Annotated in this window: 26 protein-coding genes and 2 pseudogenes (1 of these 28 running past the window's edge); 13 read left to right on the top strand and 15 right to left on the bottom strand. The window is 72.9% G+C overall.

Going from position 1 to position 57,671, the window contains the following annotated elements:
• The 4 genes and pseudogenes from AB0I60_RS34620 to AB0I60_RS34605 form a co-directional block, all read left to right on the top strand.
• Positions 1–568: the 3' portion of a hypothetical protein gene (locus AB0I60_RS34620; RefSeq protein WP_360737715.1), read on the top strand. 551 nt of this gene lie to the left of the window's left edge; 568 of the gene's 1,119 nt are visible here — the last part of the coding sequence; the start codon falls outside the window, past its left edge; the stop codon is at positions 566–568.
• A gap of 80 nt (positions 569–648) precedes the next feature.
• Positions 649–996: a hypothetical protein gene (locus AB0I60_RS34615; protein WP_360737712.1), complete on the top strand. Its 348-nt coding sequence runs from the start codon at positions 649–651 to the stop codon at positions 994–996.
• A gap of 47 nt (positions 997–1,043) precedes the next feature.
• Positions 1,044–2,327 carry an IS256 family transposase gene (locus AB0I60_RS34610; RefSeq protein WP_360737823.1) on the top strand — a complete coding sequence of 428 codons (1,284 nt, stop codon included), beginning with the start codon at positions 1,044–1,046 and terminating at the stop codon, positions 2,325–2,327.
• Between the two features lie 154 nt (positions 2,328–2,481).
• Positions 2,482–3,563, top strand: a pseudogene (locus AB0I60_RS34605) (IS630 family transposase); the annotation flags it as partial.
• 932 nt (positions 3,564–4,495) lie between these two features.
• On the opposite strand, the gene AB0I60_RS34600 reads toward AB0I60_RS34605, so the two are convergent.
• The 3 genes from AB0I60_RS34600 to AB0I60_RS34590 form a co-directional block, all read right to left on the bottom strand.
• Positions 4,496–5,041: a hypothetical protein gene (locus AB0I60_RS34600; RefSeq protein ID WP_360737710.1), complete on the bottom strand. Its 546-nt coding sequence runs from the start codon at positions 5,039–5,041 to the stop codon at positions 4,496–4,498.
• 80 nt (positions 5,042–5,121) lie between these two features.
• Positions 5,122–5,679, bottom strand: a complete 558-nt coding sequence (locus AB0I60_RS34595; RefSeq protein ID WP_360737706.1) for a hypothetical protein — start codon at positions 5,677–5,679, stop codon at positions 5,122–5,124.
• Positions 5,654–15,934 carry a LamG-like jellyroll fold domain-containing protein gene (locus AB0I60_RS34590; protein WP_360737703.1) on the bottom strand — a complete coding sequence of 3,427 codons (10,281 nt, stop codon included), beginning with the start codon at positions 15,932–15,934 and terminating at the stop codon, positions 5,654–5,656. Before AB0I60_RS34590 ends, AB0I60_RS34595 begins: the two co-directional genes overlap by 26 nt.
• Positions 15,935–16,264: 330 nt before the next feature.
• Here AB0I60_RS34590 and AB0I60_RS34585 point away from each other — a divergent pair, with 330 nt between their 5' ends.
• From AB0I60_RS34585 to AB0I60_RS34570, 4 genes are all read left to right on the top strand, one after another.
• Positions 16,265–16,522, top strand: coding sequence for a hypothetical protein (locus AB0I60_RS34585; RefSeq protein ID WP_360737701.1), 258 nt, complete (start codon positions 16,265–16,267; stop codon positions 16,520–16,522).
• A gap of 845 nt (positions 16,523–17,367) precedes the next feature.
• Positions 17,368–17,838, top strand: a complete 471-nt coding sequence (locus tag AB0I60_RS34580) for a helix-turn-helix domain-containing protein (RefSeq protein ID WP_360737699.1) — start codon at positions 17,368–17,370, stop codon at positions 17,836–17,838.
• 604 nt (positions 17,839–18,442) lie between these two features.
• A complete protein-coding gene (locus tag AB0I60_RS34575) occupies positions 18,443–18,760 on the top strand; it encodes a hypothetical protein (RefSeq protein ID WP_360737696.1) in 318 nt (105 codons plus the stop codon).
• 848 nt (positions 18,761–19,608) lie between these two features.
• Positions 19,609–21,843 carry a M20/M25/M40 family metallo-hydrolase gene (locus AB0I60_RS34570; protein WP_360737694.1) on the top strand — a complete coding sequence of 745 codons (2,235 nt, stop codon included), beginning with the start codon at positions 19,609–19,611 and terminating at the stop codon, positions 21,841–21,843.
• 203 nt (positions 21,844–22,046) lie between these two features.
• Here the strand turns inward: AB0I60_RS34570 and AB0I60_RS34565 are convergent, their stop codons facing one another.
• From AB0I60_RS34565 to AB0I60_RS34545, 5 genes are read right to left on the bottom strand one after another with little or no spacing between them, the layout of a single operon-like run.
• Positions 22,047–22,427 (bottom strand): VOC family protein, encoded by a 381-nt coding sequence (locus tag AB0I60_RS34565; RefSeq protein WP_360737692.1) that lies wholly within the window; start codon positions 22,425–22,427, stop codon positions 22,047–22,049.
• A gap of 23 nt (positions 22,428–22,450) precedes the next feature.
• Positions 22,451–26,947, bottom strand: a complete 4,497-nt coding sequence (locus tag AB0I60_RS34560) for an amino acid adenylation domain-containing protein (RefSeq protein ID WP_360737690.1) — start codon at positions 26,945–26,947, stop codon at positions 22,451–22,453.
• Complete coding sequence (locus AB0I60_RS34555; protein ID WP_360737687.1) at positions 26,944–35,061, bottom strand: amino acid adenylation domain-containing protein; 8,118 nt, start codon at positions 35,059–35,061, stop codon at positions 26,944–26,946. Before AB0I60_RS34555 ends, AB0I60_RS34560 begins: the two co-directional genes overlap by 4 nt.
• 12 nt (positions 35,062–35,073) lie before the next feature.
• The gene (locus AB0I60_RS34550) at positions 35,074–36,108 is read right to left on the bottom strand and encodes a BtrH N-terminal domain-containing protein (RefSeq protein WP_360737684.1); all 1,035 of its coding nucleotides are present in this window, start codon (positions 36,106–36,108) and stop codon (positions 35,074–35,076) included.
• A gap of 1 nt (position 36,109) precedes the next feature.
• Positions 36,110–36,661, bottom strand: coding sequence for a hypothetical protein (locus AB0I60_RS34545; RefSeq protein WP_360737681.1), 552 nt, complete (start codon positions 36,659–36,661; stop codon positions 36,110–36,112).
• A 353-nt stretch (positions 36,662–37,014) separates the two neighbouring features.
• On the opposite strand from AB0I60_RS34545, the gene AB0I60_RS34540 reads away from it, so the two are divergent.
• Genes AB0I60_RS34540 through AB0I60_RS34520 form a run of 5 tightly spaced genes read left to right on the top strand, consistent with a single transcriptional unit; the run spans position 37,015 to position 51,544 of the window.
• On the top strand, positions 37,015–41,493 hold the full coding sequence (locus AB0I60_RS34540; protein ID WP_360737678.1) for an amino acid adenylation domain-containing protein: 4,479 nt from the start codon (positions 37,015–37,017) through the stop codon (positions 41,491–41,493).
• Complete coding sequence (gene hutH / locus AB0I60_RS34535; protein WP_360737676.1) at positions 41,450–42,991, top strand: histidine ammonia-lyase; 1,542 nt, start codon at positions 41,450–41,452, stop codon at positions 42,989–42,991. The genes AB0I60_RS34540 and hutH overlap by 44 nt, the downstream gene beginning before the upstream one ends.
• A gap of 13 nt (positions 42,992–43,004) precedes the next feature.
• Positions 43,005–46,319 (top strand): amino acid adenylation domain-containing protein, encoded by a 3,315-nt coding sequence (locus AB0I60_RS34530; RefSeq protein ID WP_360737673.1) that lies wholly within the window; start codon positions 43,005–43,007, stop codon positions 46,317–46,319.
• Positions 46,316–49,297 carry a type I polyketide synthase gene (locus tag AB0I60_RS34525; RefSeq protein WP_360737671.1) on the top strand — a complete coding sequence of 994 codons (2,982 nt, stop codon included), beginning with the start codon at positions 46,316–46,318 and terminating at the stop codon, positions 49,295–49,297. Before AB0I60_RS34530 ends, AB0I60_RS34525 begins: the two co-directional genes overlap by 4 nt.
• A 30-nt stretch (positions 49,298–49,327) precedes the next feature.
• Positions 49,328–51,544 carry an acyl-CoA dehydrogenase family protein gene (locus AB0I60_RS34520; protein ID WP_360737669.1) on the top strand — a complete coding sequence of 739 codons (2,217 nt, stop codon included), beginning with the start codon at positions 49,328–49,330 and terminating at the stop codon, positions 51,542–51,544.
• A gap of 70 nt (positions 51,545–51,614) precedes the next feature.
• On the opposite strand, the gene AB0I60_RS34515 is transcribed toward AB0I60_RS34520, so the two are convergent.
• The 7 genes and pseudogenes from AB0I60_RS34515 to AB0I60_RS34485 form a co-directional block, all read right to left on the bottom strand.
• On the bottom strand, positions 51,615–52,568 hold the full coding sequence (locus AB0I60_RS34515; protein ID WP_360737666.1) for a transketolase C-terminal domain-containing protein: 954 nt from the start codon (positions 52,566–52,568) through the stop codon (positions 51,615–51,617).
• Positions 52,565–53,425 (bottom strand): transketolase, encoded by an 861-nt coding sequence (locus AB0I60_RS34510; RefSeq protein WP_360737663.1) that lies wholly within the window; start codon positions 53,423–53,425, stop codon positions 52,565–52,567. Before AB0I60_RS34510 ends, AB0I60_RS34515 begins: the two co-directional genes overlap by 4 nt.
• Before the next feature lies 1 nt (position 53,426).
• Complete coding sequence (locus tag AB0I60_RS34505) at positions 53,427–54,548, bottom strand: M20/M25/M40 family metallo-hydrolase (protein WP_360737661.1); 1,122 nt, start codon at positions 54,546–54,548, stop codon at positions 53,427–53,429.
• Positions 54,545–55,366: a [LysW]-aminoadipate kinase gene (locus AB0I60_RS34500; protein ID WP_360737659.1), complete on the bottom strand. Its 822-nt coding sequence runs from the start codon at positions 55,364–55,366 to the stop codon at positions 54,545–54,547. The genes AB0I60_RS34505 and AB0I60_RS34500 overlap by 4 nt, the downstream gene beginning before the upstream one ends.
• A gap of 10 nt (positions 55,367–55,376) precedes the next feature.
• A complete protein-coding gene (gene argC / locus AB0I60_RS34495; RefSeq protein WP_360737657.1) occupies positions 55,377–56,402 on the bottom strand; it encodes an N-acetyl-gamma-glutamyl-phosphate reductase in 1,026 nt (341 codons plus the stop codon).
• A complete protein-coding gene (locus AB0I60_RS34490; RefSeq protein WP_360737655.1) occupies positions 56,399–57,256 on the bottom strand; it encodes a RimK family alpha-L-glutamate ligase in 858 nt (285 codons plus the stop codon). Before AB0I60_RS34490 ends, argC begins: the two co-directional genes overlap by 4 nt.
• A gap of 110 nt (positions 57,257–57,366) precedes the next feature.
• Positions 57,367–57,671 (bottom strand): annotated as a pseudogene (locus AB0I60_RS34485) (sulfate adenylyltransferase); the annotation flags it as partial.

Below are 57,671 nucleotides of genomic sequence, written 5' to 3'. Positions count from 1 at the left end.
GACCGTGGTCAACGTCGAGGCCCTCAGCCGCCGGCTGGGCTGCTCCCGCACAGCCGTCGTCACCGTCCTCGACACCCACCGAGCACCCCGTATCCGGCACCGCGCCATGACCCTCGCCCTGCGCCAGCGGATCGTCGAGCTGTACACCACCCGGGCAGACCACGGCAGGTGGCCGACTGTCGGGCAGGTCGCCGCCGGGGTCGACCGCTCCCACAGCACCGTCACCAGAGTCCTCACCGAAGCAGGCATCACCATCCGACCCGCCGCAGGCCGCGGCAGGAGCCTCACACCGCAGGAACGCGCCACCGCCCTCGCCCTCTACCGGCGGGCCCAGGCCTGCAAGCCGATCGCCGACCGGTTCGGCGTCAGCGCCTCCACCGTCCTGCGGCTGATGCGACGCAGCGGCGCCATACGCCGCGCACCCACCGGACCACGCCACGACAGCAGTCCCGGATCCACCAGAATCCGCTGCGCAGCGCAGTCATGCGCGTTCGCCTGCACCGCACTGTGCGCCGCCGCACCCGTCGACCGCGACCAGCTCCCACCAGCCCACGACCTGGTGCGTTAGCCGGGCGACCGGTGCCGATACCGCTCGGGCGCCACTCCCCGCACACCAGCCCTTGTCACGAGAGCAGCTCCACGAACAGCATGCCGCGCCTGATCCTGCCGCCCGCCCCGCTCCTGCTCACCCTGCTCCACGACGGCTACCGCCGCATCACCCACCGCACCCCGGCCACTTCCCGACTCGACCTGCTCCTGCACCGCGCGCTGCACGACCCCACCCTCGGACCGCTGCTCACCATCCCGCCACTCACCGACGTGCGCATCACCGGCTGGATCGCCCGACACCGCGACACCCTGGTCGACACCGTCACCACCACCGCACTCGCCGGCCACCACCACCAGGTGATCGACCTCGTCACCCGCTGCTCCTGCTCGCCCACGACCGACAGTCGGTGTCCGCTGGTGCTGCCCCGACAGTGTTGGGGACTGTAAAACGAGTGGTGTAACTCCTGATCAAGGATGCGCACCTGATGACCGAGATGATGTCCGGCGTGGAGCACGCTGAGGACGCCAAGCCCGAGACCGCTCTGGACGGCTTGGATGAGCAGTTGGTCGACCGGTTGGTCAGCCGGGCCCGGGCCGGTGGGTTGAAGCTGACCGGTGAGGGCGGGGTGCTCCAGCTTCTGACCAAGCGGCTGCTGGAGTCCGCGCTGGAGGGCGAGATCACCGACCACCTGGGCTATGACAAGCACGATCCGGCTGGTCGCGGGACCGGGAACTCGCGCAACGGCGTCCGCTCGAAGACCGTGCTCACCGATGTCGGGCCGGTGGAGATTGACGTGCCGCGTGACCGCAACGCCGAGTTCGAGCCGCGGATCGTGGCCAAGCGGCAGAAGCGCCTCACCGGCGTCGACGAGATGGTCATCTCGCTGTCCGCCAAGGGCCTGACCACGGGCGAGATCTCCGCGCACCTGGCCGAGGTCTACGGCGCCGACGTGTCGAGGCAGACGATCTCGACCATCACCGACAAGGTGGTCGAGGGCATGGTCGAGTGGCAGAACCGGCCCCTCGACGCCGTCTATCCGGTGGTGTTCATCGGTGCCGTGCACGTCAAGATCCGTGACGGCCAGGTCGCCAACCGGCCGATCTACATGGCGATGGCCGTGACCACCGAAGGGCACCGCGACATTCTCGGGCTGTGGGCCGGCGACGGCGGCGAGGGCGCCAAATACTGGCTGCACGTGCTCACCGAGCTGCGCAACCGCGGCGTCGCCGACGTGCTCATGGTGGTCTGCGACGGACTGACCGGCCTGCCCGACGCGGTCACCACCGTCTGGCCACGCACGGTCGTGCAGACCTGCGTCGTGCACCTGCTGCGCAACAGCTTCCGCTACGCCGGCCGCCAGCACGGGGCCACCATCGCCAAGGCCCTCGAACCCGTCTATACCGCCCCCACCGAGGCCGCCGCGAAAGAGCGGTTCTCCGAGTTCACGCAGGAGTGGGGCGCCCGCTATCCAGCCATTGTCGGGTTATGGGACAACGCCTGGGCCGAGTTCGTGCCCTTCCTCGCCTTCGACGTCGAGATCCGGCGGGTGATCTGCTCGACCAACGCCATCGAGTCGGTCAACGCCCGCATCCGCCGCGCGGTCAAGGCCCGCGGCCACTTCCCCAACGACCAGGCCGCGCTCAAATGCGTCTACCTGGCGATCATGAGCCTGGACCCGACCGGCACCGGACGCAAACGCTGGATGATGCGCTGGAAGCCCGCCCTGAATGCCTTCGAGATCGCCTTCGACGGCCGCCTGGCCGCCGGACGCAAGTAACCCCCTTCAACCCGAGTTACACCGCTCGTTTGACAGGCCCGAGTCGCCTCGTGCTGCGGTCCCCACTGGGAGGCAGGTCCCAGCGCTGCGGGGGTCGGCCCGCCGTTCTAGTGTCCTGAGTCGTTAGTTCGCAGCTAGTCGGAAGGCTGGCTTTGTGCCGAGCCCGAAGCTTGTCCCGGTGGTGCTGTCCGACGAGGAGCGTTCGGTGTTGACCGGGTGGTCCCGGCGGCGCAAGACGGCACAGGCGTTGGCGTCCCGTTCCCGGATCGTGTTGCGGTGTGCGGAGGGCGGCACGATCGGGCAGGTCGCCGCCGATCTGGGCGTGTCGCGGGCGACGGTGTCGAAGTGGCGTTCCCGGTTCGTGTCCGACCGGATCGACGGGTTGTCCGACGAGCCCCGACCGGGCCGGCCCCGCGTCATCACCGACGACCGGGTCGAGGAGATCGTCACCAGAACCCTGGAGGAGACGCCGGGTCGGGACACGCACTGGTCGACCCGGTCGATGGCCGCGGCCACGGGCATGTCGCAGTCCGCGGTCTCCCGGATCTGGCGGGCCTTCGGACTCAAGCCGCACGCGGTGCAGACCTGGAAACTGTCGACCGACCCGCTGTTCGTGGACAAGGTCCGCGACGTCGTCGGCCTCCACCTGGCCCCGCCGGAGAACGCGCTCGTGCTCGCCGTGGACGAGAAGTCGCAGATGCAGGCGATCGACCGCACCACGCCGATCCCGCCCATGATGCCCACCACGCCGGCGCGGAGGACCCACGACTACATCCGGCACGGCACCACCAGCCTGTTCGCCGCCCTGGACCTGTCCAGCGGCTCGGTCATCGCCCAGCACTACCGACGCCACCGCCACCAGGAGTTCCTGCGCTTCCTGAAGCTGATCGACGCCGCCGTGCCGAAAGACCTGGAGCTGCACCTGGTGCTGGACAACTACGCCACCCACAAGACCCCGCAGGTCAAACAGTGGCTGATCCGACATCCCCGCTTCCACCTGCACTTCACCCCGACCAGCGCCTCCTGGCTCAACCTGGTCGAACGCTGGTTCGCCGAGCTGACAAACCGCAAACTGCGCCGCTCCGCCCACCGCTCGGTGACCGAACTCGAAGCCGACGTCCGCCGCTGGATCAACGAGTGGAACGCCGACCCAAGCCCTTCGTCTGGACCAAGGCAGCCGACGACATCCTCGACACCCTCGCCGCCTACTGCCAACGAACTACCGACTCACGACACTACCTGGTCGTGACCAGTTCCTCAGCGTGCCACGGATCCATCACCTGCCGAAATCGCACCGAGCACCGAGTACGGCGCTGGCAGGGCTGGCGCTGGGCCTGCTTGCGCTCATCGGCCGCGCGGTGCGTTCGTCTCGGCGAGGTCTGCCGCTGGTTCGGTGTCCGGCACCGATCCTTTGGCCGCCGCGCCGCCGGCGTTGACCTCGCTGGTGGTCGTGGCGCGTACTCCTGTCGTCCGCCAGCCCGCGAGTCCACTTCGCCGCCCTCAGTTGCGAGCGGTTCGGGGGTGGCGTTTCGCCGCACCCGAAGAGGTTCGCCGCCCGAATGGCGATCAACACCATTTCCGTCCGTGTGCCCGGTACCGAGGAGTTGTCGTCGGCCCCACCGGACACTCCCGATCCGGCCGATTTCGTCGCGCCACTGGCCGCCCCATAAGGCGTGCGCGGCCTGTCGACCAGGGACGGGGTGATGCTGAACCGTCGTGCGGAGAAGAAACCACGATGCATTGGCAGTCGATCATCCCGGTCCGGTACATCATCCAGTCGCACTCACTGACCGTCGCGTCCACGTTCCAGGAGACGAAGTTTCTGGCGCTTACGCGTATTGGGTCAGCTGACCTTCGCCGAGATCGCCGCCGGGTCCGAGTCGCTTCCGACAGCTCACCCAAAGGAACGCGCTGCCATCTCCGCCATCATCGGCCAAATTTCCGGCAGAACCATGCAAATGAGGGCGGTAGGCATACCGAGCGAAATCTCAGGTCGGTGTCTCGAACAATGCCAACCACGCGGTCAGGCAGGCTCGGGAGGCCCGAACGCTTCTCTGATCCCCATCACATCGACCGCATCCATGATCGCTTCCTAATGGCTCGCTGCGGGCTTCGTCTCCACGTCGAGTCGCTCGCCGATTGCACGGAACGCTAGAAAGCTGAAGTGGTCAGGCATAGCCGCGGAGCGAGATCTTGCGGACTTGTGGTGAGCGCGTGTCCGAGAAGCGCTGCCATTCTCTTTCGTCCACGGGCTCGAACAGCGGCCGGGTTCTGATCGAGCGGGAATTGATTGGGCTGAGTATTCTGCTCCGCAGTCGGCCGGTGACGAGGCGGTGGAGGAATTCGACCGCGCCGCAGTCGAATTCCTCCACGACGGGTTCGTCGTCGTAGCGCCACACACCCCCGTTGGACACCGCGACCGTCCACTGTTCCGGGTCCGACGAGCGGCCGACCCAGAACAGTCCTGGCCGGCCCGAGCGCGCCCACGGGACGAGCCGTGCCGGAACGTCTTCCGGATGTCGCTCGCGCCATTGCTCGGCCTCGGCGATTTCCGCCTCGAACTGGGTGAGGTGGTCCGGACGGCCATCGAGCAGGTACGGCGGCTGCACGATCACCTCGGCGTGGTGGTCCGGCGCGTGGAACGTGCCTGGCGGGAACACCTCCAACAACCGCCGGTAGTCGGACGGCAACTCGAATCCCAGCTTGGCGTGCACCTCGTCCCATGGTGTGGTCACGTACGACCGGCCGAGCCACCCCGTGGCGTCCGCGAGGCGGCGCACCCTGTCGCGCACGACTACCCGCCTGTGTTGTTCGGTGCGCCGGGCAGGTCCTGGAAGGTCCGGTAGGCGGGTGCACCCGCCTTGCGGGACACGACGGAGCCGGGCAGTGCGCCGTCGACCACCGCGGTCAGGAATTGCGCGACACCGACGTCGTACTCCTCCCAACTGCCGTCCGCTCCCCACGCGACGACGGGCCACAGGTCGGGGTCGTCCCGGTCCGCCCGCCAGAACAGCTGGCCTCCCATCGGGTGGCTGAACTTGGCCCACGGGATCAGGCCGGGCAGCTCCGGATAGGCGCGGTACGGGTGCCTGCGCCCGTCGGTCAACCGGAGCATGGCCTCCCGGAACAGGGCGAGCAGGTCGCCCTGTTCGCCCGCGGTGGTCGGCGGGGTGAGCAGCACCGTTCCCGCGTACTTCCCCACCGGGACCGTGTCGAGCAGTTCCTTGTAATCCTGGGGCAGCACCAGGCCCAACAGCTTCTCGGTGACCGTCCAGTCCTGTATGTAGCGCGGACGGCCCGACCAGCCGATGAGGTCGACCAGGGCGTCAACAGCCTGTGAACGTGGTGCCATTGGCCGCTACTCCCGCCTTGGTGGTGTTCGGGATGTCGACGATACAAGTCCAGCCGTCGTTGCCGATGGCCGCGATCTTGATCGAGGTCGGGATCGGGTTGGAGAGGTCCGCGTACACGGGTTTGACGCCCATGAGCACGGGGTTGCCGCCGTCGACCTGCTCGGCGATCTTCGCCTCGACGTTGTGGTACATCCAGGAGTTGTTGGTCGGGTCCTGGTAGCACGGCACGAAGTTGCGGGGGTCGGTGTTCGAGCCGTTGAGCTTGTGCCCGATCAGGTGACAGCGCGCCATGCCCTTGGAGGTGTCCAGCCCGAACGGGTCCAGGCCGAGCTTCGGGCGTTTGGCCTTGTTGACGGTGGCGACGCACGCCAGTGCCCCGGTGGACCGCTCCCCCGGTTCGTCGTTCCAGAAGACTTCCTCCTGGTCCTCGTAGTGCTGCCAGTTCTGGCGGCAGCGCTCGTCGGGGTCGTCGGTGCCGGTCGGTGGGGTCCTGGGCGCGCCGCCGTCGCCGGGTTGGGTCTGCGGTGTGCCCTGGTCGTCGGTCTGACCGCCCACGACGGACGCGACCACCTTGCCGGCGTCTTCGATGAGCTTGCGGATCTCAGGGGCCAGGACGGGCCCCGAGGGGTTGCGGGGCAACGGCGTCATCGCGTTGGCGAGGATGCGCGCGGCGGCTTCGATGCGGCGCGCTTCCTCCGGGCTCGGGCCCGGAGGGGTGACGCGGCATTCACCCGCGCGGCACGGTGTGCCGGTGTCGGACGGTGCCGGGGGTCTGGGCGGGACGCACACCGTGATGGGGCATTTGGGACGCGGGGGTTTCGGGGTCGACTGGCCGCAGTGGGTAGCCCGGCAGCCCGGCGTGTTCTCCACGCCGTCGGGTCGCCACCCGGTCCCGTTCGGGGCCGGCGCGGGCGGTCGGACCGGTGCGTCGGCGGACACCGACGCACCGATGCCCGCCAGCATTCCGCCGAGGAGGATGAGGCTGGTCACCGCGACACAGCCGCCGCCGGCGACGACGGTTCCCGCTCCGGGCAGTACGGCCGATCCGGCCCCGGCTGCGATCACGCAGTGGCCCCAGCGCCCGGTCGGATCGGTCTGGTTGAGCGGGTCTCCGAGGACGTAGGCGTACCGGTTGTGACCGCTGTGTCCGGGTCCGGAGGGGCCGGCGATGTCGTCGCGGCCGGCGAAGGTGCCGGTGCCGGGGGTGTACCAGCGGGCGGCCATGTTGACGCGTCCGGTGACCGGGTCGGTCCAGCCGGACTGGTAGCCGAGGGCGTGGGTGGCTCCGGTGCGTGCGGTGATCTGGCCGTGCGGGTTGTAAGCGGCGGAACTGGCGACCGCGCCCTGGGCGGTGTAGGTGCCGATCAGGTCGGTGTGCCGGTCGGTGTAGGCCAGGCCGCTCGCGCCGCCCTGGGTGATGCCGAGCAGGTCGCCGCCGGGCAGGCGGCTGTACAGGCCGGTGCCGTCCGCTGCGAGCGCATTGCTCTGGTCGGCGTAGGCGATTCCGGTCCCGATGCGTCGGTCGAGGCTGTCGTACGCGTAGCCGGCGGTGCCGTCGGTGATCAGCCGGTCGAACGCGTCGTACTGGTGGTTGACCGTCGTGCCGCCGGTGGTCGTGGACTGGAGGGTGCCGCGGGCGGTGTGGTCGAATGTCGAATTCCCCGAGGTGAGCAGTCTGTTGCGTTGGTCGTAGGTCGCGGTGACGGTACCGGCGGACAGGCGGTTGCCGTTGTCGTCCCACGTGTAGGTGACGGGATTGGTCCCGTCGTCCCACTTGGTCAGGCGACCGGCCTTGTCGTAGGTGTAGGTGCTGGTCCCGGCACCGGCGAGGCCGGTGGTGGCCTTGGTGGTGAGGCGGTCGTTCTTGTCGTAGCCGTAGGCGATCGACGCGGTCGCCTGGCCGGACGGGTTGCTGACTGTGTCCGCGACCACCCGGTTGAGGTCGTCGTAGGCGTAGCTGCGGCTGCCGTTGCCCGTGCCGTAGCCGACGCCGGTTGTACGGCCCGCGTCGTCGTGGGTGTAGGTGGCGGTCAGGCCGGTGCGCGGGTCGATCGCCGTCTTGAGACGACCGGTGGACTCGTAGGTGAACTCGGCGGTGCCGGCGGCATCGACACGACGGACGAGCCTGGCTGCGTCGTCGTAGGTGTAGCTGCCGTCGCCCGACGGGCCGGTCATGGACAGCAGGTTGCCGCGGTCGTCGTAGCTGTAGGCATTCGTACCCGTCCCGGCGCTCGCCGAGGTCAGCCGGCCCGCGTTGTCGTAGCCGAGCACCCGCTCACGGGTGGTTGCGCTGGTTCCGGAGCCTGTCTCCAGGGTGAGGTTGCCGAGTACGTCGTAGGTGCGTTCGCGCACCACGCCACCGGGTTGGGCGAGGCGGGTCGGTCGTCCCATCCTGTCGTAACCGGTCGTCCAGGTCCGGTTGGACGCGGCCGTGTGGGCCGCGGTGACCGGTTCGACGACCGATTCGGGCAGGTTCCACGTGTTGTACGAGGTGGTCGTGATGTTGCCGTTGCCGTCGGTGAACCGGGTCTGGTTTCCGGCGGCGTCGTAGCCGAACGCGGTGGTGATCGACGCCGTGGCCGACACCTGTTCGGTCTCCGAGTTCCGGCGGCCGAGCGCGTCCACTTGCCACGTGGTCACGGCACCTTCGCCGTCGGTCTGTGAGACGGTGTTGCCGGCGGCGTCGTAGCCTGTGGAAGCCGTCCGCAGCACCTGGCCGGCGGCGGAGAGCCACGAGCTGCCGACCGCCCGTCCGGCCGGGTCGTAGGCGGTGTCCACTCTGAGCCCCAGCGGATCGGTGACCCGGACGACCCGGCCGGCGAAGTCGTGGGAAGCGGTGGTGATCTTGCCGGCCGGGTCCTTCGTGGACACCCGCTCGCCGAGACCGTTGTAGCCGTACTCGACCTGCGCGCCGTGCGGGCCCTTAACCGAGGCGACGGTGCCGGAGTCGTTGTAGGAGGTCCTGGTCGTCAGGTTCCGGCCGGGTGCCGGATGGCGTTCGTGCACGGTCGAAGTGATCTCACGGCCGAGGTCGTCGTAGGTCGCCGAGAGGGTCGCGCCGGTCGTCCCGGTCGCGCCGAGCAGTTCGCCCAGCGGGGTGTGGCGGAACGTCGACACGCCTGCCGGAGCGGTGCCCACGGCCGGGTCGGTCCGCCGGGTCCGGTTGCCCAGCACGTCGTAGGCGTATGTGGTGACCCCGCTCGCCGCGTCGGTCTCCGAGGTGAGGCGGCCGAGTTTGTCGTAGGCGCTGGTGGTGGTCGAGGTGACCGGCGTGCCGCCAGGCGCGGTGTAGGCCGCCCGGGTCGTGGCCGTCGGCCTGCCGACCTTGTCGTAGGCGGTGGTGGTGACGTTCCCGTTCGCGTCCTTCGCGGCGACGGTCTCGCCGAAGGTGTTGTAGCCGGTCGTGGTGACCGGGCGGGCGGTGGTCGCCGCCGCGCCGTTGGCTTCGACCGACACCGGCGGCGCGGTCTGCGACACGACCCGGCCGAGCGGGTCGTAGGCGAAGCTCGCCGTGAAGTCCGCAGCCGTCGCACCCGGCGCGTTGCCGCGTGGTTCGGTCACGGCGGTGGGCAGGCCGGACTGGTCCCGGATCGTGGTCGTGACCAGCCACTGGGCGCCGTTGCGGACGGCTCGGCGCACGGGCCGGCCCACCGGGTCGTAGCCGAGTTCGGCGACCTCGGTTCCCGTGGCGGCGGCGTCGGTGCGGGTGACCTTGACCGGATTGCCCTGAGCGTCGTATTCGACGCTCGTCGAACGGGCCGCGCCCGAGGGGTCGCCGACGGAGCGAATCAGGTTGTCCGCCGCGTCCCACGTCCGCTCGGTGACCACGCCACCGGTTTCGACGCGGGTCTCGTTGCCCGCGCCGTCGTAGGCGTGCGTGGACAGCGTGATGTCGCGTCTGCTGCCGTCGGGATTGCGGAAACCGGTGCGGGCGGTGGAGGCGAGCAGGCCGTCGTCGAAGTAGCGGTAGCCCGTGGTGCGGCCCATCGCGTCGGTCACCGACGCGAGGCGGCCCGCCGGGTCGTAGGCCCGGGATTCGGTCACGACGTCACGCGCGGGTGCGCCGTCGCCGTCGAAACCCTTGACCGTGGTGGTGGCCAACTGGTTGACCGGTGTGTAGGTGTGGACGGTCTCGTTGCCCATCGGCCCGGTCACCTTGGTGACGTTGCCGAGGCTGTCGTAGGCATAATGGGTGACGCCGTTCTCCGCGTCGGTCACCGACGCCACCCGGCCCCGGTCGTCGTACCCGTAGGCGGTGACACGGGCGAGGTCGTTGCCTGCGACGTCCGAACGGGTCGCGGAGGCGAGTGTCCCGTCCGGGTTGTGGGTGTTGGTGGTGCGGGCCTGGTGGGCGGTGCCGGTCACCGCGTCGGTGGTGGCCGGAGCGGTGGTGGTGAGGACGCGGGACGCGCCGTCGTAGGTCGTGGTCGTCGTCGCCGAGCCACCGGGCAGCGCGGATGACAGGACGGTCTCGCTGATCGGCCGGCCCAGGCCGTCGTGGGCGAACCGGACCTTCTTGCCCGCCGGGTCGGTCGTCTCGGCCAGGTCGCCGAAGCGGTTGTAGGCGTAGGAGGTGACCCCGCCTGCGGGATTGGTGGTGGAGGCCAACAGCCCTGCGGGCTGGAACCCGGTGCCCGCGTGCGCGGGCACCGCGTCGGAACCTGTCGTGTACTGGTTGGCGGTGACCGTCCCTTCCGGGGAAGCTGCGGTACCGGGACCGGTCACGCTCGCCAGGTCTCCGCCGGCGGTGTAGGCGTACCTGGTCAGGAACGACGTGTCGTCCTTGTCCGCGGAACGGGCGTCGCGGGCGGTGACCAGCAGGTCGTTGCGCGGGTCGGCCGGGTCGGCCGGGTTGAGGTGGTAGCCGAAGTAGGCGGTGTGGCACCGGGTGCGGGTGCGGCACGTGGTCTGCGACACCATGTTGCCCCGCGCGTCGTGCCCGGTGACGATCGAGTGGCCGTTGGCGTCGGTCACCCTGGCGAGGAAGCCCCGGGTGTCGTACTGGAAGTACCGCAGGTCGCCGTTGGCGTCGGACTTGTGGATCAGCCGGTCACCGCGCTCGTGGTCGAACCCGTACACCATGGATCTGCCCGCCGGGTCGGTCACCTTGACCTGGTGGGCGTCGGCACGGCCGGCGCGATAGGTGTCCATCACCTCCGCCCCGGTCAGCGGCCGCGAGTGGAAGGCCAGTTCGGACAGCGTGCCGTGGAAGCGGCCCCAGTCGTCGGCGGGCCGGGCCGGGTGGTCGCCTCCCGCCAACCAGCCCGCGCCGGCGAACACGTGGCGCTCGCCGTCGGAATAGCCGCCTGAGAGGTAGCCGACGGACTGGCCGTCCAGGTAGAGGACCTGGCCGGTGCCCCTGCCCACCAGTGCGACGTGGTGCCACTGGTCGTCGTTGACACGGTCGGTGCCGGCCAGGAACTCGGTGCCCGCGCCGAACCGGCCGCGCAGCCTGCCGTCCGTCCCGACGTAGAGGATCGCCCTGCCCGCCTGTGGGGTGCCGTCTCCGATGACGCGGTCGGCCGTGCCCAGCAGAACGCCGCCGGCGTTCGATCCGGTCTTGAACCACAGGTCCGCCGACAGTTCGGAGCGGCCCGACAGGTGGTATTCGGGAAGCCGGACGTGCGAGGTCGTGCCGTTGAAGGTCCCGGAGGGGCCGTTCTCGGTCAGCGGGACGGTGTCCAGGGCTACCGAGGTGAACGTGGCGAGGCCGACCTGCTGATCGATGTTGGGCAGGGGCGGGCCGAAGGTCCACACGTGGTGCGGGACATCGGCGCGCACTGCGGTCTGGTAGGCCGCCTGTGTGGTGCGGGCGGCGTAGTGCGCCCCGACCTGCCCGGAGGTCAGTGCCCGCCGGTAGAAGGCCAGGTGGGTGAGCGAGCCCGCGAACTTGCCCGCCGTGTCAGTGGGCTTGACCGGCCAGTCGGCTCCGTCCACCCGGCCGTGGCCGACGAACAGGTGCGCGTCGGAGCTCCAGATCGCGCCCGACTGGGTGCCGGCCGCCGTGCCGTCCAGGTAGAGCGTCTGGCTGCCGCCGCCGGCGGCCAGCACCACGTGGTGCCAGTTGCCGTCGTTGACCGGATTGGTCGTGGTGATCGCGGCCAGTTGGCCGTTGCGGAACCTGCCTCGCAGTTTGCCGTCCGTACCGACGTACAGGATCGGCACCGTCTGCGATTGGTCGGCGTGCGCGGCGTCGTTCTTCCCGGACGCGAGCAGCACCCCGCCGGTCGTGGTGGTGGTCTTGAACCACAGCTCGACCGACTTGGTGTGCGCTCCGGCGATGTATGAGCCCGGGAACACGGGCTTCTGCCCGCTGGGCATGGCCACCGTCTCACCGAACGGGCCGGTGCCCGTGGTGGTCCAGCCGGTGCCGTAGGTCGGTACCGGGTTGAGCCCGCGCGCGGTCGAGGGTTTGTTGCTGCCGGCGAACCAGCCGGAGTCCGCCTGGGTCAACCGGGTCTGGTAGTCGCTCTGTCGGGGTTTGCGCCAGAACGGGGTGTCCGCGTGACCCGTGGCCCGCTGGACCTGCCAGACGCCCCCGTTGCGGTCCACGACGCGCTGGACCTGGCCGGTGCCGTCCGACTCGTAGGTCACTTCGGCTGTCTTGCGGCCACCGGGGTCGGTGATCGCCCGCAGCCGCCAGGTCATGGCCGCCTGGTGGGGCGACGAGTGGTCCGTGGAGTTCGTGGTGACCGAGAGGTGGGCGATGGAGCCGTGGAAGAAGCTCCAGGGAGCCGACGGGGCGGAGGGCCAGGTCGACTTCGACGGGCCGCCGCCGACGTGGAAGAAGCTCGGGTTGCCCGCAGCCCACGCGCTGCTCCAGGACGTCACGACGGCACCGTCCAGGACGAGGTCGGCCGCGGGGCCGGCGGCCCATTTCAGCAGCAGGTCGAGGTGGTGCCACTTGCCGTCGTCGACGCGGGTGGTCGACGCGGCGGACCCGCCGCTCGCACGCAGCCTGCCGTCCGTGCCGACGTAGACCACCGGGTACGGGGTGGCGGGATTGGCCCCTCCCCAGGCGGTGGGCGAGTTGCCGAGCAGGACACCTCCCGTGGCGCTGGTCTTGAACCACAGGCTGTAGCGGAGCATCCCGTGCTCGCCCACGGCTGTCGTCAGAGCGTTGCCGGAGATCCGCGCGCTGGTGCCGTTGAACACCGCGGCCGGCGTGCCCGACGTGCCGAACGGGTTGTCGGTGGACGAGGTGACGTTGTTGTAGGTCAGTGCCGGCCGACCCGCGATCTGGTTGGCAGCGGTCTGACCGCTGGCTGCATCGTTGAGCAGCCAGTAGTCGCGCGAGTTGTTGCGCACCCGGGTCTGGTAGGCCGTGGCCGGGTCGTAGTCGTAGGTGGTGCAGGCGTTCGTCGGGTCGCACGCCTTGGTCAGCCGGTAGCCGTCGTAGGTGTAGCGCCAGGTCTGCTCGGTGCCCGTGCCGTCGACCGGGTCCGTTGTCACGGCGGTCACGTGGTTGTTGGTCCACTGGAATCGGAGAGATCGTCCGCCCTGCGCGTTCGTCGCGGTGGCCAGACGCCCCGAGTTGTAGGCGAGGACGACCGAACGGCCGGAGCCGTCAGTGAGCGAGAGCAGCTTTCCCGCGCTGTCGAACAGGTACGTGGTGGCGGACTTGTCGGTCAGCTTCCATCCGCCGCCCGGCACGGTGGTCAACGTCGCGAACCGTCCCTGGGGCGCGGTGAAGGTCCCGTTCCCGTTCGCGCCGAACCGGACCTGTTGGCCGTCCGGGTAGGTGACGACGACATTCCCGCTGCCGTCGTTGTCGGGAACGATTCCGGTGTCGTAGCGCGTCGACCAGCCGGCTCCGAACGCGAGGTTCGTGCGGGTGTCCACGCTGTTGTAGGTGCGGACGACGGAAAGGTCGGGCCCGACGGTCTTCACCACCGCGTCGGTCGCGGCCGTGGTGTAGTTGCGGGTCGCCGGGTCGAACCCGCGACCGGCCTCGACCGCCGCCGCACCGGCGTGGCTGAGCAGGGCGGGTTGGTCGATGACGGTGGTGAAGGTGCCGCCGTCGACCACCGGGCCGTTGTTCCCCCAACTGCCGATGCTCGCCGCCCAGCGGTAGGTCTGTCCCCACTGGAGCGTCCCGGTGGGTATCTGCCATGTCATCCGGCCCCAGAAGCCGCTGCTGTTGCCGTCGCCGATCCAGGTGGAGTCGGCGATCTGGGTGCCGTTGGCGTTGTACACCCAGAACCTGCCGGCCGTGCCGAGCGACGGGTAGTTGTCCGGGTCGTGCCCCCGGAACGACAGGACCGGGGTGAGCGTGCCGACCGCGTCGCCCGACGGCGGCGACATCGAGTCGATGATGGGGTACTGGTCGCCGATCGTGATCGCCACCGTGCCCGACGTGGGTACGCCCTGGGAGGCGAACATGGTGGTGCCGTAGCGGTCCATGTCGAAGCGGATCGTCCAGTTGCCCGGCGCGAGTTTCTTGATCGGCATGTTGATCGTGGCGGACTGGCCGTAGCCGACGTTGTAGGGCATGGCCACGTGGTAGGTGGCGGACTGCGGCTGCTCGACGCCGTTCGCGTCGTACAGGTGGTAGGTCAGCTGGTAGTTGTTGCCCGGTGTCCAGACGTCCTTGCCCCAGTTGGTGACCGTCACCGGCATGACACCGTCCTGAGTGGACGAGATCGGCGTGGTCATGCCCTGCGCGACCTGGTAGGTGGCCCAGTAGGGGCTGTAGGTGACCGAGAGCTGGGGCGGGTTCGCGCTGTTGCGGCTGGCGAACTTCTTCCACGCGTAGCTGTCGGACTCCGACGCGCGGACCGTGAGACCGTGGTTCGCCCCGCCGTGCGCCCACGAGTTGACCAGGTCGCGGCCGGCCTGGTTGAGCGGGATGCCGGCCCACTGCGGGTCCGGGCACGTGCTGCCCGCGTAGCTGTAGGCGTAGGAGAAGTTCGCCGAGCCCACCAGCGCGCCGTAGCCGGGCCCGGGGAACCCGGCGATACCGTCGGCCGACCAGGGCTGGGTTACCTGGTGGACGTTCACATCGCGCGGGCTGCACGAGAACGAGTGGATGTTGGCCAGCCACAGCTGGGCGCCCAGGATGTACTGGCCGGCGAACCGCGAGGAGACGCTGCCGAAGTTGAGGTAGGTCGCGGCCTTGTTGTAGCCGCCGTCCCAGGTGCCCGCACGCAGTTCGGCCATCGAGTACTGCGGGGTGACGAAGCCGGTCTGCACGAACGTGGAAGCGTCGACCTGCCGATCCTCCACGCTCGGGTCCACCTTGATCGGGTACACCCGCGCCGGGTCGTTCACCCACGCCTTGTCGATGCCCACGTGCAGCACGGTTTTCCCGTCGCGCTCGTCGAGCCGGTAGGTGACGCCCGCCGAGTACGCGCCGGTGCCGGCCTCGGGAAAGGCGGAGTCCTCCATGAAACCATGCGGGATCTTCGCCTTGACCTCACCCGAACCGTCCTTGAACAGCACCGATCCCGACTCGTCGAGCGAGGCGCTCAACCCGTTGAGTTCCAGTGGGAACTCCCACTCGGTCGGCGCGTCCTTGGACTTGAGGACGATCGTTTCCTTGATGCCGGTGGGCGTTGACTGGAGTTCGATGTCGGAGTGCGACCGGATGTTGCCGTAGTTGATCAGGTCGTCGGCGGTGCGGCCGGTGACCGGTGCCGCGCCGGCCACGCCGAAGCCCACCGACACGCCGTCTCGGACGCGGTATTCGCCCAGCGACCGGGAATCGGCGTTCTTGGCGAAGCGGTGGCCGATCGCGGCGGCCTTGTTGCGCACGGTGGCACCGTCGTCCACCAGCGTGGTGTCGATGGGCTCCCAACTGCCCTCGGGGGTGCGGTAGAACTCCGGCTGGGCGCTGATCTGCGCGGTCCGGGTCCCGTCGGGGTTGGCGTAGACCCTGGTACGGGCATCGCGCTCGGTCACGATTTCGCGGCTGAAGCGCGGGTCGAAGGAGCTGCCGGCGACCGTCGGCGCGGCACCGGTGGTGACCTGGGTGCGCGGCTGGTCCGGCTCGGTCCCGGTTTCGGGCCTGGGCCGTTCGTCGAGGGGGAGCTCGCCCTCACCGCGGCCGGGTCCGCGTGCGGGACCGTCCTCGGGTCCGGCCGTGGCGTCGGAGTCCGCCCGGTGCGACCGGCCCTCGGCCGACCCGGTGGCCTGGACGGGCACCTCCCCGACCGGGGCGCCCTGCGCCGACGCGACAGGAGTCGCAGGCATCGCCGAGAGAACGGGCTGCACCGCGGTGAACGCGAGCAGGACGACCAGCGCCCGGACCGTCACGCGTCTGCTTCCGGACCACACCGATCGACCGACCATCGCTAGCCCCCAGGTGCGTGAACGTCCACGAGATGCTCGGTCTCTCGGAGTCGGACGGTCAAGACGTGAAGGACTGTCGCGTAGAACACATCCGCAGCACGTGTGGATCAGGCATGATCGACGTCCGCTGCGGCCCCGTCGAGAGGACTGAGCACCGTGCCCCGCGTCCCGCTTTTGGTGCTGCTGCTCGTACTCACCGCCTGCTCCGAACCCGAGGCAACGCCTCCGCCGCCCACGTCGTCCGCAGCGTTGCCCCTGGTCCAGAGCGGTCCGGCCACCCCGGACCAACGCCCGGTGGCATCGATCCAGATCACCCACCGCGCCGGAACCACGGCCCTGGCCGGAACGACCGGGCCGATCCCGCAGGGCACCGTCGTCGAGATCTCCGTGCTCGCCGACATCGACGACCAGGTGCTGGTGGAGCCCCTCGGCATCAGCACCGCACTCAGCGGCGGTTCGGCACAGCTTCGGTTTACCGCCGGCACACCCGGTACGTTTTCGATCCGGTTGCGCGACAAGGGGCTCGAGCTGACCTCCCTGACCGTCGGCTGAACCGGCAACAGCGATCCGGCCTGCCCGGCGACGAGACTCCCGCATGCGTGTCGAACGAGACAGGAACCCGCCCGGCCGGATGCCACCGCGGGCACAGTGGTTCGGTCGTCTCGGGCGTCAGGACGACGGGGAGAGGCGAGAGCAAACCCGACACCGATCCGGGTGTCGTCCGCCGCTCGCTTCGAACCTGCCCCGCATCGCCGGACGTTTCTGCCGGCTACCAGGGGTCGGAAAGCAGGTCACACCGTGCTGCACCATCGGTGACCGGTCTCCCCGAAGCCCGCCTGCGCGGGGAGCGCACAGCGGACGGCGATGTCCACAGCAGACAGGGGCAACCACGGCATGCCGGAACGCGGCTCGGGTACGGAATAGGACGGTATAGGACGTAACGGGTGGCGTAGCTGTGCCGGGGCTGCCCCGGCACAGCCACGCCACCCCTGCCCCGGCACAGCTACGCCACCGGTGGCGATCTGTCGGGGTGGCGATCTGCCTGGGGTGTGGACAACCCGTACGGGCGGCGGCAGGCGCACGTCCGGCCGAGTGGCAGTTGCGGAGGATTTCAACGACCGAAAGCACGCAGGTTTCCCCGGAGTCGACATGGCGTTCCATTGACCGAAAAATTTGACTTCCCCACCGATCGATGTGAGGATGCCGAGACAGGAATCACGGAGCACGAGAAGAATGAGGCAGCCGAAAATCGAGAGCCGTCCGGCTTCGATATCACCGACATACCGCCGCCAGCCGGGGTCTCGACATGATATGACCGCGTTTTTCCACTCGACGCGACGAGCGCACTCCTCCCGTTGACTCACCGCTCGGATTGAATCCGTATGAGCATTCGCGTCATGACCTGGGCGTGGGAGAACGCACCGGTGGCCGGGACCGAACTGCTCCTGGTGCTGGCCATCGCCGATTCGGCCGACGACGACGGCCGCAACGCCTGGCCGTCGGTGGCCGACCTGGCCCGCAAGACAAGGTTGAACGAGCGCACGGTCCAGCGCCTGCTCAAGCGACTTCAGCGCGACGGTCACATCACGATCGAGTTGGGTGGCGGTCGCCGGCGCAACCGGTACGCGATCACGATGTCGCCCACCCCCGCCCCGAACCCGGCCGCAGCCCCGCCGCCGGCGCCACCGGGTCGTTCTCATGGGCGACGGACTCCCCGCACTGGCGACCGGGGTGGGGCGGACTGGCCTGACTGGTGCGGGCGCTGCGACGGCGAAGCGCCGCACGAGCGTTATGTCGACGACGGAACCGGCAGCCTCATTCCCTGCCCCAGGTGCCATCTCAAGGGCCGGGACTACCCCACCGGGTGATCCCACTGGGCCATTCCGGTCATGCATTCAAACCACCGCCACCGCCGGGCGCACCGCGGCACGCGGGCCGGGCGTTGGGTTCCGGGGCCAGGTGCCGGGCGAGCCGGACGCCTGGGCACGCACCACCGGCGGGAAGTTGCTCGGGCTGGTCAGCTACGACGCGCCGACCCCGCACCTCTCGCACACCGTGCCGATCCGGCACTACGTCGGCCGCGACGCGCTCCAGCCATGCAGACCAGGAGAAACCGAACCTCCGTTCTAACCCGCAACCGGTCCGTGCAGCTCGTCCACAGGAACGGGTTCGGTGTCGATCAGCCTCTTGTGACCGGTGGTCGAAGGGTGGGAACGGGCGCAGTGTCGTGGCGCGCGCCGGGCAGGTAAACGGCCTAGCGAGGGAAAGCGCCGTGCGCCGACGCGGTGCGGCGGGCTGATCAGTCCGGCGGTAGTTCGCCGGCCACTCGCCGTACGGAGCGGCCCACCGGTCGCCGGTACCCCTACGGTCGGTGACGACACCACGTACGACAACGGGCGGCTCCCGCTACGGGGCCGCCCGTCGCCTTCCGATCCGCGTTGCGGTCCGGCGGGTGCGCCTGGTGCTCCTGGGGTGATCGAACCGGCCTGGCAGCTCCTCGACCACCCCGATCCCGCTCATCACGAGATCCAGGAGACGCCCCATGACGATAAGACTGCGACCGGCCCGACGGCGGGACCCGTTGCGCCGACGCGACGCCGGGATGCGGTGAACCGCACCCGGTGCCGACCCAGTCCCGCCGAACATCTGGCCCGCCTGCTCACCACGTGGCCGGGCACGCTGCGCCTGGTCGCCGTGTTGGTGGTCGTGGCCGGACTGCTGGTCGGCGTAATGCTCATGACCCCTGTCCGGCTCGACGTCGGGCCGGTGCAGATCGCACCGGTCAGGTAGCGGACATGGCGACGGCCGCGGCCCCGGCGGGAAACCGCAGCCGCCGCCGGCCGCCGAGCCGCCGACGTGGTGGAACTCGGCGACCGGCGGGATCGCATCTGGCCGTTCAATGCGGCGCCGACGACGGCGGCCGCACAACCGTGTGGATCGCCGCCGTCGGTCTGCGTCGCGAGGCTGTCGAACCGGCCGCCTGCGGCCTCCTTGAGCACCGCCCGCAGGCGGCTGGCGGAGAACGCCAGGATGGGTAGCGACTTGTCTGCCTGAAGAGCACTCAGCGGCACGCCGTCACTGCGCGAGCGAAGCTCGCCTCAGGTAAGCGGACGTCCGGGTGGGCAGGAGCCGAGGCCAGGTGTCACATTTCCCACCTAATATCCTTAGTTGACACTGAGGTTACGATCAGTACCGCTGCTCCACCTGCGGTGGAATTCACTGGCAGCGCCTCACAGTTCGCGGCGTCAGCAGTTCTGGAAGCGGCACCGCCTGGCACACCCGTATGCGATCGCCCGGTCGGACTTCGGGTCCGGGCGTCATCCGGATTACGGCTCGATCGTCGAGGCCGACCTGATCAGGTGGACCTCCGACCTCGATCTCCTCCGGCTGGACTGGGACCCGCCGACCACTTCGATCGGGCCACGGTCCTTTGTGCACGGTCATCGGTATCGGGTGGTGATCTGGCACCGTTCGCCTCTAGCCAAGTCAAGCGGAACCCCCTACGTTGCAGGAGGGATCATCGTATCGAGGCGGGTTCGACCGGCCTTCGGGGGAGAGCTGTGATCGTGGGTTTCGAGCCCGTTGGTGGCCGACGGAGCCTGGAGGGTTTTCGAGTCCGCTGCCCGGAAGGGGAATCGATGAGGTTGCGCGCGCTTGCCCTGCTGGGTCTGCTTTTGCTGACCGCGCTCGTGGTATTCGCGCAACGGCCGCCACGACCCGTGGACACCGCAGCGGACACCGAGTTCGCCGCAGGTCGGGCGCTGCACCACTTGGCGCGCTTCGCCACCGAGCCGCGTCCCACTGGTTCGCCTGCGGCTGCCCGCACACGTGCGTACTTGCGGGCGGCCCTCGCCGAACTCGACGTCACCGCCACCGAGCGGACTTCTGTGGCCGCGCGCGTGTTCGCCGACCGCACCCACCTGCTGGGCTCGGTGACTCCGCTGCACGCCGTGCTGCCCGGCCGGGACAGCACCGGTGCGGTGCTGTTGGTCGCGCACTACGACTCGGTCCCGCTCGGCCCCGGCGCGGCCGACGACGGTGCCAACGTGGCGGCAGTGCTGGAGGTCGTCCGCGCGCTGCGCGCCGGACTTGCCCTCCGCAACGACGTGCACGTGCTGTTCACCGACGCCGAGGAGTCCGGTCTGCTGGGGGCGCAGGCCTACGTCGAGGCCGGTGTCCCGGCCGGTGCGGTGGTGCTGAACCTGGAGGCCCGAGGCGTATCCGGGCCGGCGCTGATGTTCGAGACCGCCGGCCCGGTCGGCGGGCTCATGGCCGCGCTGCGCGCCTCGGGCGCGTTGACCACCTCGGTGTCGGCCGACATCTATCGGTTGCTGCCCAATGACAGCGACCTGACCGTGTTCGCCGAGGCCGGTGCTCGCGGGCTCAACTTCGCCTTCCTGGAGGGCTCCGCGCACTACCACACCGCTACCGACGACCTCACACACCTGGACGCGGGCAGCGTGCAGGACATGGGCGATTCGGTGCTGGCCGCCGCCCGCGTGCTCGGCGACACCGACCTCCGCGCGCCCGATCCCAGCCCGGCGCACTACTTCACCGTGTTGGGCCTGGTGGTGCACTACCCCGCCTGGCTCACGCTGCCGCTGGCCGCGCTGACCGTGGTGGGCCTGCTCGTGCTGTGCTTGCGGCTGCGCTGTGGTTTGACCGCCCTGCGCGTCGGGGCGAGCCTGCTGCTGCCGGTCCTGGCCGCAGGCGGCGCGGCGGTCGGGATGTGGTGGCTGCTGGGGTTGCTGCGGCCGGAGCACGCACTGCTGGCGACGGGCAACCCGTACCAGCCGATGCCGTACCTGGCGGCGCTCGCGGTGTTGACCGCCGCACTGCTGCTGGTGTGGCGCAGGCTGTTGCGCGGCGTGGGCGAGCAGGGCCTCGCGCTGGGGGTGCTGGGCGCGCACGCCGTGCTCGGGCTGGTGTTCGCGGTGCTGCTGCCCGGCGGCGCGTACCTGTTCACCGTGCCCGCAGTGGTCGGGGTGATCGGGCTGGCGCTGACCGGCCGGCCTGCCACCGCCGCGTTCGCGGCAGTGCCTTCGGTGCTTCTCCTCCTGCCCGTGGTCCTGCTGCTCGCACCGGCGCTGGGACTGGCCGGGTCCGCAGGGGCCGTGGTACCCGCTGCACTGCTCGCCGCCACCGCCCTGCCCCTGCTGCCCGCCGCGCCGGCGTTGCGGCCGATCGCGCTGATCGCGCTGCCCTTGTCTGCGGCCCTGGTTGCCGCAGGGTTGCTCACCGTGGGCTACGACGAGCACCGGCCCAAGCCGGTCAGCCTCGGCTACGCGGTCGACGGCGACCGGGGCTCGGCCCGCTGGCTCGGTGCCGGTGAGCCCGATCCCGCGTTCGCGGCACTGCTTTCCACGCCACCATCCACTGTGGAGGGAGATCTGCCAGGGTCGGCCGGCCAGAGCCTGCGCACCGGCCCGGCACCGCTGGCCGGTTCGGTCCCGGTCCCCGTCTGGGAACGGCTCGGCGACGGCGACGCGGGCGAAGTGCGCGAGCACCGGGTGCGGCTGCGCACGCCGGGCAACCCCTATGCGGTCTCGGTCTACGTCGCCGTGCCCTCGGGCGACCTGCTGGAGGCGGTGGTCGACGGCCGCACCGTGCCCGGCGGTCGGAACCGGCCGTCCACCGACGGCCCGTGGAGCTGGGGCTTCGGGTACGCCGCGCCACCCGCCGCCGGGATCGAGATCGTCCTGCGGGTGCGCGGCGGCGTGGACGCGCCCAGGCTGCGCGCGGTGACCCGGACCAACGGCCTGCCCGCCGACGTCGGGGCTCCGGCGCTCCCGTCGGGCCGGACGCAGGCCGCCTGGCCCTCCCCCGCCGGACAGAGCTACGCGAGCCGCACGATCGACCTCGGCCACGACTGACCCCCGTTACGGCGGCACCGGCCGTCCTCCGGTGCCGGCCTCCGCTCCGCCGGGCCCACGAGCCGCTGGGCAGCGGCGGCGGGCAACCGATTCGCCAGGTCGAGCGGTCGCCGGACGCCACTGTCCACTGTGGCGCGGGCGGCCTCCGGCGAGGTCCGATCGGCAGCGGGTCGGACCACCGTGGCCGGGCGGCGCGGGGAAGGTCAGCGCAGGACGCAGAACTCGTTGCCTTCCGGGTCCGCCATCTGCGTCCACCCCTCGAACTCCCGCACGGCCACCGCGCCCAGTTCCACCAGGCGTGCGACCTCGACGGCCGGGTCGTCCGCGCTCAGGTCGAGGTGGACGCGGTTCTTGACCACCTTGCCCTCGGGCACCAGGACGAAGAAGTAGCGGGGCAAACCGGGGCCTGCCACCACCAGCACCGTGGGGTCGTCCTCCGGGTCGTCGATGCCGTTGTCCTTGAGGCGGCGCAATTCCTCTTCGTCGTAGGGCGCCACCTGGTAGCCGTCCAGGACCGCCGCCCAGAAGCGGGCCAGTGACGCGGGGTGCTTGCTGTCGAAGACGATGTCGTGTACACGAGCCACATCTGCACCTTATCGCAGGATGCCTAGACCGCAGGGATTAGCCGCTCCAGCACCGTCGTGTAGGTCTCCGCGAGCAGTCGCACCGTGCCCTGCGGGTAGACCTCCGTGGCGTACCTGATCGACGCGTGCAGGCCGTCGCGGCGGCGTTCCAGCGCCAACGTCAACTCGAAGTCGGCGTAGCCGGTGTCCACCTCGACCGCCTCGATCTCCACCCCCGCCGCGACCGGCAGCGCCGCCGCCGCCTCCAGCAGGTCGAAGGTCACTGCAGGCGCCTCGGCCGGCGGTGGGGCCTGCTGGTGGTCGCTCGCCTCCGCCACCGCGTCGCGGACCGCGCGCACCACCGCGCCGAACCCGCCGTCGCGCGGGAGCACCACCCGGATCGGGGCGGTGGTGACGAAGTGGCCGACCACGTCCGCCGACCCGTCCACCACGCGGTTGGCCAGCGGCACGCCCACCACGACGTCGTGCTGGCCGGTCAGCTCGCCCAGCGCCGTCACGAACGCCGCCAGCAGCACGTGGTGCGGCGTGGCGTTCTGCTCGCGCGCCAGGGTCGCCACGCGCTCGGCCGCGTTCGGCGGCAACTCCAGCGGGTACCGCGCTCCCGGTCCCGGTGCCCTGCCCGGCCGACGTCCGGGCAGCGCCGGCGCGGACGCGCCCGCGATCCGGCCCGCCCAGTACCGGGTGGACCGCGCGCACTCCGCGTCGCCGAGCCAGTCGCGCTGCCGGGCGGCGTAGTCGACGTAGCGCAGCGGCACCGGCGCGAGTTCTCCGTCCGCGACGTCACCGAGCACCAGCAGGTCCCGGGCCAGCACGCCGCGCGACGCCCCGTCCCACAGCAGCGGGTGCAGGGTGATGACCAGGAGGTGGTCGAACTCGCCCAGCCGCACCAGGGTCACCCGGGCCGGCGGTCCGTCGGCGGGATCGAACTCCCGGCGCACCTCCTCCGCCAGGATCTGCTGCGCCTCCTGCTCGCCGGACGCCTCGACCACGGTGAACCGGGGCCGCGCGGTCGGGTCGACGACCTGGACGGGTTCGGGCCCGGACGTGTCGAGCACGGTGCGCAACGCCTCGTGCCGCTCCGCCAGCCGGTCCACGGCGCCCCGGATCACCTCGGCGTCCAGCCAGCCCGTGATACGCGCGGCCAGCGGCTTGTTGACCGTGGCACCCAGTTCCCACAAGCGCTGCTGCTGCCAGGTCAACGGCGCGCTCATCACCCCCGAGGCCGCCTCTTCGCCGACCGCCGCCACGCCCAGCGTGGCGAGGTGCTCGGCCAGCTGTGCCACGGACGGTCCCTCGAACAGCGCTTTGAGCGGCACGCGGACGCCGAAGCGCTCGGTGATCCGGGACTGGAGCTTGGCCAGCTGCAACGAGTTCCCGCCGAGTTGGAAGAAGCTGTCGTGCGGTCCCACCCGGTGCACGCCCAGGATCTCCGCGAACACCTCCTCACCCAGTTCGCGCTCGATACCGCCGAGAGAGCCGGCGACCGGCACCACGCCGGGATCGGCGGGGTCGGCAGGATCGGCGGAGTCGGCCAGGTCCGCCAGCGCGTCCGCCGGGTCGGGCAGCGCCGCGCGGTCCACCTTGCCGCTGGGGCTCAACGGGAACCGCTCCAGCGGCACGACGACCTGGGGCAGCAGGTAGGCGGGCAGCCGCGCGCCGAGCCAGGTCCGCACGTCGACGGCGAACCGCCCGGTGGTCCGCTCGGTGCGGACGTAGGCGATCAGTTGCTTGGTGCCGCCGGATGGTTGGTGGACCGCCGCCACGGCGTGCTGCACCTCCGGGTGGCCCTTCAACGCCTCCTCGATCTCGCCCAGCTCGATGCGCAGGCCGCGGATCTTGACCTGCTGGTCGGCGCGGCCCAGGAACTCCAGCGTGCCGTCGGACTGGTAGCGGGCCAGGTCACCGGTCCGGTAGAGCCGGTCCCCCGGCCGCCGGCCGAAGGCGGCGGGGACGAACCGCTCGGCGGTCATCCCCGGCTTGCCCAGGTAGCCGCGCGCCACGCCGGCACCGCCGATGTGCAGCTCGCCGGCCGCGCCGACGGGCACCGGGGCACCGTCCCGGTCCAGCAGGTACACCTCGTGGTTGGGCATGGGCCGGCCGATCGGAGGCATCCGGCTGTACGGGCGATCCAGCTCCATCAAGGTCATCATCACGGTGGCCTCGGTGGGACCGTAGCCGTTGATGAGCCTGCGGTGCGGGCGCTGCCACCGGGTCGCCAGCTCACCGCCGAACGCCTCGCAGCCGATGAACTGCACGCGCAGTGAGGGCACCCCGTCCGGCGGGAGCAGTTCGAGCACCGCGGGCGGGATGTCGAACGCGGTGACCTGTTCGCGGACCATCAACGCGGTCAGCGCGGTCGGGTCGAGGAGGGTCTCCCGGTCGGGGACGACCAGCCGCGCGCCGGAGCACAGGGCCGCGAACACCTCCAGCACCGAGACGTCGAACGACAGGGTCGCGTACTGGAGGACGGCGTCGCCGAAGCCGAGGCCGATGTCCTCCAGCGTCGAGGTGATCATGTTCACGGCGGCGTGGTGGGTGATCATCACGCCTTTCGGTTTGCCGGTGGAACCCGAGGTGTGGATGACGTAGGCCAGGCAGTCCGGGGTCGCCGGGGTGTCCGGCACGCCGGCCGCGGAGCCGTCCCCGTGCGGTTCGTCGAGCCGGACGACCGGGCCGGGCCAACCGTCCAGCGCGCCGACCAGGTCGCCGGTCGTCACCACGGCAGCCACGCCCGCATCGGCCACGATCCCGGCGATCCGCTCGGGCGGGTGCCCGGGGTCCAGCGGCACGTACCCGCCGCCCGCCTTCAGCACGCCCAGCACGCCGACCGGCAGCAGCGCGGTGCGGTCCAGCAGCAGCCCGACCGGGCTGTCCGGCCCGACGCCGTGCGCGCGCAGCGCCCCGGCCAACCGGGCGGCCCGGCGGTCCAGCTCGCGGTAGGTGAGCTGGCCGTCCGGCGCGGACACCGCGACGGCGGAGGGGCGTTCGGCCACCCGGTCCGCGATGAGGTCGTGCAGGCGGCGGCGCGGGCGTTCCCGGCCGGTGTCGTTCCAGTGCACCAGCACCTGTTCCCGCTCTTCGGGCGGCATCAGCGGCAGTTCCGACAACCGCCGGTCCGGGTCGGCGGCGATGCCTGCCAGCAGGGTGCGCAGGTGTCCGGTCATCCGGTCGCGGGTGGCCGGCCCGAACAGGTCGCTGTCGTACTGCACGCGGCCGGTCAGCTCGCCCTCGTACTCGCGCAGGTCGACGGTGATGTCGAACTTGGCCACGCCGTTGTCGATCTCGACGGGAGCGAGCCGGAAGCCGTCGAACTCCAGCGCTCGCGGTGGGCTGTTCTGCACCGCGACCATGACCTGGAACAGGGGGTTGCGGGAGGTGTCGCGGTCGGGTTGCAGCTCGTCCACCAGCCGCTCGAACGGCAGTTCCTGGTGCTCGTACGCGGTGAGGGCCACGGCGCGGACCCGACCGAGCAGGGTCCGGAAGGTCGGGTCCCCGCCCAGGTCGGTCCGCAGCACCAGCGTGTTGACGAAGCAGCCGACGAGCTCCTCTGTCGCGGGCACGGTGCGGCCCGCCACCGGCGACCCGACCAGGATGTCCCGTTGCCCGGAGTAGCGACCCAGCAGGACGTTCACCGCCGCGAGCACGGTCATGAACAGCGTGGCGCCCTCGGCGCGGGCCAGTTCCTTGAGCGCGGTGGTGACCTCCTGCGAAACCGTCAGCCGGTGCGTCGCGGCGATGAACCGCTGGGTGGTGGGACGGGGGGCGTCGGTGGGCAGTTCCAGCACGGTGGGCGCGCCCGCGAGCCGCGTGCGCCAGTGCGTGAGCAGGTCGTCGACGGCAGTGCCGGACAGCCGTTCCCGTTGCCAGGCCGCGTAGTCGGCGTACTGGATGGGCAGTGGCGGCGCGGTGGGCGGGCGGCCTCGGGACAGAGCCAGGTAGTTGGTGCCGATCTCGCGGATCAGCACGTCGTCGGACCAGCCGTCGGACACGATGTGGTGGGTCGTGTGCAGCAGGATGTGCTCCTGCTCGGCCACCCGGAAGAGCCTCGTGGCGAACAGCGGCCCGGTCTCCAGGTCGAACGGCGCGTTGCGGACCGCCGAGGCGCGGCGCAGCGCCTCGGCCTCCGGGTCGGGCTCGCCGCGCAGGTCGGACACCTCGACCCCGACCGGCACGTCGGGGTCGACCACCTGCCTGGGCTGCCCGTCGACGGTGGTGAACCGGGACCGCAGCACCTCGTGCCGCGCGACGACCGCGCGCAGGGCTTGCTCCAGCAGGGTCACGTCCAGCGGGCCGGTGAGGCGGGCCGCCAGCGGGATGGTGTTGTAGGCGTTGCCGGGGCCGAGGAACTGGTCGAGCACCCACAGCCGTTCCTGGGCGAACGACAGCACGGCCGGGCCGCCCGAGGCCCGGCGCGGGATGGCGGGCGCGGCCGGGGCGGCGCGGCCCCGGCGCCACCGGCGCAGCAACTCCGCCCGCGCCGGGGAGAGCCGTGCGGCGGTGTCCTGGTCGTCTGCGGTCACCTGGTGTCCTTCCGGTCCGCGTGCGCGGCCAACGACGTCAGCCGGTCGTCGTCGAAGACCACCCGGATCGGCAGGTCGGTGCCGAGGCGGGTGTTGACCCTGGTGGTCATCCGGGCGGCGAGCAGCGAATCGCCGCCGAGGTCGAAGAAGCGCGCCGACCGGGTCACCGCCGTGAGCCCGAGCAGTTCCCGCCACACCTCGGCGATCTCGGTCTCGGCGCCGGGCCGGGGCGGCTCGCCGTCGTCGCCGTCGAGCCCGTGCACGGGGACGCGGGCGAGGGCGGCGCGGTCGAGCTTGCCCGCCGAGGTGCGCGGCATGGCGGTGACGACCGCGAACACCGAGGGCACCATGTAGTCGGGCAGTCGTCGGCGCAGGGCCGCGCGCAGCCGCCCCGGGTCCACCTCGCCGTCGCCGACGGGGCGGAGGTAGCCGACCAGACGGGTGTGCGGCGAGGTCACGACCAGGGCGGCGGCCTCGGCGACGCCGTCCACGGCGCGCAACGCCGCCTCGACCTCGCCCAGTTCGACCCGGTGGCCCCGGATCTTGACCTGGTCGTCGCGCCGGCCCGCCATCCGCAGACCGTGCGGGGTCCACCGGCCGCGATCGCCGGTGAGGTAGCGGCGGGAACCGGGCGGGCCGGCCGGGTCCGGGCGGTAGGCCGCGGCGGTCGGCCCGGGTCGGTCGAGGTAGCCGCGCGAGACGCCGACCCCGCCGGCCACGACCTCGCCGGGCGTCCCGCCCGGGTTCGGTCCCGGCCCGGGACCCACGACCTCGATCGTGGTGCCGGGCAGCGGGCGGCCGACGGTGACCAGGTCGTCGGTCAGGGTGGTCCAGGTGGAGCAGAAGCTGTCTTCGGTGGTGCCGTAGAGGTTGACCGCCCGCTCGCTCGCCAGGTCGCGGGCCCGGGCCGCGAGCGGCGCGGGCAGCGGTTCGCCGCCCAGGCCGATGGTGCGCACCGTCTCCGGCCAGCCGCCCAGGTCGAGGACGGTGGTCAGGCTGGACGGCACGGCGGTGACCGTGGCTATCCGGGCGCGGTCGGGCAGTTGCGGCAGTTCCAGGACGTTCTCCGCGAGCACGGCCGTGCCGCCGGCGGCGAGGGGGGCGAGCAGCTCGAACAACGACAGGTCGAAGCTCAGCGACGTCGCCGCGAGCACCCCGGACAGCTCCCCGTCGGTGAACGAGGTCCGCGCCCACAGGATGCGGGCCAGCGCTCCCCGGTGGGTGACCGCGACCCCCTTCGGCTTGCCGGTGGAGCCCGAGGTGTAGAGCACGTAGGCGAGCTGCCGGTCGTCCACCGCTGGTGGCGGCACGGCCCCGCGCGGGGCTTCGGCCACGACTTCGTCCACGGTGGCGAGCGGCACGTCCCAGGTGTCGAGCCAGGTCTTGGTCTCGGGGTCGCACAGCACCAGTCGCACGTCGGCGTCGGCCAGCACCTCGGCCCGCCGCTCGGCGGGGTCGGTGAGCCGCACCGGCAGGTAGGCCGCGCCGGCCGCGAGGACGCCCAGCAGGGCCACGACCACGGACGGCGTGCGCTCGTGGCAGAGGGCGACGCGGTCTTCCGCGCCGATCCCGCGTTGCCGCAGGCCGACCGCGAGGCGGTTGACCCGGGTGGCGAGCGCGCCGTAGCTCAACGCGCCCGCGCGGGAGGTGATGGCGATCGCGTCCGGGGTGCGGGCGGCCTGGGCCAGGACGACCTCGTGCAGGAACCGCACGCCCAGGTCCGGCAGCGGGCCGCCGTCACCCCACGCCAGCAGCTGGGCGCGTTCGCCGGCGTCGGTGAGGTCGTGGTCGGCGACGACGGTGTCCGGGTCCGCCGCGACGGCGGCGGCGAGGCGGGTGAACCGGGTGGCCACGCCCCGCGCGGTGGACTCGTCGAACAGGGTGGCGTCGTACTCGAAGGCCAGGTCGGGTTCGGCACCTCCGCCGAGCAGGACGCTCAGGTCGAACTTGGCGGTGGGGTTGTCCAGCGGCTCCAGCTCGCAGTCCACGCCGGCCAGCGGCAGTGCGACGCCGGCGGGCTGGTCGGCGACGGCGACCTGGAACAGCGGGCTGCCGCCGGCCCCGCCGGCGGCGGCCAGGTCGCGCACCACGCGGGCGAACGGCACGTCCTGGTGGACGACGGCGTCGCGCACCTGTTTCCCGAAGTGGCGCAGCAGTTCCCGGAACGTGGGGCGCCCGGTGAGGTCGGCGCGCAGCACGACCGTGTTGGCGACACAGCCGAACAGCTCGGACTCGGCGGCCGTCGTACGACCCGCCACCGGGATGCCCAGACCGAACTCCTGCTGCCCGCTCTGGACCGCGAGCACCTCCGACAGCACGGCGGTGAACGCGGCGAACCGGGTCGTGCCCTCGTGGGCGCACAGCGCGTCGAGCGCGGCCGTGGTGCCGGCCGGCAGCGTGGCGCGGACGACGGCGGCGGTCTTGGGCGTACCCGCTCGGCGGTCCCGGTCGGTGGGCAGGTGCAGGTCGGGCAGGTCCGCGAGGCGCTCGCGCCACCAGGCGAGCCCTCCCCCGTGGTCATCGGTCCACCGCCGGCGCTGCCCTGCCGCCCAATCGGTGAAGGAGGGCGCGGGGTCGAGAGGACCGTCCGACGTGTAGGCCAGGCCGATGTCGCGGGCAAGCAGTTCCAGCGACCAGCCATCGCAGATGATGTGGTGTGCGGCGAAGACCAGCCGGTGCACGTCCGGGGCGGTCCGCAGCAGACGTGCCCGCCACAGCGGTCCGCCGGTCAGGTCGAACGGGGTGCGCGCGATCTCGTGGGCGGTCGCGGACGCCGTGTGCTCGTCCGCTTCGGACACGGGGAGCGCGACCGGTCCGGCCGGCAGGACGACCTGGCGCGGCTCGCCTTCGTCGGTGGCGAACCGGGTGCGCAGCCCCTCGTGCCGGGCGACGAGCGCGGTGAACGCGCGTTCCAGCCGTGCGGTGTCCAGCGCGCCGCGCAGCCGCAGCACGCCCGCCACCGTGTAGGAGGTGTCGGTCGGGTCGATCGACTGGATCAACCAGAACCGCTCCTGGGTCGGCGACAGCGGCCCCGGGCCGGTCGTCGCCGCCTCGGGCGGCCCGGCCTGGGTTGCGGCATCGCCGGCGGCGACGTGCTCGGCCAGGCCCGCGATCGTGGGCCGGGCGAACAGCCGGTCCAGCGGCACCCGGACGCCCGTGCGGCCTTCCAGCGCGGCCAGCAGCCGCATCGCCAGCAGCGAGTGCCCGCCCCGCGCGAAGAAGTCCGCGTCCGGGTCCTGCTCGACGACGCCCAGCGCGGCCGACCAGACCTCCGCGACGACCTGCTCCGCCGGTGTCATCGCGCGGGTGGCGGGCGCGGGCGGTGCAGGCAGTGGGACGAGGTCGAGCGCGGCGCGGTCGAGCTTGTCGCTCGCGGTCCTGGGCAGCCGGTCGACCCGGACGCACTGGCGCGGCACCAGGGCGGCGGGCAGTTCGCGGCTCGCGTGTCGCCGGACCTCCTCCTCCGTGGCCTCGCCCGCGAAGTAGGCGACGAGGGCGGCGTCGGACCGGCCGGCGCGCACCACCCGGACTGCGGTCTCCCGGACCCCCGGGCACGTCCCGACGACGAACTCGATCTCGGCAGGCTCGATCCGCACGCCGCGCAGCTTGACCTGGCGGTCGGCACGGCCGAGGAACAACAGGTCGCCCTCGTGGTTGCGGCGCACCCGGTCACCGGTGCGGTAGACGCGCGCCCCGTCGGGGCCGGGGACGAAGCGCTGGGCGGTCAGGCCCGGCGCGCCCAGGTAGCCGCGCGCCAACTTCGGGCCGGCCAGCAGCAGTTCACCGGGTGCCGCCGTGCCGACGAACCGGCCCGTCCCGGTCACGACGTGCGCGGTGCAGCCGGGCAGCGGGCGGCCGATCGGGACCGCGCCCGCGGTGGCCGGGTCGATCTCGGCGGTGGTGGAGTAGGTGGTGTCCTCGGCGGGGCCGTAGAGGTTGACCACCCGGTCGACACCTGCGCCGGCGAGGTCGCGGACGAGCGGCAGCGGCAGCGGCTCACCCGCGAGGTTGGCGGTGCGCACGCCTGCGGGCAGGCCGTGGGCGAGCAGTTCGGCGGCCACCGACGGGACGGTGTTGATCAACGTGACGTGGTCGCGCTCGCGCAGCCGGGGGAGGTCGAGGGTGTGCTCGGCGAGGACCACGGTGCCGCCCGCCCCGAGCGTGCCGAGCAGTTCGAACACCGACAGGTCGAACACCACCGGGGTGCCCGCCAGCACCGCCGAGAGCTCGTGGGGCGAGTACGCCCGCAGTGCCCACTCGACCAGCGCGGCGAGGCCGCCCCGGGTCAACGCCACGCTCTTGGGGTGCCCGGTGGAGCCGGAGGTGAACAGCACGTGGGCGAGTTGGTCGGGGTGCACGAGCTGGTTGCCGGGGACCGTCGGCGGGTGCGGGCCGTCGACCGGCAGCACCGGCACGCCGGGTGGCGGCGCGAAGTCGGCGGTGGCGATCACGACTGCGGGCCCGGTCTGCTCCAGCAACGCCGTGCGCCGGGCCTCGGGCAGGGCGGGGTCCAACGGGAAGTAGGCGCCGCCGGCCTGGAGCACGGCCAGCACGGCGACCAGGAGGTCGGGCGTGCGCGGCAGCGCGATGCCGACCCGCGACTCCGGGCGCACGCCGGCACCGAGCAGTCGCTGCGCCAGGCCGCCGGCCGCCGCCAGAAGTCCCCGGTAGCTCAGCACGTGCTCGCCCTGCCGCACCGCTATCGCGTCGGGCCGGTCCCGGGCGACGGCGGCGATCCGGTCCACGACGTCGACCGGGTCGCCGACCGCGACCGGCCCGGTGATCGGCGTGGGATGCGTCGCGCCGACCAACTCGTCCACGTGGACGCCCGGATCGGCCACCACGGCGCGCAACGCCGCGATGTACTCGTCGAGCAGCGATGCCCCGGTGGGGTCGGCGAACACGTCGCGGGCGTACTTCACCACGACGGCCGTCCCCTGGGCGCCGAGGGCGACCTCCAGGGTCACGTCGACCGGCGAGTCCGGGGGCGGCAGCGGCAGCGTGCGCAGCACCAGCGTCCCGAGGTCGAAGGACGCGCCGCCCAGCCCCAGCGCGAGTTCCGCAGTCCCGTGCGGCGCGAAACCGGGCGGCTGGTGCAGCACGAACAGCGAGTCGAACAGCGGGTTTCGCCCGTCGGGCCGGGACGCGCCGGTCTCCTCCACCACGGCGCTGAACGGTGCCCCTTGGTGGTCCAGCGCGGCCAGCACCGCGTCGTGGACCCGCGCCGCCAGCTCGGCGAACGGCAGGTCGCCGGCCACCTCGGTGCGCAGCGGCAGCGGGTTGGCCAGGAACCCGACGACCGCGCGGGATCCGGGGCGGGTCCGGTTGGAGGCCGGTGCCCCGACAGTGATCGGAGCCGTCGCCGCGCCGGCCGGGTCGTGGTTGCGCAGCACGGCCTTCCACGCTGCCAGCAGCAGGCTGAACGGGCTCACGCCGAGTCGGGCGGCGAGGTCGTGCACCGCGTCGGCGGGCAGGTCGGACAGCCTCCGCGAAACCAGGCCCGTCGCCGATGCCGCACCTGCGGTCAGGGTCCGGTCGGTGGGCAGCGCGGGCACCGGGTGCTCGGTTCCGAGCGCGTCCCGCCACCACCGCCGCGACCGCGCCAGGTCCGCCACGTCGGGCGGTGGGAGGGCCGGGACGGGCGGGAGGTCGGGCCGCGTGCCGGAGGTCACCGCCCGGTGGGCGGTGTCGAACTCGGCCAGCAGCAACGAGGCGGACCACAGGTCGATCGCCGCGTGGTGCGCGGTGAGCACCAGCAGGTCGCCGTCCGGCCGGCGCAGCACAACCGCGCGCAGCAACGGTCGCGTCGCCAGGTCGAACGGGGTCAGGGCCTCCTGGCGCAGGCGGTCGTCCACGTCGGACTCGCTCCAGGCGGAGGACTCCACGACGGCGACCCGGAGTTCGGTCGACGGGAGCAGCCGCCCGGTGGGGACGCCGCCCGCCACGACCACTGCGGTGCGCAGCGCCGGATGCCGTTCGGCGAGCAGCCGCAGCGTGGCCTCCAGCACGGGCACGTCGATCCGCTCCCGCGCGCGGAATGCCCGGGACAGCACGTTGACCGTGGTGCCGCGGTGCACTTGCTCCTGGTACCAGGCGGCGTTCTGGGCAGCAGTGAGCACGGCGGCCTCCACTGCGACGGACCCCGTGTCGACGGCACCGGCCCCGATGGTGTCCGTGTCGACGGAGCCCGGGTAGGTGCCGGCGGCCGGGTCGGCGACCAGGTCGGCGAGGAGTTCGGCCAGTTCGTCCAGCGACCCCGCCCCGGCCAGGGCCGCCGCCGGCAGCCGCACACCGAGGCGGTGCGCGAGGTCGCCCTGCAACTGGGCGAGCAGCAGCGAGTCGATCCCGGCTTCGACCGTCGACCGGGAGGGGTCCACGCGGTGCGCGGGCACGCCGGTCGCCGTGGCCAGCCACGCGCGCAGGGCCGCCAGCAGCGCGGCCACCCGCTCTCCCCGGTCCAGCGCGCGCACCGACCGCGCGGTGAGCATCGGCGGCAGCGCCGCGCCGTCGCCGCCGGCCGCCGCCCGGTCCTCGACCAGCAGGCGCAGCGCGCCGCCGAGGTAACCGGCCTTGGTCGCGCCCCGACGCACCTTGCCGCTGGTGGTGCGGGGCAGCCCGCCCCGTCGGATCAACGCCACGGACGCCGGGTTGACCCCCGTGGCGGCGGTGACGGCGGCGCGGACGGTCCCGGCGAGCGCCGCACGGCTCTCGTCGGTGTCGTCGCGGCCGGTGGCGACCTCGACCACGACGACGAGGCGTTCGCCGTCCGCCGTGTCCACGCCGAAGGCCGCGACGGACGTACCGCGCAGGTCCGCCGCAGCGGCCCGGACCGCCTCCTCCACGTCCTCGGGGAACAGGTTGCGGCCACGGATGATCACGGAGTCCTTGCGCCTGCCGTGCACGCACAACGCACCGTCGACGAAGAGGCCGAGGTCGCCGGTGCGCAGCCAGCCGTCCGCCGTGAACGCCTGGTGGGTGGCCTCCGGCCGGTTCCAGTAGCCCGAGGTGACGCTGCCGCCGCGCACGAGCACCTCGCCGGTCCGGCCGGGCGGCACGTCGGCGCCGGTCTCCGGGTCCACGACGCGGACCTGCTGCCCGCCCAGCGCTGTGCCGCACCCGGCCAGTTCGACGCCCTCGTCGGGGTGTCGGGCGGTCGTGAGCCCCTGGCCGCGCCGGCCGCCGGACACGATCAGCGTCGACTCGGCCAGGCCGTAGCACGGGTACAGCGCCTCGGGCCGGAACCCGGCGGGCGCGAACGCCTCGGCGAAGCGGCGCAGCGTGGCCGGGCGCACCGGTTCCGAACCCGTGAATGCGACCTGCCACCGGGACAGGTCGAGCGCGGCGCGCTGGGCCGGGGTGGTGCGGTCCACGCACATGTCGAAGGCGAAGTTGGGGCCGCCGGACACCGTCGCCCCGTGCTCGGCGACGGCTTCCGGCCAGGCGAGCGGGCGGCGGGCGAACGCCTGCGGGGACATCAGGGTCGCGGGGACCCCGGCCCACAGCGGTTCGAGGATTCCGCCGATCAGCCCCATGTCGTGGTAGGGCGGCAACCACACCAGGACGCGGTCGTCCGGGCCGATGGACATGCCGTCGCGGATGGCGTCGAGGTTGTGCGCGAGGTTGGCGTGCGTGACCACCACGCCCTTGGGCGTCCCGGTCGACCCGGACGTGTACTGGAGGAAGGCGACGCCGTCGACCGGGTCGGGACCCGGGTGGTCGGCGGTGTCCAGTTCCACCAGGCCGTCCTCGGTCAGCGCGGCGGCGGCGGCGCAGTCGACCGCCAGCGGGTGCCGGGACAGGCCGGTGGTCGCGGTGCGCAGGCCCGCGCGGGGTTGCAGCGGCACGGCCACGACCCGCGCGGACAGGCAGGCCAGGAACGCCGTGACGTAGTCGAGCCCGGGTTGCAGCGCCAGCACGACGCGCGCGCCGGGCCCGAACGGGGTGAACGTCGCGGCGGTGTCCGCCACTGCCTGCGCCAGCCGGCTGTAGGTGATCGTGGAGACGTCGGCGGGCACGGTGTCGGACAGGTGCCGGTAGGCCACGTCGTCAGGACGGCGTTCGGCGAGTTCGCGCAGTCGGGTGATGAGCGGTGACCGGTCGTCGTGTGGTGTCATCCCGGCGCCCGCCTACTTCACCAGCGCCGCGGCGGCGGCCTCCAGCCGCTGCACCGCCTCGCGGTGGTCGGCGGTGAACCTGCGCACCCGGTCCCGGAGCTGGTCCGCGACCGCCACGCCGGCGGTGGAACCGTGCGCGCCCAGGATGCGCAGCGGCGTCCAGTGGTTGGCCAGCCGGTCGACCTGGCGTCCGACCTGCGCCAGCGGGTCGCAGTCGAACCGCTTGCCCGCCCCGCGCAGGAAGTCCGCGTGCAGCGCCGCCGCCGACTGGGCGGCCCAGCCCGCCGTGTAGAGCTCGGCGAGCGCGGGGCCCGCCTTCTCCGCGTCCTCGGCGCGGTCGCAGACGTCCGCCAGCCAGGAGGTCAACCCGGCCAGCCCGGACCACCCGGCGTCCGGGTCGGGGTCGGTGAAGCCGCGCGCGTTGGCGGTGACGATCTCGGCAGCCCGCTCCCGGTCCAGCTCCGGGAACGGCCCGGTCACGGTGACCTCGATCCAGCGGCCCCGGATGCCCGAGCCCGCGAAGAAGTAGTCCCGGGTGTCGGGGCGCGAGTCGTTGGCCGAGGACCTGGCGCGCCGGAAGTCCGCGAGCGCCACCGGGCCCGAGTACTGCGGGGGCGTCGACTCCAGCAGGTAGACCTCGTCGGCCTCGTCGTCGAAGCCCCACACCACCATCAGGTGGGCGGCGTGCACGTCCCCGTAGGCCGGTCGGATCGGCATGTGGAAGTTGTCCACCGCGACGATCGCGGGCCGGCCGTCGATGATCGAGGCCCGGATGTCCTGCCACGAGGACTCCACGTCCTGCGGCTCGTGCCAGACCGCCCGCACCGGGTGGTGCGGCAGGAGGTTCTCGCCGAGCGTGGGCCGGGGCGCGGGGTAGTAGAACTCCTCGGCGGCCACCGGACCGGGCGCGTGGTGGAACTCCCAGGCCGCGCCCAGGACCTCGACCGGGTCGCGGCCCTGGCGCAGCAGCAGCGTGCCGAAGCAGTCCTGCAGGCAGCTGCACAGGTCGTGGAACCAGAAACGGACGTCGTCCAGCAGGACCCTCATGTCAGCGCCACCCCATCGACACGGCGGTCATCGCGAAGACGTGGATCGCGATGTTGTGCGGGAGCCTCAGGTAGGCCAGCGGCTGCTGGCGTGGCACCGCCAGCCGCTGCTGCCAGATGCGCGGTCCGATGCCCTGCTGCACGTGGCGGGGGAAGTGGATGCGGGTGCACGGCACCGCTTCGAGTTCGCCGAAGTGCGACGGGGCGGCGGCCCAGAAGTCCGAGACGCGCAGCCACTCGTCGTCGACCTCGCCGTTGGCGTAGTGCAGGTGCACGACGTCCTCGGCGCGGCGTTCGGAGCAGGCCAGCAGGTAGATCCAGTCGTAGCGCCCGGCCGGCAGGTCGACCCGCTGGCCCTCGCAGCGCACGTTGTCCGGCCGTCCCGGCCCGGTCTCCGGGAAAAGGAACGGCACTCCGGTGTGCCGGAACAACCCCGCCGCCGGCAGTTCGGCGGCGGGCAGCGAGTTCTTCCAGACATTCAGCGCGCCGCTGCCGAGGTCGGTTTCGTCGGTGGCCCCCGTGTTGTTGAGCAGGGGTCCCAGATCAATCGGCACAGCCTGCGCGGTGCCCGCGATGGAATACTCTTCGAGCGCTGCGAAACCCATCTCGTCCCCTACCGCGTCGACTCTCCGGAGCACCGGCAGAACATTCCGGACCAATCCAGTCTCAACGACCCGGACCAGCGGAGTCAAGAGGAGAAAAGGCGGTAATCATCCCGCTTACCGCGACTCGCAGCACCGATTACCCATAACGTCGACACCTCCGACATCAGCCCCGGAGGGTGCCGCCCGAAAAGCTCGGACGGCCGACGGGAAGTAACAGCGATGATTATCCACAGGTCTTCCGGACCGTGTTACGTTCAATTCCGAGGCCGATCCCGAATACTGTCGACAGAGGTGGTGCTCCGGTGTTCCCAGGCGTCGCCCGACCTGCCGATGAGACTCCGCTCCCGGCATCGTCCGCGCAGGAGCGGTTCTGGTTCGTCGACCAACTGCGACCGGGCACCGGCCTGCACAACCTGGCCTTCGGCCTGGACGTGGCGGGCGGGCTGGACACCGGCGCGGTCGAGCGCGCCCTGACCGCCGTCGTCCGACGGCACGAAGTCCTGCGCACCCGCTTCGAGGTGCGCGAGGGCGTGCCGGTGGTGCGGTACGCGGCCGAACCCGGCGACCTGCTGGAGGTCCGTGAGGTCGACGGCGCGGCGCGGGTGGAGGAGGCGACCCGGGAGCTGGCGCACCGGCCCTTCGACTACGTGACCGGGCCGATGCTGCGGGTCGCGCTGCTGCGCTCGGCGCCCGATCGGCACCGGCTGGTGCTCGTCGCACACCACGCGGTCTTCGACGGCTGGTCCCTCGGGGTGTTCCTGGCCGAGTTCGCGGAGCTGTACCGCGCCGAGGCGGCCGGTCGGCCCGCCCGGCTGCCCGAGCTGGAACTCCAGTACCGCGACTACACGGCGTGGCAGCGCCGAGCGCAGGACGACGGCGGGTTCGACGGGGACCGGGACTACTGGACCGCGCTGCTGGGTGCCGGCGGCGGGTGCCCGCCGCTGGAGTTGGCCACCGACCTGCCGCGACCGGCGCGCCCAGGGATGCGGGGCCGAGCCCACCGGTTCACCGTGCCCGTCGAGGTGGCCGATCGGGTGGCACGGGCCGCTGCCGAGGATTCGGCAACGCCGTTCACCGCGTGGCTGGCGCTGTTCGCGCTGCTGCTGCGCCGGCATGGCGCGCCGGATGACCTCTGCGTCGGCGGCCCGGTCTCCCACCGGCCCGACCAGCGCTTCGAGCACCTGATCGGCCCGTTCCTCAACGTCCTGGTGTTCCGCTGCGACCTGGGCGGCGACCCGACGTTCCGCGAGTTGCTGATCCGGCTGCGCGCCACGGTGACCGGGGCTCTGGCGCACCAGCGGCTCCCGCTGCAATCGCTGTCCGACGGGCCGGGCGGGCGGCGCGGTGCCGGCTCGCCGCCGTTCCGGGTGGCGCTGGCGTTCCAACCCTCCGCCGCCGGCGCGGTGGAACTGGGCGACGGCTTGGCGGTGCGTGCGTTCCCCGTCGAGGTCGAGCACGCGCAGAACGACCTGTCGCTGTTCCTCACCCCCACCGGCGGCGGGCTGGACGCGATGCTGGTGTACGACACCGACCTGTTCCGGGCCGACACCGTCGAGCGGCTGTGCGCCGAACTGCTGGACCTGGCGCGGCGGTTGACCCGGGACCCGGACCTGCCGCTCGCCCGGTTGCGCGCCCGCCGCGTCGAACGCCCGGACCGGGTCGCCCGAACCGGGATGTTCCCCTTGGCCCGCCAACAGCACGTGTGGGCAGCGGGCGAGCGCGAGCGGCCGGGCGACCCGGGGTGGAAGTCCGCGAGCCTGCTGGACGGCGCATTCGACCCGGCCGAGCTGCGCACGGCGCTGTCCCGGCTGGAGCGGCGGCACGTGGTGCTGCGCACGCGGCTGCACGTGCCCGAGGAGGGACCGAGGCTGCGGATCGCCGATCTCGGCGCTCTGGAGCTGCGCGAGCACGACCTGACCTCCGACGAAGAGCTCGCGGTACTGGTGGAGCGGGTCGTCTCGGCCCCGGTGGACCTGACCTCCGTTCCCCCGCTCACCGTCGACCTGGTCCGCGTGCGCCACCGGAGCGTGCTGCTGGTGACCACGCACCGGTTCGCGCTCGACGAGGAGTCCCACCGGCTGCTGCTGGCCGAGCTGCGGCACGGCAGCCCGTCCGCCGACGAGGAGGGGCCCGGGTTCACCGACTACGCGCTGTGGCAGCACCGACAGCACCGGCCCGGCGAACTGCCCGCGCACCACCCGGTCCGGCCGCTCGACCTCCCTCCCGGGCGGCGCGGGGCGACGGGGACGACCCGGCTGCCGCTGGAAGTGCCGACGCAGCGGTTGGCCGCGCTGTGCGCCGAGGAAGGCGTGCCGCCGGAGAGCGCGGTGATCGCCGGGGTGGCCGTGGTGCTGGCGCGCTACACGGGTTCGCACGACCTGGTCGTCGGCGCGCATTCGACCGATCGCGTGCTGCCGGGGACGGCCGGGTGCTACACCGAGGTGCTGCCGGTGCCCGTCGTGGTGTCCGAGGACGCCACCTTCCGGGAGCTGGTGCGGGCGACCGCCGCCGCGCGGGCCGACGCCGAGGCACGCCGCGCCGGGCCGGCCGGTCCACCGGTCGCCGTGGCGGTGCGGACGCCCGAACCCGCGCCGCCCGGAGTCACGGACATCGGCCCCGGCACGCCGTTCGACCTCTTGGTGGACGTGCGGTGGGGCGTGGACGGGCCGGCGGGCGAGGTGCGTCTCCGGGCCGAGGCCACGACCGCGCCGGGGCTGGCCGACCACCTCGCGCACGTGCTCGGCGAGCTCGCCGGACACCCGGACCGGCCGGTCGGGCGCACCCCCACCCTGCCGCCCTCCGAACACGAGGCGGTGCTGCACGCCCTCACCACACCGGACCTCCCCGACGACGCGACGCTGCACGGCCGCTTCGAGGAGTGGGCCGGGCGCACGCCGGACGCGCCGGCACTGGACGACGGCGGTCGGGAGTGGACCTACGGCGAGTTGGAGGCGTGGGCCAACCGGATCGCGCACGGCTTGATCGCGGCGGGGCTGCCCGCCGGGCGGCCGGTGGCGCTGCTGATGCGCAACGGGCCGGCCTCGGTGGCCGCGCTGCTCGGCGTGCTCAAGGCGGGCGGGGTGTTCGCGTGCCTGGACCCCCGCACCCCCGCGACCCGGCTGACCCGGGTCCTCGCCGACCTGGGGCCGGCGCTGGTGCTGGCCGACCGGCGCGCGGCGGCCCAGCTCGACGGGGTTGCCGAGGTCGTCGTCGTGCCGGACGCGGACGGGGACGGCGGCTGGGCCGACGGGCCGGCCGGAGCGCCCTGTCCCGGGGTTCGCCCGGACGCACCGGCCTACATCGCCCACACCTCCGGCTCGACCGGCCGGCCGAAAGCCATCCCGCACCGCCACGCGGATCTGGCGCAGTTCGTGCGCTGGCAGAGCGAGGAGTTCGGCATCGGCCCGGGCTCGCGGGTCGGCCAACTCGCCGAACTGCCGTTCGACGTGGCCTACTGCGAGGTGTTCGGCGCGCTGTGCCACGGTGCCACGCTGTGCCTGCGCCCGGAACCCGGCGCGGCCGACCCGGCGGTGCTCGCCGACTGGCTGCGCGAGCGGCGGATCACCCTGCTCCAGATCATCCCCCGGCTGTTCCGGGAGGTGCTGCGGGCCCTGGACGCGCACGGACGGGCCGAGCGGTGGCTCGCCGGGCTGCGCACCGTGCTGTTCGTGGGCGAGGCATTGCCCTCGGAACTGGTGTCCGGGCTGCTGCGGCGGTTCGACCGGTTGCGACCGGTGAACGTGTACGGCCCGACCGAGGTGGTGGCGGCGACCTTCCACCCGGTCGAACGCCTGTCGGAGGGCACGGCCACCGTGCCGATCGGGCGGCCGATCCCCGGCCGGGCGCTGGTGCTGCGCGACGAGCAGGGCCGGTTGTGCCCGCCCGGCGTGGTCGGCGAGATCTGGATCGCCAGCCGCTACCTGTCCGGCGGCTACCTCGGCGACGACGGGCAGACCCGGCTGCGCTACCGGCCGAGCCCGTTCCCGGAGCTGCCCGGCGTGCTCTACCGGACCGGCGACCTCGCGGTGCTGCGGCACGACGGCGTCCTGGTGTTCTCCGGGCGCGCCGACAACCAGGTGAAGCTCTCCGGTGTCCGGGTGGAGCTGGAAGAGGTCGCGGCGGCCGTCGAGGCGCACCCCGCCGTGCGGGAGGCCGCCGCGCTGGTGCGCGACGACGGCGAGTCCCAGCGGCTGGTGGTCTACGTGGTGGCCGACGCCCCGGTCGACGACCTGCCGGAGTTCCTGCGCCGCACCGCGCCCCGGCACTTCGCGCCCCACGTCGTCGTGCCGCTGGAGGCGCTGCCGCGCAACAGCAACGGCAAGGTCGACCGGGCCGCACTGCCCGAACCGCCCGCCAGGACCGCCGTCGCGGGCCGGTCCGGGACACCGCTGGAGCGGCATCTGGCCGAGCTGGCTGCCACGGTGCTCGGCGTGGACCGGGTGGGTCCCGACGAAGACGTGTTCGACCTGGGCGGCAACTCCCTGCAAGCCGCCAGGTTCGTCAACCGCATCAGGGAGATCTACGGCGTGGACGTCCCGCTGCACGCCGTGCTGGAGAACCCGACCGTCGCCGCCACCGCCGCGCTGGTGGAGCGCGCGCGACGCGACCTGGGCCACCACGACCGGCTCGCCCGCATCGAACAGGACCTCGACCGGCTGTCCGACGACGAGGTCCGCGCCCTGCTCGCCCGACACCGGACCGCGAGCGCCGACCACGAACTGGAGAACCGCGACTCCCATGGCACAGTCCCCAGCGGCACCGGCCGACCGGCCGGTGCGTGAGCTCACCCTCGACGACTACACCCTCGCCGAACTGGGCGCGATCGCCCGTGAACGGCCGCTGCTGCGGCTGTCCGAGGAGGTCGCCAAGAACATCGACGACGGCGCGCGGTACGTGCTGTCCATCTCCCGGCAGGACCGGCACATCTACGGGGTGAACACCGGTTTCGGTTCGCTGTGCGAGACCCGCATCCCGCCGGACAGGATGTCCGACCTCCAGCACAAGCACCTGATGTCGCACGCCTGCGGCGTCGGCGAGGCGGTGCCCGAGCACATCTCCCGGCTGGTGATGCTGGTCAAGGTGCTGACGTTCCGGGCCGGGCACTCCGGCGTCGCGCTGTCCACCGTGCAGCGGATGCTGGAGCACTGGAACGCCGACGTCATCCCGGTGATCCCCAAGCGCGGCACGGTCGGCGCGAGCGGCGACCTCGCGCCGCTGGCGCACCTGGCGCTGCCCCTGATCGGCTTGGGCGAGGTGCACCACCGGGGACGGGTCGCGCCGGCGGCGGACGTGCTGCGCGAGCTGGGCTGGCAACCGCTGCGGCTGGGCCCCAAAGAGGGCTTGGCGCTCACCAACGGCGTGCAGTACATCAACTCGCTGGCCACCGACTCGATCCTGCGCGCCGGGGAGCTGATCAAGGCCGCCGACCTGATCTGCGCGCTGAGCATCCAGGCGTTCAGCTGCGCGGAGACGTTCTACCAGCAGGTGCTGCACGACACCTCACGGCACCCGGAGCGCGGCGTGGTCGCGGCGAACCTGCGCGAGCTGCTGGAGGGCAGCAACCACTACGAGCTGCCCGGGTGCAACGCGGCCAAGGAGGACCCGTACTCGTTCCGGTGCGCGCCCCAGGTGCACGCCGCCGTCCGACAGACCCACGGCTTCGCCGACTCCGTGGTCGCGCGGGAGTGCAACAGCGTCTCGGACAACCCCCTGTTCTTCGCCGACAGCGACCAGGTCATCCTGGGCGGCAACCTGCACGGCGAGTCCACCGCGTTCGCGCTGGACTTCCTCGCCGTGGCGGTGAGCGAACTGGCCAACATCTCCGAGCGGCGCACCTACCAACTCCTGTCCGGCCAGCACGGTCTGCCCGACTACCTGGCGACCGAACCGGGCCTGGACTCCGGGCTGATGATCCCGCAGTACACCTCGGCGTCACTGGTCAACGAGAACAAGGTGCTCGCCACCCCGTCCAGCATCGACACCATCCCGACCTGCCAGTTGCAGGAGGACCACGTCAGCATGGGCGGCACCGGTGCCTACAAGCTCGACCGGATCATCCGCAACACCGAGTACGTGCTGGCGATCGAGCTGCTCACAGCCGTGCAGGCGATCGACCTGAACCCGCAGCTCCGACTGTCCCGGGCGACCAGGCCGATCGTGGAGGCGTTCCGGGAACGGGTGCCGTTCCTCGCCGAGGACCGGTTCCAGGCACACGACATCGAGCAGGCGCGGACGCACCTGCGCGCCCACCGGTCCCACTGGGCCGCCACGCTGGCGTGAGGAAGGGAGGGAGATGACATCGGCGGCCGAGGAGCGGCGCGCGCTGGCCGAACTGCTGCTGCGCGGGCAGTTGACGGCGGAACGGGCGGGGTCGGCGATCCGACGGCGCCCGCGCCCGCACGACCCGGTGCCGCTGGCACCCGCGCAGGAGCGCATCTGGCTCGCCGAGCGGCTGGACCCGGGCGGCGGGGTGCACAACGAGTTGGTCGCGGTGCGGCTGCGCGGCCCGTTCCTGGCCGACCGGGTGGGGCCGTGCGTGGCCGCCGTGGTGCGCCGGCACGAGGCGTTGCGCACCGCGTTCATCGAGGTCGACGGCGACCCGGCGCAGGTCGTGGTGGCGGACGCGGTGGGCGGCGCGCGGGTCGAGTCGGTCGCGCACCTGCCCGTCGCGGACCGGGAGCGCGCCGCGCACGCACTGGTCCGCGACTCCGTCGCCCGGCCGTTCGACCTGGCCCGGCCGCCGCTGCTGCGGGTCCTGGTGGTCGTGCTGGCCGAGGACGACCACCTGCTCGCGGTCGTGGCACACCACATCGTCTCCGACGGCTGGTCCATCCGGATCGTGCTCGACGAGTTGATGACGGCCTACACCGGTGGGCCGCAGCGGCCCGAGCCGCCGGTGCAGTTCGCCGACTGGGCGCTGTGGCAGCGCGAGCGGGCCGGCGACGAGGCGTCGGCCGACCGGCTCGGGTACTGGCGGGACCGACTCGCCGACGCTCCCCGGGCGTTGGAGCTGCCGACCGATCGCGAACGGCGGCCCGGCCCGGCGCACCGGGGCGGCGAGCACCTCTTCACGGTGCCCCCGGCCTCGGTGGCGGGGTTGACCCGGCTCGCCCGCACCGCGCACGCCTCGCTGTTCATGGTGTTGGCGGCGGCCTTCCAGGCCGTGCTGGCCCGGTACTGCGGGCAGGACGACATCGTGCTCGGCACGCCGACCGCCGGACGGGCGCGGACCGAGGTCGAAGGGGTGGTCGGCTGCTTCATCAACCCGGTGGCGCTGCGCACCTCCACGGCGGGCGACCCGACGTTCCGCGAGTTCCTGGGCCGGGTGCGCAGCGTGGTGCTCGACGCGTTCGCACGCCAGGACGTGCCGTTCGACCAGGTCGTGGAACAGCTGCGGCTGCCCCGCGACCCGAGCCGCAACCCCGTCTACCAGGTCATGCTGACCCTGCACAACGAGCCGCTGGAGGTGCGCGCCCCGGACGGGGTGCGGGCGGAGGTCGTGCCGGGTCTGGGCGGCCGGGCCAAGTTGGACCTCCTGCTGGGCTTCGTCGAGGAGCGCGACGGCGGGCTGACCGGACACCTGGAGTACGACGCGGACCTCTTCGAGCGCGGCACTGCGGCCCGGCTGGCCGACAGCCTCGTCGTGCTGCTGGACGGCGTGCTCGCCGACCCGGACCGGCGGCTGGGCGACCTGCCGCTGCTGCGCGCCGACGAGCGGGCCCGCCTGCTGGCCGACTGGGTGCGCCCGGTCACCACCGCCGTGCCCGGCCGGTGCCTGCACGACATCGTCGCCGGGCACGCGCGGGCCACGCCGGACGCGGTGGCCGTGGTCGACGGCGACCGGCGGATCGGCTACGGCGACCTCGACGCGCGAGCCGACCACCTCGCGGCGTGGCTGCGTTCGCGGGGGGTCCGGCGCGGCACCCCCGTGGCACTGTGCCTGCCGCGCGGTGCCGAGCAGGTCCTGGCGGTGCTGGGCGTGCTCAAAGCGGGCGGCGCGTACGTGCCGGTCGCCGTGGACGACCCGGCGGACCGGGTGCGGGCGGTGCTCGCCGGCACCGGTGCCCCGCTGCTGCTGACCACCACCGCGCTGGCCGGGCGGCTGTCCTGGTCGCCCGTGCCGGTGCTGTCGGTCGACGCGGCACCCGCGGAGGTCGACGCGCCGCCGCCGGAGCGGGGCGACCCCTCCGACCTGGCCTACGTGATCCACACCTCCGGCTCCACCGGCCGGCCCAAGGGTGTGCGGATCGAGCACCGCAACGTCCTGCGACTGGTGGGCGACGTCGGCGGTCTGCACGGGTTCTCCGCCCGGGACACCTGGTCCATGTTCCACCACTACGGCTTCGACGTGTCCGTGTGGGAGGTGTTCGGCGCGCTGCTGCACGGCGGCCGACTGGTCGTTGTGCCGCACGAGGTCAGCCTGTCCCCGCCGGCGCTGCACCGCCTGCTGGCCGCCGAGGGCGTCACGGTCCTGTCGCAGACCCCCACCGCATTCGCGGGCACGGTCGCGGCGGCACAGCACGCCCCCGAGCGGCTGGACCGGCTGCGACTGGTCGTGCTCAGCGGCGAGCGACTGGACTTCCGGCTGCTGGCCGACTGGTACGAACGGTTCCCGGCGCAGGACACCACCGTGGTCAACCACTACGGCCCCACCGAGACGACGATCTGGGTCACCCACCGGGCGATGTCCCCCGCCGACACCGGTGCCGCCCGCAGCTACCTGGGCGGCCCGCTGCCCTCGGCCCGGCTGCTGGTGGCCGACCACCGACTGGAGCCGGTGCCGGTCGGCGCGCCGGGCGAACTGCTCGTCGCGGGTCCCCTGGTCGGGCCGGGCTACCACGGCCACCCCGCCGAGCAGTCACGGCTGTTCGTGCCCGACCCGCACGTGCCGGGCCGGGTCTGCTACCGCACCGGGGACCTCGTCCGCCGCACCGCCGACGGCGATCTGGAGTACCTGCGCCGGATCGACGACCAGGTCAAGGTGCGCGGCTTCCGGATCGAACTGGGCGAGGTGGAGGTCGCGCTGCGGGCGCACCCGGACGTGGTGGACGCCGTGGCCTCGGTCCGGCCGGACGACGGCGGGTCGGCGTCGCTGGTGGCCTACGCGGTGCCCGCCGCCACCGCGACTCCCGATCCCCGGTCCCTGCGGGCGTTCCTGGCCGACCGGCTTCCCCAGCACCTGGTGCCCTCGCGGATCGGTCTGCTGGAGCGGGTGCCGACCACCGGAAACGGCAAGGTCGACCGCCACGCGCTGCCGCCGATCGCCGAACAGCGGCAGGATTACGTGCCGCCCGCCGACGCCACCGAGGAGCTGCTGGCCCGCGCGTGGGCGCGACTGCTCGGCGTGGAGCGGGTCGGCGTGGAGGACAACGTGTTCGAACTGGGCGCGCACTCGCTGTTGGTGCTGAGGCTGCACCGGATCGTGCGCGCGGACCTGCCGGACCTCGACATCGTCGACGTCTTCCAGCACCCGACCGTGCGCGGCCTCGCCCGGCACGTCACCGCCGGTGCCCCGGCCGCAGCCCACCTGGACCGGGCACGCGAGCGGGCGGCCCGGCGCAGGCGGGCACGGACCGGGCACGACCACAGCGAGGAGGAGCAGCGGTGACCGACGCGCACGCGCCCGACCCGGGGACGAGCATCGCCGTCGTCGGCATGGCAGGCCGGTTCCCCGGAGCCGCCGACACCGACGAGTTGTGGCGGAACCTGGCCGGTGGCGTGGAATCCATCACGTTCTTCGACCGCGCCGAACTGCTCGCCGCCGGGGTGCCGGCGGCGACCGCGGACGACCCCCGGTACGTGCCCGCGCGGGGTGTGCTGCGCGACGTCGGCCTGTTCGACGCGGGATTCTTCGGCTACAGCGCCCGCGACGCCCAGATCATCGACCCCCAGCAGCGGCTGTTCCTGGAGTGCGCCTGGGAGGCGGTCGAGCACGCCGGCCACGACACCGCCCGCTTCGACGGCCAGGTGGGCGTCTACGCCGGGTCGAGCCTGAGCGGCTACCTGCTGCACCTGCTCACCGACCGGCGCCTGCTGGAGACCGTGGGCCCCTACCGGATGATGCTGGCCAACGACAAGGACCACCTGACCATGCGGGTGGCGCACAAACTGGACCTGCGCGGGCCGGCGATCACCGTGCAGACGGCCTGTTCCACCTCGCTGGTCGCGGTCCACCAGGCGTGCCAGGCGCTGCTGTCGCAGGAGTGCGACATGGCCTTGGCCGGCGGGGTCACCATCGCCCTGCCGCAGGTCGCCGGGTACCGGTACGAGGACGAGGGCATCATGTCGCCCGACGGGCACTGCCGGGCGTTCGACGCGACGGCGGCGGGCACGGTCGCGGGCAGCGGCGCGGGCGTGGTCGTGCTGCGCAGGCTGGCCGACGCGCTGCGCGACGGCGACACCGTGCACGCGGTGGTGCTGGGCTCGGCGGTGAACAACGACGGTGCCGGCAAGGCCGGCTACACCACGCCGAGCAGCGCCGGCCAGGCGGCGGTGATCACCGAGGCGCTGGCCGTGGCGGGCGTCGACCCGGCCACGGTGTCCTACGTGGAGGCCCACGGCACCGGAACCGCGCTGGGCGACCCGATCGAGGTCTCCGCGCTGGGCTCGGCGCTGGGCGCGCCGGCGGGCGGGTCGCGGGTGCTCGGCGCGCTGAAGACGAACATCGGCCATCTCGATGCCGCCGCAGGCGTGGCCGGGCTGATCAAGGCGGTCCTCGCGCTGGGCCACCGCGCGCTGCCCGGCACCCTGCACTTCACCGAGCCCAACCCCAGGGCCGGGTTCGCGGCGGCGGGGCTGAGGGTGAGCGCCGGGCTGACCGCGTGGGAACCGCCGCCGGGCCTGCCGCGCCGGGCCGGTGTCAGCTCGTTCGGCATGGGCGGCACGAACGCGCACGTCGTGCTCCAGGAGGCCGCGCCGCCGGTTCCGACCGGCCCGGCTCGGCAGTGGCAGGTGCTGGCGCTGTCGGCGGCGACGGCCACGGCCCTGCCGGTGGCGGCGGCGAAGCTCGCCGGGCACCTGGCGGCGAACCCGGACGGGTTGGCCGACGCGGCCTTCACCCTCCAGGTCGGCCGCCGCGTGCTGCGGCACCGCCGGGCGGTGGTCTGCCGCGACGTCGAGGAGGCCGTGACCGCCCTGCGCGGCGGCGTGCCCGGGCACGCCGCCGAGGGCGACGGCCCGACCGGCAGGCGACCGGTGTTCATGTTCCCCGGTCAGGGCGCGCCCGCCGCGAGTGCGGTCGCCGCGCTGCACGCGGACGAGCCGGTCTTCCGCGAGCACGTGGACCGGGGCGCGAAACTGGCCGCTCCCGCGCTTGGCGCGGACCTCCGCGACGTCCTGCTCTCCGGTGACCCGGACGCGTTGCGCGACACCGCCGTGGCGCAGCCGGCCCTGTTCACCCTCCAGCACGCGCTGGCGCGGTTGTGGATCTCCTGGGGAGTGCGGCCGGAAGCGGTGATCGGGCACAGCGTGGGCGAGTTCACCGCCGCGTGCCTGGCCGGTGTGTGGAGCTTCGAGGACGCCCTGGGCCTGCTGGTCGCGCGCGGTGCGCTGATGCGCGGGCTGGAGCCGGGCGTGATGCTGGGCGTCCCCCTGCCCGAGCGGGAGCTGACCGGACTGGTGACCGGCGACATCGCGCTGGCCGCCGTGAACGCGCCCGACCTGGGGGTGGTGGCCGGACCGGTGGACGCGGTCACCGCGCTCGAAGCAGCGCTGGTCGCGCGCGGTGTCACCACGCGGCGGCTGCACACCGGGCTGGCGTTCCACTCACCCCTGGTGGAACCGGCGATGGCGGGTTTCCGCGAGGCGGTGGCACGCGTGTCCGCGAGCCCTCCCCGCCTGCCGTTCGTCTCGACGGTCACCGGGACGTGGATCACCGACGAGCAGGCCGTGAGCCCCGACTACTGGACCCGGCACATGCGCGCGACCGTGCTGTTCTCGGCCGGTGTGCGCTCCCTGCTGGACGCGGCACCGCGCGTGCTGCTGGAGGTGGGTCCGGGCGGCACGCTGTCCGCGCTGGCCCGCCGGCACGGCGCGGCGGGCACGGCGGTGGTCACCTCGCTGCCCGGCCGGTCCGCCGGCGGACCGGCCGGGGCTCTGGCCGGCTTGTGGGCGGCGGGCGTCGACGTCGACTGGGACGCCTACCACCGGGGTGCTCGTCGGCGCCGGATTCCGCTGCCGACGTACCCGTTCGAACGCGAGCGGCACTGGGTGAACGGCGGGCACTTGCCCACCGCCGACCGCCCCGAGCCGACCCCCGTGCGCGCCCCGGTGCCCGAAGCCGGATCGCCCGCCGACCCGGACGAGGGCGACGAGGTGGTGCGAGTGGTGCTGGACATCTGGCGGGACATGCTCGGCTCCGACCGGATCGGCCCGCACGACTCGTTCGTGGACCTCGGCGGGCACTCCCTGCTGGCCACCCAGATCACCGGGCGGCTGCGGGAGGCGTTCGACGTCACCGTGTCGGTGGAGCTGCTGTTCGAGTCCGGCACTCCGGCGCGGCTGGCGGCCGAGGTGGAACGGCTGCTGGTCGAGGAGTTGGCGTCGCTGAGCGACGCGGAAGTCCGGCGCTTGTCCGAATCGGACTGACCACGCCCCCGCCCACGTGAAAGGACGCCGATGCCCCCGTCCCCGACCGCCGAGCAGTGCGAGCTGCGGCACGCGGTGCGCGCCCTGTTGTCAGCACCCGAGGTCGATCGGATCCGCGCGCGGCACGCCGACGCCGCACCCGGCGACGAGGTGGACGTGCGACCCGTGCACCGCCTGCTCGGCGCACACGGGCTGCTGGCGGTCAGCTGGCCGCGCGAGTACGGCGGCGGCGGGCGCACCGCCGTCGAGGCGGCGATCGTGCACGAGGAGATCGTCCGCAGCGGGCTGCCGGACCTGAACTACGTGGTGTCCATCTGCTACGTCGGGGACTTCCTGCTCATGGCGGGCAGCGACGCGTTGCGCGCCGCGTACCTGCCCGGCCTGGCCGCCGGTGAGAGCAACGCCTGCACGCTCTACAGCGAACCCGACGTCGGCTCGGACCTCGGCGCGCTGGCCGGCCGGGCCGAGCCGGTCGACGGCGGCTACCGGCTGCACGCCACGAAGGTGCACGCCCAGGCCACCCGGTACGCCGACTACGCCCTGGTGGCCGCCAGGATCGGCGAGCGCGGCGCGGCCAAGCACGACGGGGTCACCCTGTTCTGGGTGCCGCTGACCGCGCCGGGCGTGCGCGTGGAGCAGGTCGAGGGGCTCAACGACCACCCGTTCAGCCGGGTGGAGTTCGACGGCGTCGTGGTGCCCGCCGACCACGTCGTGGGGCCGCCCGGCCAGGGGTGGCCGCTGCTCAACGAGGCGCTCACGCTGGAGCGCACCGGGTTCGAGGCGCACCTGAAGGTCCGGTCCTGGCTGCGCGCGGTGGCCTCCCGGGCCGGTCGACCGATCGACACCCGGGTCGCGGACCGGTTGGTGGCGCTGGACGTCGAGGTCGCGGCAGGTGCCGCGCTGGCCTGGGACATGGTCGGCAAGCAGGCGCGGCGGGAGATCGACGACGTCGGCTCGGCGATGTCCAAGTGGTACAACACCGAACTGGGCGCGCCGGTCGCCCGGCTGGCCCTGGAGGTCGAGGGCCTGGCGGGACTGCGCCCCGGCCCTCGCCCCGGCGAGCCCGGACCGGGGCGGGCTGAGCAGTTCCTCCGCGAGAGTCCCGGCCTCACGCTGTCGGCGGGCACCTCCGAGATCATGCTGTACACGATCAGCAGCGGGCACCTGCGGGTGCACGCGGAGCACGGGGGGCCGAGCACGCTCGACGACCCCCACGCCGCATTCCGCCGCAGGCTGTCCGGTTTCCTGGCGCGCGGCGCCGCGCAGTGGTCCGCGCTGGCCGGGGCGAACCTCGTACGGCTCACGCTGCCCGTGGCCGCCGGCGGTCTCGGAGAGCGGCTCGGCGGTTCGCTGGCAGTCGCGGAGGAGATGGGCCGCGCGCTGCTGCGCGGCCCCTGGGCGGGCACCGTCGCCCTGGCCGAGGCTCTCGCCGACGCCGGCCCGGCGGGACCGCTGTGGCCACTGGTGCGCGCAGTCGCCGGCGGCGGGTGCACCATCGCCGTCACCGCGGACGTGGCCGCGCACCGCGACCCGCTCGAACTCGTCGCCTCCGACAGGGGATACCGGCTCACCGGCGAGGCCGTGGCCGTCCCGTTCGCCGACCAGGCGGACCTGCTGCTGGTGGTCGCCCACACCGCCACCGGACCGAGGTTCGCACTGGCCGAGCGCACCCGGCCCGAAGTCGCGGCCCGGCCGGTCCCCGACGTGAGCGGCGGGCGGCTGTGCCACGTGACGTTCGACGCCGCTCCGGTGGCCGCCGAGCACGTGCTCTGGTCCCCCGGCGAACCGGCCGCGCGGAACCTGGTGTCGCGGCTGTGGCTGCGGCACGCGGGCCACCTGCTCGGCGTGGCGCAGCGCGCGCTGGACCTGGTGTTGGCGCACACCCGACGACGCAGGCAGTTCGACGCGGCGATCGCCACCTTCCAGCACGTGTCCTTCCGGTTGGCGGCGGCGGCGACCAGACTGCACGCCGCGCGGCGACTGTTGCACGACCTCGCCGCCGGCCTGCCGGATCACGCGCGCGTCGCGGCGGCGCTGGCCCTGGTCGCCGAACTCGCGGCGGACGTCACGGGCGATGCGCTGCACCTGCACGGGGCAAGCGGCCTGACCGACACCGCCGAGGTCCAACGCCACTACCGACACGCCGCCGCGGAGGGCCTGCTGTACGGCTCGCCCGGCACGTTGCGGACGGTGGCCATCGCCTTGGGCGCCACTGGACCGCGGTGGGCCGACGACTCCTGCCCCTGACCGCCACCCGGGCCGACCGGCACACCGACACGACAGCGGGAGGCCGCCCGGATACCTGCCGGGCGGCCCTTCACCGGCTGCCGGACAATCCCCGGCGCGCCGCAGCCACGATCCGGGCGCTGTCGACGCCCGCCCGCGCCAGCAACCACCGCTGGCTGCCCGCGACCGGGAAGAACTCGTCGGCCGCCGTGAGCCTCAGCACGCGCACCGGCGCGTGCTCGGCCAGTGCCTCGGCCACGGCGGAGCCGAGGCCGCCCGGCCCCCAGTGCTCCTCGGCGGTCACCACCACCCGCGCGCCGATCGCGGCGGCGACCAGTGCGTCGACGTCCAGCGGCTTGACGGTGTGCAGGTTGAGCACGGTGACGCCCACGCCGTCCGCCGCCAGCACGTCGGCCGCCTCCAGCACGGCCAGCACCGGGAACGGCCCGCAGGCCACGAACAGCGCGGTGGCTCCCGGCGGCCGGCGCAGCACCTGTGCCCGGCCCAGCCGGACCGCAGGCGCGGTGTCGGGGAGGTCCGGCGTGGGCCCGCGCCCCAGCCGCAGGTACACCGGCCCGTCGACGTCCACTGCGGCGGCGAACAGGGCCCGCGCCTGGCCCGCGTCGGCGGGCACTACGACGGTCATGTTCGGCAGCGCCCGCATCACCGCCACGTCCTCCAGGCTGTGGTGGGTCGGGCCGAGGTGCCCGGCGGACAGGCCGCCGTGGGTGGCCGCGATGCGCACCGGCAGGCCGGTCAGGGCGATGTCGACCTTGACGCTTTCCAGCGCCCTGGTGGCGGCGAAGGTGGCCATCGTGTTGACCACCGGCACCCGCCCCGACCGGGCGAGCCCCGCTGCGACGCCCATCATGTTCTGCTCGGCGATGCCCAGGTTGAGGTACCGGTCCGCAGCCGGGCCGAAGTCCACGCCGGAGAACAGCCCGGTGTCGCTGTCCACGCACACCAGCCGCTCGTCGGCGGCCATCAACTCCACGAGCAGGTCGCGGTACGCCTCCCGGCCGGACGGCGACGCCCCGGCGCTCACCCGGCAGCCGTCCCGGCGCGGGCGCGCAGCACCGCCAGCGCCCTGTCCCGCTGCCGCTCGCCCAGCCGGGCGTAATGGCTGCGCACCTGCCCTTCCACGTGAGGCAGGCCCTTGCCCTTGACCGTCTTGGCGATCACGGCGGTGGGCCGGCCGCGCTCGCTCGGGGCACGCAGGGCGGCGGTCAGCGCCGCCGGGTCGTGCCCGTCCACCTCGACCACGCTCCACCCGAACGCCCGCCACTTCGCGGCGAGCGGCTCCAGGCCGGTCACCGCTTCGGTCGGGCCGGTGATCTGCAACCCGTTGCGGTCCACCACGGCCGTGAGCGAGTCCACCCCGGCCGCGCCGGCTGCCATCGCGGCCTCCCACACCGACCCCTCCTGCAACTCGCCGTCGCCGAGCACGACGAAGCAGCGCCGGTCGGAGCCGTCCAGCCGCGCGGCCAAGGCGTAGCCCAGACCGAGCGGCAGGCCGTGCCCGAGCGCCCCGGACGGCATCTCCACACCGGGCACCGCCGTGGTCGGGTGGGCCATCAGCGAACTGCCGGGCAGGCAGTACTCGTCCAGCCGCCGCACCGGGAAGTAGCCCCGCTCGGCCAGCACCGCGTACAGGGCGATGGCCGCGTGTCCCTTGCTGAGCAGCAGCACGTCCCGCTCCGCCGCGTCCGGGCGGGCGGGGTCGCCCCGCAGGACCCTCCGGTAGAGCGTGAGCAGCACCTCCACCAACGACATCGAGCCGCCCAGGTGGCCGCCTTCCGGGCCGGCGCACATCCGCACCACGTGCTCCCGCACCCGCAACGCGGCCTCGGCCAGCGCCTCGTCGGTGTCGACGGCCGGACCGGGGAAGGTCATCGAGGTCATGTCACCACCCGTCTTTCCCGGAGCCCTCGACCAGGCGCAGCCCGGTGGCTCGGGGTGCGGGGGCCGCCGCCGTCCCCATCTGTTCGACCGCGACTCGCAGCACCTGTATCCCCCTGGTGTAGTCGGCGAGGTTGATGTGTTCGTCGGGTGTGTGGTCCAGCCGGCTGTCGCCGGGACCGTAGGTGGCCATCGGGACACCGCGCCACGACTCCGCGAGGGTGTTCATGTCCGACGTGGCGGTCTTGACCTTCATCACCGGCCGGCCGCGTTGGGACCGGATGGCGCGGGCCAGCGCGCGCACCACCGGATCGGTGCGGCGGACCCGGCACGCCGCGACCGAGTTGATCAACGTCAGCTCGCCCTCGGGCAGCCGCTGCCGCAGGGCCGCGAGCAACGCGCCGGTGTCGTAGCCGACCGGGGTCCGCACGCTCAGCTCCGCCTCGGCCGAGGTCAGCCCGCCGGTGATGGAGGTGAGGGTGGCGCCGGGCGCGTCGAACCGGGTGTGCCCGGCGTCGGGGCCGAGCACTTCCAGCAGGGCGGGCCAGGCACGGGCGACGAGCTCGGCGGCCTTCGGTTCGGGGTGGGTCGGGTGCACCGAGGCTCGGTCGACCCGGTAGCGCAGGTCGACCTTGCCCCGGTAGCCGAGCACGACCGACGACCAGCCGCTGGGTTCGCCGATGACCAGCGCGTCCGGCGGGCGGTGCCGTTCGCGGACGGCGGTGGCACCGCGCGAACCGGGAGTCTCCTCCTCCACCACGCCCACGACGACGACCCGCCCGCGCATCGCGGTCGCGCACGCCGCCGCGCAGATCATCGCCGCGAGCGGGCCCTTGGCATCCACCGCGCCGCACCCGTAGAGCCGGCCGCCGGCCGAGCGGACCGGCAGGTCGCCGGGGACGGTATCCATGTGCCCCAGCAACATCACGGTGGGGCCGCTGCCCCGGCGGATCTCCCCGACGGCGTTGCCCACCTCGTCGATGTGGGCGTCGAAGCCGAGTTCCCGCATGGCGTCGATCAGAAAGGCGGCCAGCGCGGCCTCCCCGTACGACGGCGAGGGGATCTCCAGCATCCGGCGCAGCAGGCCCACGGCGTGGGTGTCGGTCACCCCGTGCTCGGCGTTCACCCCGCCGCCTCGACGAGCCTGGTGCCGGCGCCCGCCAGGGCGGCGCTGACCGGGTGTGCCCGGCGGCCGTCGGCGACGACCACCACGGGCACACCGCCGGCCAGCGCTTCCCGCCCGGCGATCAGCTTCACCGCCATCCCGCCGCGCACGCCGGTGGGCAGCGCGTCGCCCGCCAGTTCCAGCACTGGTCTGGCCGAAGTCTCGTCGGCGGGGTCGGCCAGCACCCCGGCGGCACCGGTGAGCAGCACCAGGCCGGTCGCGCCCAGTTCCGCCGCGACGGCGGCGGCGACGCGGTCGGCGTCGGTGTTGACCGGTCGGCCGTCCTCGGCCAACGCCGGCGGCGACACCACCGGGACGTGGCCCTCCGCGAGCAGCCCGCGCAGCAGCCGTCCGTTGACCCCGGTGATCCGCCCGCTGTGGTTGTCGCGGACGATGACGGTGCGGCCGTCCACCACGGCGCGGTGCGCGCTCTTGCGACGGGCCCGGAGCAGCCCGCCGTCCAGGCCGGTGAGGCCGACCGCCGACGCGCCTGCGGCGGCGAGTCCGGTCACCAGCCGGGGTTTCACCGCGCCCGCCAGCGCGAGCTGCAGGACCTCGAGGGTGGCGGCGTCGGTGTGCCGGGTGGACACCCCGTCGGGCGCCACCAGCCGGCGCGACGGCACGCCGAGCCTGCGCGACAGGTCTTCGACGTCGGCGGAGCCGCCGTGCACCAGCACCACCCGGCGGCCCGCCAGGACCAGGCCGGCCACGTCCCGGCACACCGCGTCCGGATCGACCGCGGCGTTGCCACCGCACTTGACCACCAGCGTTGCGGACATCGTCCTCCGATCAGCTCGGGTGCAGGCCGGGGAACTCCAGGCCGAGCGCCTCGGGCAGCCCGAACCTGATGTTCACGCACTGGACGGCGTTCCCGGCTCCGCCCTTGACGAGGTTGTCCAGCGCCGCGACCAGCAGTCCCGCGCGGGCGGCACCGTCCACCGCGAACCCGACGTCGCAGAAGTTCGAGCCGGTCAGGATCTTCGGCTCCGGGAGCCGGTACAGGCCACGGCGTTCGGCGACCACCCGGACGAACCGCTCGTCCCGGTAGCGGGCCCGGTAGGCGGCGCGGACGGCGCGCTCGTCGACGCCCTCGGCGAACCGGACGCGGCACAGCACCTGGACGCCGCGCACCGCCTCCACCCCGGTCGCGGTCATCCGGACCGCGAGCCCGGTCTCCTGGGTGATCTCGGCTTCGTGCCGGTGGCCCAGCGGTGCGAACACCCGCATGGCACCGGAGCGCTCGGCGTGCAGGTTCTCCGAGCCGGCCGAGGCACCCGAACCGCTGGAGCCGGTGCGGGCGTCGACGGCGACCTCGCCGTCGATCAGCCCTGCGTCGGCGAGCGGTGCCAGCGCCAGCACACCCGCCGTGGCCATGCAACCCGGCACGCCGATCCGGTCGGCGGTCCGCAGCCGGTCGCGGTACCGCTCAGGCAGTCCGGGTGTGAACGTGCCCAGCAGTTCGGGCGCGGTGTGCTCGACGCCGTAGTGCCGCCGGTAGGTCTCGGGGTCGCTCAGCCGGAAGTCGCCGGACAGGTCGACCAGGACGTCCGCGCGGTCGAGCACGCCGGGCAGCGACCGCATGGTGTCGCGGTGGCCCGAGGCGAGGAACACGACGTCGTAGCGGTCCAGTTCGGACGCCGAGCGGAAGACGAGATCGGTGCGCCCGCGCAGGTTCGGGTGGGTGCTGTCGACGCGGCGGCCCGCCATGCGCTCGGACGTGGTGTGCACCAGCCGCACCTCGGGGTGCCCCGTCAGGATGCGCAGCAACTCGCCGCCGATGTAACCGGCACCCCCGACGACTGCGGCGGTGATCACGCGCGCAGCCCGGTGACGAGGTGCTCGACGACCCGGTCGGCGACGTCCAGCCGGCCCTCGTGCGCGGCGTGGAACCCGGCGAACTCGACCCGGTGGTTGACCTCCAGCACGAGCAGCTCGCCATCCGCGCCCTCGACCAGGTCGACGCCCGCGATGTCCGCCGCGACGGCCGTCGTCGCGGCGAGCGCCGCCTTGGTCAGTTCGGTGGTCACCGGGCAGGGTTCGCTGACCGCGCCGCGCGCGACGTTGGTCCGCCAGCCGGAGGACCGGCGGTAGGTCGCGCCGACCACTTCGCCGCCGACGACCACCACCCGCAGGTCGCGGGCCAGGTCCGGCACGCACTCCTGCACGTACACCACGTGGGATCGCGGGCCGGGCAGCGCGGCGACGTGCTCCAGCACGGTCGTCGCGGTGTGCCGGTCGGGAATGAGGGACACCAGCCGGCCCCACGAGCCCACCAGCGGCTTGATCACCGCCGGGTAGCCGATGTCCTCCATCGCGTCGAGCGCCGCCTCGGGGGTGAGCGCGAGGGCGGTTCGCGGGGTCGGCACGCCGGCGGCGGACAGCGCCACCGAGGTGCGCCACTTGTCGCCGCACACCTCGGTGGCCGCCGCCGAGTTCACCACGGAACGGCCCATCGCCTCCAGGGCGGACGCCGCGTACACGGCTCTGGTGTGGCCGATCTCCCGGTTGAGCACCACACCCCACCGCTCCGGCACCCGCTCCCCCAGCACCGAGCGCAGCCGCCGGGTGTCGACCTGCACGTGGGCCACCCCGCGACGGCTCAGCGCGGCGAGGAGCAACCTCTCCTCCAGCCGCACCTGTGAGGCGAGGACCGCAACCGTACGTTCCATCTCTCCCCGCATTCCGCTTGTGCCCGTCCTCCGACCACAGTGGCAGCAACCGGGCCGTCGAGCGTCCTCGCGGCGGCGAGTCCGACGTCAGCCCCGCGACCACGTGGGGGTCAACGCCGCTCGTACCCGTCCAGCAGCGGTCCCCGCCCGACCAGTCCCGCGCCGAGGGTGTCGCCGGCGGACGGGTCGATGACCAGGAACGCCCCGGCGCAGCGGTCGTCGGTGTAGTCCCCGACCGGCAGCGGTTCGCCCGTGCGCACGCCGACCACGCCGATCTCGTTGATCCGCAACCACATCGGGTCGCGCACGAGACTCAGGTTCTGCTCGTCGAACCGGGTGCGCAGCTCGGTGACCACTGCCTGGACCGTGCGGGTGCCGTGCTTGACCAGCACCCGCGCGCCCGGGGTGAGCGGCT

It is taken from the genome of Actinosynnema sp. NPDC050436 (assembly GCF_040655415.1).
In the GTDB taxonomy this organism is placed as follows: Bacteria; Actinomycetota; Actinomycetes; order Mycobacteriales; family Pseudonocardiaceae; genus Actinosynnema.
This window is presented reverse-complemented; position numbering and strand designations above follow the sequence as displayed.

Excerpts from the sequence above, each read along its gene's own strand:
- AB0I60_RS34615 (WP_360737712.1), top strand. The coding sequence starts at position 649 with ATGCCGCGCCTGATCCTGCCGCCCGCCCCGCTCCTGCTCACCCTGCTC.
- AB0I60_RS34610 (WP_360737823.1), top strand. The coding sequence starts at position 1,044 with ATGATGTCCGGCGTGGAGCACGCTGAGGACGCCAAGCCCGAGACCGCT.
- AB0I60_RS34595 (WP_360737706.1), bottom strand. The coding sequence starts at position 5,679 with ATGGCACCACGTTCACAGGCTGTTGACGCCCTGGTCGACCTCATCGGC.
- AB0I60_RS34580 (WP_360737699.1), top strand. The coding sequence starts at position 17,368 with ATGACCTGGGCGTGGGAGAACGCACCGGTGGCCGGGACCGAACTGCTC.
- AB0I60_RS34570 (WP_360737694.1), top strand. The coding sequence starts at position 19,609 with ATGAGGTTGCGCGCGCTTGCCCTGCTGGGTCTGCTTTTGCTGACCGCG.
- AB0I60_RS34555 (WP_360737687.1), bottom strand. The coding sequence starts at position 35,061 with ATGACACCACACGACGACCGGTCACCGCTCATCACCCGACTGCGCGAA.
- AB0I60_RS34550 (WP_360737684.1), bottom strand. The coding sequence starts at position 36,108 with ATGAGGGTCCTGCTGGACGACGTCCGTTTCTGGTTCCACGACCTGTGC.
- hutH (WP_360737676.1), top strand. The coding sequence starts at position 41,450 with ATGGCACAGTCCCCAGCGGCACCGGCCGACCGGCCGGTGCGTGAGCTC.
- AB0I60_RS34530 (WP_360737673.1), top strand. The coding sequence starts at position 43,005 with ATGACATCGGCGGCCGAGGAGCGGCGCGCGCTGGCCGAACTGCTGCTG.
- AB0I60_RS34520 (WP_360737669.1), top strand. The coding sequence starts at position 49,328 with ATGCCCCCGTCCCCGACCGCCGAGCAGTGCGAGCTGCGGCACGCGGTG.
- AB0I60_RS34510 (WP_360737663.1), bottom strand. The coding sequence starts at position 53,425 with ATGACCTCGATGACCTTCCCCGGTCCGGCCGTCGACACCGACGAGGCG.
- AB0I60_RS34500 (WP_360737659.1), bottom strand. The coding sequence starts at position 55,366 with ATGTCCGCAACGCTGGTGGTCAAGTGCGGTGGCAACGCCGCGGTCGAT.
- AB0I60_RS34490 (WP_360737655.1), bottom strand. The coding sequence starts at position 57,256 with ATGGAACGTACGGTTGCGGTCCTCGCCTCACAGGTGCGGCTGGAGGAG.